Source organism: Pseudoalteromonas sp. T1lg65, assembly GCF_051930985.1.
Classification (GTDB): domain Bacteria; phylum Pseudomonadota; class Gammaproteobacteria; order Enterobacterales; family Alteromonadaceae; genus Pseudoalteromonas.
This window is the reverse complement of record NZ_CP196837.1, coordinates 2,768,676-2,817,500: the sequence shown is the minus strand read 5'-3', so window position 1 is coordinate 2,817,500 and position 48,825 is coordinate 2,768,676. Positions and strand designations below refer to the sequence as shown.

39 protein-coding genes, 2 rRNA genes and 1 pseudogene (2 of these 42 running past the window's edge) are annotated in these 48,825 nt (G+C 42.5%); 18 read left to right on the top strand and 24 right to left on the bottom strand.

Features of this window, described 5'->3' with window-relative positions; genetic code table 11:
* Positions 1-1,857, top strand: a 23S ribosomal RNA gene (locus tag ACSLBF_RS12410); it begins 1,025 nt to the left of the window's first position.
* A gap of 116 nt (positions 1,858-1,973) precedes the next feature.
* Positions 1,974-2,088: ribosomal RNA gene (gene rrf, locus ACSLBF_RS12405) — 5S ribosomal RNA — on the top strand.
* Between the two features lie 73 nt (positions 2,089-2,161).
* Here rrf and ACSLBF_RS12400 read toward each other — a convergent pair.
* Positions 2,162-2,374, bottom strand: a pseudogene (locus tag ACSLBF_RS12400) (transposase); the annotation flags it as partial.
* Between the two features lie 46 nt (positions 2,375-2,420).
* Here ACSLBF_RS12400 and ACSLBF_RS12395 point away from each other — a divergent pair.
* From ACSLBF_RS12395 to ACSLBF_RS12385, 3 genes are all read left to right on the top strand, one after another.
* Positions 2,421-3,417 (top strand): IS630 family transposase gene (locus tag ACSLBF_RS12395; RefSeq protein WP_440056226.1). Its coding sequence is split into 2 segments (ribosomal slippage): positions 2,421-2,876 and positions 2,878-3,417, totalling 996 coding nucleotides; the frame shifts between segments, so codons are not numbered across the junction.
* A gap of 479 nt (positions 3,418-3,896) precedes the next feature.
* Positions 3,897-4,076, top strand: a complete 180-nt coding sequence (locus ACSLBF_RS12390) for a hypothetical protein (protein WP_440053698.1) — start codon at positions 3,897-3,899, stop codon at positions 4,074-4,076.
* 12 nt (positions 4,077-4,088) lie between these two features.
* Complete coding sequence (locus tag ACSLBF_RS12385; RefSeq protein WP_440053697.1) at positions 4,089-4,637, top strand: hypothetical protein; 549 nt, start codon at positions 4,089-4,091, stop codon at positions 4,635-4,637.
* A 219-nt stretch (positions 4,638-4,856) separates the two neighbouring features.
* Here the strand turns inward: ACSLBF_RS12385 and ACSLBF_RS12380 are convergent, their stop codons facing one another.
* Positions 4,857-5,519 carry a hypothetical protein gene (locus ACSLBF_RS12380; protein WP_440053696.1) on the bottom strand — a complete coding sequence of 221 codons (663 nt, stop codon included), beginning with the start codon at positions 5,517-5,519 and terminating at the stop codon, positions 4,857-4,859.
* Positions 5,520-5,974: 455 nt separating this feature from the next.
* Here ACSLBF_RS12380 and ACSLBF_RS12375 point away from each other — a divergent pair, with 455 nt between their 5' ends.
* Entirely contained in the window at positions 5,975-6,196 is a 222-nt protein-coding gene (locus ACSLBF_RS12375) for a hypothetical protein (RefSeq protein ID WP_440053695.1), read from the top strand.
* Between the two features lie 38 nt (positions 6,197-6,234).
* On the opposite strand, the gene ACSLBF_RS12370 is transcribed toward ACSLBF_RS12375, so the two are convergent.
* Positions 6,235-10,236: a S8 family serine peptidase gene (locus ACSLBF_RS12370; protein ID WP_440053694.1), complete on the bottom strand. Its 4,002-nt coding sequence runs from the start codon at positions 10,234-10,236 to the stop codon at positions 6,235-6,237.
* A 275-nt stretch (positions 10,237-10,511) separates the two neighbouring features.
* Between ACSLBF_RS12370 and ACSLBF_RS12365 the strand changes: the two genes are divergently transcribed.
* Together ACSLBF_RS12365 and ACSLBF_RS12360 are read left to right on the top strand one after the other, a co-directional pair.
* Positions 10,512-11,012 carry a hypothetical protein gene (locus tag ACSLBF_RS12365; protein WP_440053693.1) on the top strand — a complete coding sequence of 167 codons (501 nt, stop codon included), beginning with the start codon at positions 10,512-10,514 and terminating at the stop codon, positions 11,010-11,012.
* Positions 11,009-11,392, top strand: coding sequence for a rhodanese-like domain-containing protein (locus tag ACSLBF_RS12360; RefSeq protein ID WP_440053692.1), 384 nt, complete (start codon positions 11,009-11,011; stop codon positions 11,390-11,392). The genes ACSLBF_RS12365 and ACSLBF_RS12360 overlap by 4 nt, the downstream gene beginning before the upstream one ends.
* A gap of 111 nt (positions 11,393-11,503) precedes the next feature.
* Here the strand turns inward: ACSLBF_RS12360 and ACSLBF_RS12355 are convergent, their stop codons facing one another.
* The 11 genes from ACSLBF_RS12355 to dinG form a co-directional block, all read right to left on the bottom strand.
* Positions 11,504-12,307, bottom strand: a complete 804-nt coding sequence (locus ACSLBF_RS12355) for a methyltransferase domain-containing protein (protein ID WP_440053691.1) — start codon at positions 12,305-12,307, stop codon at positions 11,504-11,506.
* Positions 12,308-12,312: 5 nt separating this feature from the next.
* On the bottom strand, positions 12,313-13,068 hold the full coding sequence (locus tag ACSLBF_RS12350; RefSeq protein WP_440053690.1) for a Nif3-like dinuclear metal center hexameric protein: 756 nt from the start codon (positions 13,066-13,068) through the stop codon (positions 12,313-12,315).
* Between the two features lie 122 nt (positions 13,069-13,190).
* Positions 13,191-14,255 carry an efflux RND transporter periplasmic adaptor subunit gene (locus tag ACSLBF_RS12345; protein WP_440053689.1) on the bottom strand — a complete coding sequence of 355 codons (1,065 nt, stop codon included), beginning with the start codon at positions 14,253-14,255 and terminating at the stop codon, positions 13,191-13,193.
* An 11-nt stretch (positions 14,256-14,266) separates the two neighbouring features.
* Positions 14,267-17,377, bottom strand: coding sequence for an efflux RND transporter permease subunit (locus ACSLBF_RS12340; protein WP_440053688.1), 3,111 nt, complete (start codon positions 17,375-17,377; stop codon positions 14,267-14,269).
* Positions 17,378-17,611: 234 nt separating this feature from the next.
* Positions 17,612-18,391 (bottom strand): NPP1 family protein, encoded by a 780-nt coding sequence (locus ACSLBF_RS12335; protein WP_440053687.1) that lies wholly within the window; start codon positions 18,389-18,391, stop codon positions 17,612-17,614.
* 68 nt (positions 18,392-18,459) lie between these two features.
* Positions 18,460-18,621 carry a pleiotropic regulatory protein RsmS gene (rsmS, locus tag ACSLBF_RS12330; RefSeq protein ID WP_440053686.1) on the bottom strand — a complete coding sequence of 54 codons (162 nt, stop codon included), beginning with the start codon at positions 18,619-18,621 and terminating at the stop codon, positions 18,460-18,462.
* Positions 18,602-18,889: a late competence development ComFB family protein gene (locus ACSLBF_RS12325; RefSeq protein WP_440053685.1), complete on the bottom strand. Its 288-nt coding sequence runs from the start codon at positions 18,887-18,889 to the stop codon at positions 18,602-18,604. Before ACSLBF_RS12325 ends, rsmS begins: the two co-directional genes overlap by 20 nt.
* A gap of 29 nt (positions 18,890-18,918) precedes the next feature.
* On the bottom strand, positions 18,919-19,824 hold the full coding sequence (locus ACSLBF_RS12320; protein ID WP_440053684.1) for a histone deacetylase family protein: 906 nt from the start codon (positions 19,822-19,824) through the stop codon (positions 18,919-18,921).
* The gene (locus tag ACSLBF_RS12315) at positions 19,824-20,423 is read right to left on the bottom strand and encodes a primosomal replication protein (protein ID WP_440053683.1); all 600 of its coding nucleotides are present in this window, start codon (positions 20,421-20,423) and stop codon (positions 19,824-19,826) included. Before ACSLBF_RS12315 ends, ACSLBF_RS12320 begins: the two co-directional genes overlap by 1 nt.
* Positions 20,420-21,199: a TSUP family transporter gene (locus ACSLBF_RS12310; protein ID WP_440053682.1), complete on the bottom strand. Its 780-nt coding sequence runs from the start codon at positions 21,197-21,199 to the stop codon at positions 20,420-20,422. Before ACSLBF_RS12310 ends, ACSLBF_RS12315 begins: the two co-directional genes overlap by 4 nt.
* Position 21,200: 1 nt before the next feature.
* Positions 21,201-23,270: an ATP-dependent DNA helicase DinG gene (dinG, locus tag ACSLBF_RS12305; protein WP_440053681.1), complete on the bottom strand. Its 2,070-nt coding sequence runs from the start codon at positions 23,268-23,270 to the stop codon at positions 21,201-21,203.
* A gap of 69 nt (positions 23,271-23,339) precedes the next feature.
* On the opposite strand from dinG, the gene ACSLBF_RS12300 reads away from it, so the two are divergent.
* The 3 genes from ACSLBF_RS12300 (at position 23,340) to ACSLBF_RS12290 (ending at position 29,608) form a co-directional block, all read left to right on the top strand.
* A complete protein-coding gene (locus ACSLBF_RS12300; protein WP_440053680.1) occupies positions 23,340-25,673 on the top strand; it encodes a DNA polymerase II in 2,334 nt (777 codons plus the stop codon).
* A 146-nt stretch (positions 25,674-25,819) separates the two neighbouring features.
* Positions 25,820-26,155 (top strand): hypothetical protein, encoded by a 336-nt coding sequence (locus tag ACSLBF_RS12295; protein WP_440053679.1) that lies wholly within the window; start codon positions 25,820-25,822, stop codon positions 26,153-26,155.
* A gap of 579 nt (positions 26,156-26,734) precedes the next feature.
* Entirely contained in the window at positions 26,735-29,608 is a 2,874-nt protein-coding gene (locus ACSLBF_RS12290) for a TonB-dependent receptor domain-containing protein (RefSeq protein ID WP_440053678.1), read from the top strand.
* A 277-nt stretch (positions 29,609-29,885) separates the two neighbouring features.
* On the opposite strand, the gene ACSLBF_RS12285 is transcribed toward ACSLBF_RS12290, so the two are convergent.
* Positions 29,886-32,222: a DEAD/DEAH box helicase gene (locus tag ACSLBF_RS12285; protein WP_440053677.1), complete on the bottom strand. Its 2,337-nt coding sequence runs from the start codon at positions 32,220-32,222 to the stop codon at positions 29,886-29,888.
* A 116-nt stretch (positions 32,223-32,338) separates the two neighbouring features.
* Between ACSLBF_RS12285 and ACSLBF_RS12280 the strand changes: the two genes are divergently transcribed.
* From ACSLBF_RS12280 to ACSLBF_RS12265, 4 genes are all read left to right on the top strand, one after another.
* Positions 32,339-33,163: a M90 family metallopeptidase gene (locus tag ACSLBF_RS12280; protein WP_440053676.1), complete on the top strand. Its 825-nt coding sequence runs from the start codon at positions 32,339-32,341 to the stop codon at positions 33,161-33,163.
* A gap of 231 nt (positions 33,164-33,394) precedes the next feature.
* The gene (locus ACSLBF_RS12275) at positions 33,395-34,597 is read left to right on the top strand and encodes a diguanylate cyclase domain-containing protein (protein WP_440053675.1); all 1,203 of its coding nucleotides are present in this window, start codon (positions 33,395-33,397) and stop codon (positions 34,595-34,597) included.
* Positions 34,594-36,555, top strand: coding sequence for a TonB-dependent receptor plug domain-containing protein (locus tag ACSLBF_RS12270; protein WP_440053674.1), 1,962 nt, complete (start codon positions 34,594-34,596; stop codon positions 36,553-36,555). The genes ACSLBF_RS12275 and ACSLBF_RS12270 overlap by 4 nt, the downstream gene beginning before the upstream one ends.
* The gene (locus tag ACSLBF_RS12265) at positions 36,552-37,064 is read left to right on the top strand and encodes a YfiR family protein (protein ID WP_440053673.1); all 513 of its coding nucleotides are present in this window, start codon (positions 36,552-36,554) and stop codon (positions 37,062-37,064) included. The genes ACSLBF_RS12270 and ACSLBF_RS12265 overlap by 4 nt, the downstream gene beginning before the upstream one ends.
* 55 nt (positions 37,065-37,119) lie before the next feature.
* Here ACSLBF_RS12265 and ACSLBF_RS12260 read toward each other — a convergent pair whose 3' ends face one another.
* The 6 genes from ACSLBF_RS12260 to ACSLBF_RS12235 all read right to left on the bottom strand — a co-directional run bounded on the left by ACSLBF_RS12260 (position 37,120) and on the right by ACSLBF_RS12235 (position 44,252).
* Entirely contained in the window at positions 37,120-38,955 is a 1,836-nt protein-coding gene (locus tag ACSLBF_RS12260) for a DEAD/DEAH box helicase (protein ID WP_440053672.1), read from the bottom strand.
* 129 nt (positions 38,956-39,084) lie between these two features.
* The gene (locus ACSLBF_RS12255; RefSeq protein ID WP_440053671.1) at positions 39,085-39,348 is read right to left on the bottom strand and encodes a GrxA family glutaredoxin; all 264 of its coding nucleotides are present in this window, start codon (positions 39,346-39,348) and stop codon (positions 39,085-39,087) included.
* A gap of 92 nt (positions 39,349-39,440) precedes the next feature.
* On the bottom strand, positions 39,441-39,719 hold the full coding sequence (locus tag ACSLBF_RS12250) for a peptidylprolyl isomerase (RefSeq protein ID WP_440053670.1): 279 nt from the start codon (positions 39,717-39,719) through the stop codon (positions 39,441-39,443).
* Positions 39,720-39,808: 89 nt separating this feature from the next.
* Entirely contained in the window at positions 39,809-41,872 is a 2,064-nt protein-coding gene (locus ACSLBF_RS12245; RefSeq protein WP_440056225.1) for a TonB-dependent receptor plug domain-containing protein, read from the bottom strand.
* A 108-nt stretch (positions 41,873-41,980) separates the two neighbouring features.
* A complete protein-coding gene (locus ACSLBF_RS12240; protein ID WP_440053669.1) occupies positions 41,981-42,469 on the bottom strand; it encodes a TlpA family protein disulfide reductase in 489 nt (162 codons plus the stop codon).
* A 58-nt stretch (positions 42,470-42,527) separates the two neighbouring features.
* A complete protein-coding gene (locus tag ACSLBF_RS12235) occupies positions 42,528-44,252 on the bottom strand; it encodes a GNAT family N-acyltransferase (RefSeq protein ID WP_440053668.1) in 1,725 nt (574 codons plus the stop codon).
* Between the two features lie 114 nt (positions 44,253-44,366).
* Between ACSLBF_RS12235 and ACSLBF_RS12230 the strand changes: the two genes are divergently transcribed.
* Both ACSLBF_RS12230 and ACSLBF_RS12225 read left to right on the top strand, forming a co-directional pair.
* Positions 44,367-45,290: a 2-hydroxyacid dehydrogenase gene (locus ACSLBF_RS12230; RefSeq protein WP_440053667.1), complete on the top strand. Its 924-nt coding sequence runs from the start codon at positions 44,367-44,369 to the stop codon at positions 45,288-45,290.
* 382 nt (positions 45,291-45,672) lie between these two features.
* Positions 45,673-45,831, top strand: coding sequence for a hypothetical protein (locus ACSLBF_RS12225; RefSeq protein ID WP_440053666.1), 159 nt, complete (start codon positions 45,673-45,675; stop codon positions 45,829-45,831).
* Between the two features lie 27 nt (positions 45,832-45,858).
* Here ACSLBF_RS12225 and smrA read toward each other — a convergent pair whose 3' ends face one another.
* Both smrA and ACSLBF_RS12215 read right to left on the bottom strand, forming a co-directional pair.
* Positions 45,859-46,440, bottom strand: a complete 582-nt coding sequence (gene smrA, locus ACSLBF_RS12220) for a DNA endonuclease SmrA (RefSeq protein ID WP_440053665.1) — start codon at positions 46,438-46,440, stop codon at positions 45,859-45,861.
* A 69-nt stretch (positions 46,441-46,509) separates the two neighbouring features.
* On the bottom strand, positions 46,510-46,749 hold the full coding sequence (locus ACSLBF_RS12215) for a hypothetical protein (protein WP_440053664.1): 240 nt from the start codon (positions 46,747-46,749) through the stop codon (positions 46,510-46,512).
* A 363-nt stretch (positions 46,750-47,112) separates the two neighbouring features.
* On the opposite strand from ACSLBF_RS12215, the gene ACSLBF_RS12210 reads away from it, so the two are divergent.
* Complete coding sequence (locus ACSLBF_RS12210) at positions 47,113-48,717, top strand: diacylglycerol kinase family protein (protein ID WP_440053663.1); 1,605 nt, start codon at positions 47,113-47,115, stop codon at positions 48,715-48,717.
* A 68-nt stretch (positions 48,718-48,785) separates the two neighbouring features.
* Here ACSLBF_RS12210 and ACSLBF_RS12205 read toward each other — a convergent pair whose 3' ends face one another.
* A protein-coding gene (locus ACSLBF_RS12205) for a hypothetical protein (protein WP_440053662.1) crosses the window boundary here: on the bottom strand, positions 48,786-48,825 show its 3' end. 335 nt of this gene lie beyond the right edge of the window; only the last 40 of its 375 coding nucleotides appear in the window; its start codon lies off the right edge, out of view; it ends in the stop codon at positions 48,786-48,788.

Below are 48,825 nucleotides of genomic sequence, written 5' to 3'. Positions count from 1 at the left end.
GGCTAAAACAGCTAGGAGGTTGGCTTAGAAGCAGCCACCCTTTAAAGAAAGCGTAATAGCTCACTAGTCGAGTCGGCCTGCGCGGAAGATGTAACGGGGCTAAACATACCACCGAAGCTACGGCTGCGAACTTAGTTCGCGGGGTAGGGGAGCGTTCTGTAAGTGGCTGAAGGTGTGCCGGGAGGCATGCTGGACATATCAGAAGTGCGAATGCTGACATGAGTAACGACAAGAGGAGTGAAAAACTCCTCCGCCGGAAGACCAAGGGTTCCTATCCCATGTTAATCAGGGTAGGGTGAGTCGACCCCTAAGGCGAGGCTGAAGAGCGTAGTCGATGGGAAACGGGTTAATATTCCCGTACTTGGTATGAATGCGATGGGGGGACGGAGCAGGCTAGGCAAGCATGGCGTTGGTTGTCCATGTGAAAGGCTGTAGGCTGGTGACTTAGGAAAATCCGGGTTGCTAAGGCTGAGAGTCGAGACGAGTCACCAAGGTGGCGAAGTTGTTGATGCCCTACTTCCAGGAAAAGCCTCTAAGCTTCAGTTCATACTGAATCGTACCCTAAACCGACACAGGTGGTCAGGTAGAGAATACTAAGGCGCTTGAGAGAACTCGGGTGAAGGAACTAGGCAAAATTGTACCGTAACTTCGGGAGAAGGTACGCTCTTGTTTGTGAAGGACTTGCTCCGTAAGCAGACGAGAGCCGCAGTGACCAGGTGGCTGGGACTGTTTATTAAAAACACAGCACTGTGCAAAATCGTAAGATGACGTATACGGTGTGACACCTGCCCGGTGCCGGAAGGTTAATTGATGGGGTTAGCGTATGCGAAGCTCTTGATCGAAGCCCCGGTAAACGGCGGCCGTAACTATAACGGTCCTAAGGTAGCGAAATTCCTTGTCGGGTAAGTTCCGACCTGCACGAATGGTGTAACCATGGCCACGCTGTCTCCACCCGAGACTCAGTGAAATTGAAATCGCAGTGAAGATGCTGTGTACCCGCGGCTAGACGGAAAGACCCCGTGAACCTTTACTACAGCTTGGCACTGAACATTGACCCTACATGTGTAGGATAGGTGGGAGGCTTTGAAGCAGAGACGCTAGTTTCTGTGGAGCCGACCTTGAAATACCACCCTTGTAGTGTTGATGTTCTAACTTAGGCCCCTAATCGGGGTTGAGGACAGTGCCTGGTGGGTAGTTTGACTGGGGCGGTCTCCTCCCAAAGAGTAACGGAGGAGCACGAAGGTTTGCTAAGTACGGTCGGACATCGTACGGTTAGTGTAATGGTAGAAGCAAGCTTAACTGCGAGACAGACACGTCGAGCAGGTACGAAAGTAGGTCATAGTGATCCGGTGGTTCTGAATGGAAGGGCCATCGCTCAACGGATAAAAGGTACTCCGGGGATAACAGGCTGATACCGCCCAAGAGTTCATATCGACGGCGGTGTTTGGCACCTCGATGTCGGCTCATCACATCCTGGGGCTGAAGTCGGTCCCAAGGGTATGGCTGTTCGCCATTTAAAGTGGTACGCGAGCTGGGTTTAGAACGTCGTGAGACAGTTCGGTCCCTATCTGCCGTGGGCGTTTGAGAATTGAGAGGGGCTGCTCCTAGTACGAGAGGACCGGAGTGGACGAACCGCTGGTGTTCGGGTTGTGATGCCAATTGCATTGCCCGGTAGCTACGTTCGGAATCGATAACCGCTGAAAGCATCTAAGCGGGAAGCGAGCCTCGAGATGAGTTCTCACTTGGAGTTCGACTCCACTAAAGGGCCGTTGAAGACTACAACGTTGATAGGCGAGATGTGGAAGTGGTGTGAGCCATTAAGCTAACTCGTACTAATTACCCGTGAGGCTTAACCATACAACGCCAAAGTGGTTTAAGCGACAGAAGTTAATGAAACTGAAGTAGACGAAGAATTTAATTAAGCTTTCCAGATTTTATATCGATGAGCGTATGCTTGTTGATGAACAGAATTTCCTGGTGAACATAGCGTTTTGGAACCACCTGACCCCATGCCGAACTCAGAAGTGAAACAAAACAGCGTCGATGATAGTGTGGCAGCTGCCATGTGAAAGTAGAACATCGCCAGGGCCTTATAAGAGAAACCCGTTGCAGCAATGCGACGGGTTTTTTGCTTTTTAGCTAATACCAATCTGCATAAAGATTAAGTCAATTTTATCCAGTCTCTTGAGCATATCTTTCTCACTCTCTCAGGAACTGAAATGAATTTGTTCCATGCTTTTGAAACTTGCTCAACAATATCTTCATAACCCTTAAATGTACGATTGGATAAACAGTGCTGACGGAGCCAACTCCAAACTTGTTCTATTGGATCTAATTCAGGTGAATATGGTGGTAATACCAAATTGATTAAATTTATGATCTAATGTCAAAATCCAATTATCATCGAAGTGGTAGTGATTTTGCTGCCCTCTGAATTTATTAAGCTCTCCAAACAGACTAAAGATCCAAGAAAGAAAGTGCGCATGCTCGCACTAGCTCATTTCTTTGAAGGTAAATCTCGCTATCAGATTGCTGAATACTTAAAGGTCAGCCGTACTAGCGTGAATAAATGGGTGAAAGACTATCTCGACTATGGGTTAGAAGGCTTGGAGGAATTACCTCGCTCGGGCCGCCCTTGCAAACTTGATAATTCACAGCTGAAGCAGCTTAAAGCATTTGTACTCGACTCTATAAACCGAACGGAAGGTGGTCGGCTAACATTAGAAGATATTCAGCAGTATATATCTGAGTCTTTTCACATAAAATACGAGTTGTCGGCCGTTCACAGGCTATTGAAAAGGCAAAACTTCTCATGGATTAGCAGTCGGTCAATCCACCCCAAAGGAGATCAAGCTCGCCAGAAAGCTTTTAAAAAACTTTGAGCTGGAAACGATCCTTCACATCCCGGGACACCTTCTCCCTGAACGCATTGATGTGTGGTTTCAGGATGAAGCACGATTTGGTCAGCAAACTTCGACAACAAAAGTTTGGGCTGAAAAAGGCTCACGTCCAAGAGTCGTAAAGCAGCAACAATTCGAATATGCCTATCTATTTGGCGCAGTGTGTCCGACGACTGGTGAAACAGAAGCACTCATCTCACCTTTAGTGAATAAAGAAGCCATGTATTGTCACCTGGAACAAATATCACAAAAGACTCAACCAGGAAGAATGGCTGTGGTCGTGATGGATCGCGCAGCCTGGCACTTCAAAGATGGTTTGGTAAAAGGCTTGGAGAATGTAGTGATCATCAGGCTGCCGCCTTATTCCCCAGAGTTAAACCCCATAGAACAAGTGTGGAGTTGGCTCAGACAACATAAGCTGTCAAACAGAACGTTTGCAAACTACGATGACATTTTGGAGCAGGTAAGTGATGCATGGAATGCGTTTATCTCATGTGCTGACAGGGGGACTGGATAAATCTGACCAGTTAATTATTCAAAATGGTATAAAGTTCAAAGTCTGCTCCGCGTTATAGGTCGTACTATCTTGAGCATTTGCTCCTAAAACTACAATTGAACGAAATTTCAGAATAATTGATTTTTTAACTCCTATTTTATTCTAATGTACTGTTTATTATAGGATATATTAAAAAGTAAAATATATAACAACTAGATCACAAATATGTTTCACGGAAATTCCATCGACATGTAGCTAATTGGGTTCCTCTCCTTCTATGACTTGTAAACGTTGATCTTTATAGCGATACATTTCAAAGTTGAAGAAATAAACGTGAGTAAAAAAGTTTTCCTAAAAACTATAAAGTGTTATAATTGCGTTAACGAGTGAGTGCTCATAGGTAATGTAGTAAAGGGACGTTTCTTTATTAATACTGCAAAATTGTAAAGGATCGAAGGCTATCTGCGGTACTGAACACTCTTTACAAAAAAGGAGCAGCAATGAAAGTTAAACAAACAATTCCAAATAGCGTTTTGAAAAATGTTTTTGGTGGAGGGGGGAGTGCAGGTGCTGGAGGTGGTGTTGAACCACCAGAAACAACTGCCACACAGCAACAGAGAGCTGTACCTGAAGATTATACTAACGCAGCGAATGGTGTCCATGTTACTTATGTTTCTTAGAGGAAACGAATCTTGAGTGAGCTTTTAACTGCAATTGATTGGGCAGTCATTTCAAGCAAGTTTGTCGCGCTGATCACCTTGTTATTTTTTGCCAAACAGAGTGTAAAAAAAATGCTGTTTGGTATTCCTAGTGATGATTGGCGTGAACAAGTTGAACATTCTCTACTTATTGTAGCGTTGTTAAGCTTCTTATTTCACTTTCTAGGGCGTGGTATCTCCGAGGTGTTGTTATCGGCGGACATAGATGCAGGCGCGAAAAGACAGTTATATTACCTATTTTTTGCGTTTTATGAAGTTTTATACGTTGCATCGATTGTTAAGTTGCACATAATCAAGAGATGTGTATTTGCAAAATATTCTAGATATGTTTGTTATTTATCTGGTGCAATGACATTGGTGCTTATGGCTCGATATGTTGATAGAGTGGTATTAGAGATGAATATACTAGCTTCAGCGTTCATGTACTCTGTTGCTTTAATAAACGTGGCGACTCTACTGGTAATTTCGACATACCCAGCATGCAGACTTCTTAATTTTGTTCCAAATAAACGTTGGGTATAACAAAGGCAATTGGATATGACTTTGTTATACCCACATAACTGATGGCAGAAAATACAACGGGTTCCATCAACATCAGTGATGTTTATTGTATAGTAACACCCAGGTTGATACGGTCAGTTTATTAGCCTTTTTTATTATGGAACCAATCTCAAACCTACCAAGCCCCGTTAATAAAAAGGCTGAAATTTTGACGAGTTAGTCGTGTATACATATCATGTATCAGCTTCTCAGCATACAGACACCTAGAGCTATAAACCAAACGATTTGACCTAATCCAAATATATCAGTAGTGACTGAGAAAAATGGATTATCTGCCAATGTTGAGAATCCAGAACATAACGTTAACATCCCCGCTAATCCAACCAAAACTCCCAGATAATGTAGTAGCGAATGATAAACTTTACTTTTTAACCCCATATAACTTATCAATAAAACCCAAGCTGCACCGACTAATTCATTACCACCGCCAAGGGCATCAACAACGATTCCAATTGTTCGGTTAATGATAAGTGCTTGAGTTGGATCAATTGCATAATACTTGGCGACTGCACTTAAACTAGTGAGAAATATAAAACTACTCGCCAAGACAATGATCGCCCATAAGTAACCAATGCTTGCGGTATACTTTGATAGTTCAGGAAAGCCTCCTTTGAAGCGTTGACTTATCGCTTGTACAAGCACAATAAGAGCAAAGCTAAACAGCACCCCGATGACTAGGTAGCCAATATAATAAGTATCTCTATTCGCAAGCATGTAATCAAGGTATTGCTCAGGTGTATCTATCCCTGAGGTATTTAACATTATAAAAAACACCACAAACCCAAATATATAGGTGAGTGCTTCTGTGAATGCTGCAATAGCACCATATTTTTGTAGATTCATACATCTTCACTTTATTGATATTTATTTCTCATGATTCATCAAGAGAGTGTGACAGTAAAGAGTTGTTAGCTCCCATGTTCGGATAATTTGTAAGCAAGTTTTTCGTTTTTATTTGGGTAGATGTTTTGAACGTTAGCGTTTGCTAGGGCCAGAAAGTGCAAATTATTCAACTTTGGAATAGGTGTTTATTGTGAAAATTGGTGCTTTTTTTGACACGAAAACCCAAACAAACAACCGTTTGTTTAACTGCTGTATTTAAACTTTTCTCTTATTTTCCTGTGTCAGCATAGGTCATTTGTTTTAAATTGAAGTACGTTATGAGCGAGCGTTTCGGTTGTTTTAGTTTGATAAGTGAAACAATAACAACTGTTTTTGTTGAAAAAACATCCATTGATGTTTGTTGGACAGCTCGGTAGCGTAAATAATGATTACATACCACATATAAGGAAAACAACATGTTGAAAATCAAAAAATCATTAGTAGCTGCAAGTGCTGTTTTGTTCGCTTCGCTTTCAGGTTCAGCGGTGTCTTACGGCTGCGATTGTGCAAGTTGGGCTCGAGCTGAGCAGATACGCTTTTGTAGTTCAGTAGGTGGTGGTTCCGCGTGTGCGACTAGCCCTGGTCTTTACCAACATCTGTATAACCAATGTAAAGAACAAAATATTTGCTCTCGATAAAGAGAGCTAGTTACTCATAGGAGAAGCTGCTATTCGTATCAATAGCGGCTTGTTAACTTTCTTCTACAAAACATTAATCCTAGCAATAAACAATTTATCGAAATCAAACTTCCGCCACTCGAGGTGGGTGAGTTTGTGATGCTTGGCGTTTTGGTCTGAGAAGCTTGTCCTGCCGATATAGACCATTTTGTAGCATCTAGAGGGAAAGCATCTTCATTGTCACTGTAACCATCGTTGTCATCGTCGCTATCGGCGTTGTTACCAACACCATCATTGTCGCTATCTAACCATTCTCTGGAATCTTGCGGAAAGGCATCTTGGTTGTCATGGTAACCATCATTGTCATCGTCGTTATCGGCGTTGTTACCAATGCCGTCATTGTCGCTATCCAGCCATTCATTGGGGTCTAAGGGAAAGGCGTCTTGGTTGTCATGGTAACCATCATTGTCATCGTCGTTATCGGCGTTGTTACCAATGCTATCATTGTCGCTATCCAGCCATTCATTGGGGTCTAAGGGAAAGGCGTCTTTTTCATCAAGGTAACTGTCATCATCGTCGTCCGTGTCTCGGTTATTACCAACACCATCATTGTCAAAATCAGCCCACTCTGTAGCATCTTCTGGAAATGCATCTCTTAAGTCAACATAACCGTCTGCATCACTATCGGTGGTGATCTCTAAATATTGGCTCCAGCCATTATTTTGAAACTCTACCAAATTAGTTATACCGTTTTGATTATTGTCGGTCATTGCATCGGCTGGATCGTAAGGATCAAGCTGGTTTAAAATTTCATACCCATTAGTCATGCCATCGTTGTCCCAGTCCCTGTCGACGGCATCATTTATGCCATCAGAATCACTGTCTTGACTTTTGAGGTCATTAATAGTTCCACCTAGTACGATAGCGTCTGCAAGCAATATTGATTTTAATGTTTCTTCAGCAATGAATTTAAGCCGCAGCGAGGTTAATAAGGGTTGATGATATTTGGGGAAGGGGATAGTGACTCGAAATATTTTCTGCTGCTCAATACCTGATACTTGTGCTGGATAAGACGTTACTGGTGTCCACTTTCCCTCTAGATCAAATTGCGCTTGAACGCTTACTTTGGGTAGCTTATCTGTCTTGACCAGAACTTTAAATGCAACAGTAATGGTATCCTTAATCACGTCGTGAGTGGCAGCTTGATAGTCTAACTCGGTTAGTTCAATTTGTGGCTCTTCGAGGGTTTCATTAACACCGTACTGAGTCGTTGCAATAAGCGAAGGTACACCTGCTACAAGGGAAGCTGCAACGGTGACTAATTTGCTACTATCACAACCTAGATGGCGATTGGTGACACGAATCTGACCGAAGACTTTATGATTTACTGTATTAGTATTTGGATGGCGTTTTGCGACAATTAAATCATCACAAACGAAAATAGAATCCTCAATAAAATCTCCGTAGTTAGTACCAGAAGGATCAATGAGTGAATCCATAAACGTTGTTCTTGTGCCATAGTTGGACTGCGTGTTTTTCGTAATTAAGTTTTGCCAATCTAGATTGATTTGCTGCACAGATTGGTGTGAAACGTCTGACAAATTTGTTGATTGTGCGAAGGTAAACGGTGCTGTAGAAATACTGCGGTTTTTATCTTTACTTTCATTAAGTTGAAACTGAAAAAAGCTCACTTTACTTATTTGCTTAGGATTTCCATGCAGATGTATTTTAAACTCGTTAGAAAAATCAAATGATCGTGGCAAGTCATTAGAACTAAAACCACGGCCTGATGTCGAAAAACCTCGAGTATTAGTCTCTATCAGCATGTTATCTCGGATCAAGTGTAGCGTATTGAACAGGTACCAGTGATCAAAGTGAAATTGTGATGGTTTAACATTTAATTGAATTTGACTTGTTCTACCATCGAGGGCTATTGACATTGATTTATCAATCTTTGAAATGCTCTGAGCCCAAGTATAAAGGTGATAATTTGCCAAAGAACTGCGTTTGTCTCCATACATAAAAGAAAAGCTAAATTCATCATTATTAGTTAACGCAGATACATAAACTGGCTTGGTTACGAATACTTGGTTTTGGGTATGTGTAAAAAACTTACTCCAACGTTTTTTTAAACCCGTATTGGCAAGTTCAAAAAAGACACCAAAGCCTTCTAAATCAGAGAGCTCTCGGCTGTGACCCAAGTGATCTTGCCAAGCATCTATGCCGACTTTATAAGGCGCATCGCTAGTCTTTACTGTTAAATTACTGTCTTCGTGCACATTGAGTGTTTTGGCAATAATAGCGTGTTTGTTCGCCATCTCATACCAAGCGTAATACCCGTATGAACCTGGTCGAAGTAAGTAACTGGACTGAGTGCTAAATTTTTGCGTGTAAGAGCCATTGTTGTTGTGCTCATACAGCCAAGACTCTTTTACTCGCTCAGGTGTGTTTATAACATATTCAATTGCATCGAGTACTAAGATAGGCAATCGAAGAGATTGTTGTGAATAATTAATTTGTAAGGTTGCTTGATGGATAAAATGCTCTGGATACTCGAGCTTATCTGACACTTTTGCTTCCACCGTGTAAGTGTGCGATTGACCAGGAGATAACAGAGTTGTCGAGGGATTAAGCAGACTGAAAGACAACGTGTTTGTGGTGAATTGATGGTCTATTTTTGCATTTATAGTAAGTGTCTCATTGGAAATATTGGTGACTTTGATGCTTTTTTTGACTTGCCATTGAGGCTTTTTTCGATCAAGTCTACCGAGCATGATCTGAGAATCAGAAGCGACAAGCTTACTCGCTAATGTACGTGCAACATCAAGTTTACCATTTCCTGAGCGAATATAAGTAGAGTTAATACCGGAGGCGTTATTGACAACCAAAGACTTCAATTGTTTGGGCGACAAATTCGGATGTTGTTGTTTAAGTAATGCGACTACACCGCTGATATAGGGCGTAGCCATAGAAGTGCCTGACATTGACCGTTGCCCTGACTTAAGTTGTAGCGACTTTACATTAGTACCAAGAGCTGAAATGTCGGGCTTTTGAAATAGACGTGAAAATACCGGCCCCTGAGAACTAAAATCTGAAGGAATTGAGCGATGATTTACCGCTCCAACCGTGATAGCCAGTTCAGCATTCGCAGGGCTACCTATGCTTTGTGGGCCAAGTTTGCCCTCATTTCCGGCAGCGACAATCACCGTTATTCCACGCTTAACGATATTGTTAACAGCAACAGTCACAGGGTCATCTATGTCACCTGAACCGCTTAGGCTCATATTAATGATATCAGCACCGTCGTCGGTTGCAGGGTCACCATCTGGGTCTAGCGCATGCTCTAAGGCCTGTAAAATAGCAGTAACTGGGCAAGTTTGATGACAGACCTTATAGGCTAATAGCTCGGCTTCAGGAGCCACGCCCTGCATAACTCCATTTGCAGCAATTATGCCCGCAACATGAGTACCATGACCAAGGCTATCCATGGGATCTGCATGGCCGTCGAGAAAGTTATAACCACCGCGTACTTTACAGCCGTTTCCAAAGCAGCCTCCTAAATCAGGGTGACTGTAATCGATACCTGAGTCTAATACGGCGATGGTGATGTCTTTACCTCGTAATAGACTGTTGTGATTGGATGTGGGTTGAGTAGTAAAGTTTTGCCAATGTTGATAAGGGGGCAGGTGCTTATCTGCGACTATGTGTACCTTTTTCACCATCGGTAAGAGCCTAATGTGACTAATATCAGTAGGGTTGATATCCAACGAAAAGCCGTTAAAGGCATGAGAAAAGGTCGCTGACACTGTAACGGGGATTTTTTGCGCCTGCATCAATGAAATAAACTGCTTTTGTGTTCTTGCAACCGACTGCACATGTGCTTGTCGTTGTATGCCATTGAGTTTGGTAATAGACTCAAGCTGCATAGGCCCTTCAAGCTCGACGATCACACTGTACTTGTCTGGATTGTGTATTTGTTGAACAGAGGCATAGACTAACGTTACGGTTGTGCAGTAAATGAATGTGTAAATAACAAAAGCGCGAAGCCAATTTATCATCATGCGTACTACTTTAAACTATCTAGTGCATTGGAAATTCAGTCGCGCAGTCTACTCTATTTTAGGTACATTGGTTTTATATCTTCCATGTCTTTTATAAACCGATGTAAATGGCATTCAGAAATCGACTTCGAATCATTAAGTTATCTTGGTATACGGACCTTGGAATAGAACTTGGTTTTAGCGGAGCACAGGCTTTGCAATAGATTTGTCTTAATTACTGTTGAATTGGCGCAACTTGACTATGCTGATAGAGTGAAAGGTAAAGAGATAATTGCTTGAATATCAAAATACTTGTATTAATTACCGTGACTTTTATACCCTGTTACGCAGTCTATGCGACTAGTTGCGACAGTGCTGAACATCGTCAATTTGATTTCTGGTTAGGTCACTGGCAAGTATTTCGTACTAATGATCAATTGGCTGGTGTGAATCGTATTATTCAATCGTTGGATGGCTGTGTAATAGAGGAACATTACAAAACAGCATCTGGCTTCGAAGGTAAAAGTATTAATATATTCGATCAGAGTCGAGGTGTATGGCATCAGACTTGGACGGATAATACGGGACTGCTATTAAGTCTTGAAGGTCAGTTTATCGATGCAAAAATGGTGTTGCAAGGTAGCCGTATAACTAAAACAGGTGAACTAGTCACAGATGTTATTACGTGGAATAAAAACGCCGATGGTACAGTGAGACAGGTGTGGCAAACAACTAACCATTTGGGAGAAACCCAACTGATCTTTGATGGTTTATACAAACGGGAGAACTCAGAATGATTCAAGCTTTTCGCAGTTTAGGGGTCATAATTTTATTGTTTTGCATGCAAGTCCATGCAAAACAATCTATTTCACAACAAGAATTACTTATTAATCAGATGTCCGACTCCCCATACGTTATTGTTGACGTAAGAACACCACAGGAATTTTCCGAGGGACATATCAAAGGCGCGATCAATATTCCTTACAATCGTATTGTGAAAAATCGCGAGTTAGTTGACAGACATAAAGATAAACAACTGGTTGTGTACTGTCGCTCAGGCAGACGAGCAGGCATTTTTATTAAATCGTTAGAACCGGAAGGCTTTAAGTTGATGCATTTAACCGGAGATATGAATGCATGGATGGAAGCAGAGTTGCCAGTGATTAAAGATGAATAATGCGTTTGTGAGATCCCACACTTTGGAGCTGGTTCGAGCTGTTACGGCTTTAATGCCAAACGGCACACATCTGCGTCACAGCAAGGTGACGCAGTGGCGCCTTAGTAAATATTAAATCTTACTACATAGCAAATGAGTATAACGTCCAAGCGATGCATACGGTTCCTGACGGTTAAATTTCAGCTCCAAAGCGAGTAACGCTTCAAATTGTGATTCAGCCTTATCCAGCTCTCGCAAGTAGTCATGAAAGCAACGGACGCCCGTTTTTTGTACGACTTGAAGGTCAATAGCATTTAGCCAATGGCTCATCGATTCATTGGATATTGGCTTATTTGGACTTAACCCTACCTTTTGTTTGACCTTTAAGCCTTTGTTTACATAATCAAAATTCCCGTAAACCATATTCGCCATCAGGTGTGCTTCTTGGTTGAAGTACATCAGTGACAGTACGCCATGAGATGCTATTTGTTTTGCAAGCAATTCGACCGCTTCCCGTTGATCGACAAGCCATTCCAATACGGCATGGCAAAGTACTAAATCAAATTGCCCCAGCTGTAATTGGGCTAAATCTTGTAATGGGGCATGGATGAATGTGACCAACTCCAATAGACCCTGCTGTTTTGCGCGTTCACGAGCAATATCCAGCATCTCTTTGGAGATATCCATTAATATCACATGGTGACCTAGAGACGCTAAATAGAGTGCTAACTGTCCCTGCCCACCACCAACGTCTAGAACAGATTTGCCACTGGTTGCGGTCAACCATGACAGCTGTTCAAGTAGGTCCCGCTTAAGCACAGCTTCGCGGATTTTACCTTTGCTGGTGCCATAGATATTGCGTTTAAACTTATCCGCGATGTCACTGAAGTTTCTATCAGCAGGTTGTGGTTTAGGTTGATGTTTTTTGCTTGCCATCGAGGTTAAACCGGATTGTCGATATCAATAAATTCAACGTCTAACTGGTATTGCTCTGCGAGATATTCGCCAAGCGCTTTTGCCCCGTAACGCTCTGTGGCGTGGTGGCCTGCTGCAAAAAAATGAATTTGTTGTTCATTAGAAGAGTGAATAGTTTGCTCAGAAGCTTCGCCAGTCAAATATGCATCAATGCCCTGGCTAGCTGCCAAGTCAATAAAGTTTTGGCCACCGCCAGTACACCAAGCTATCGTTTCGATAAGGTGCGAACCAGCAGTATTGACTAATGGTTTGCGGTTAAGCTTCTCTTCTAGTCGTTGTGCAAATGCCTCTGCCGACATTGGCTGAGCCAGACGTCCCTTAACTGCAACACAATTCTTATTCCAAGGTTCAAGTGGACGTTCGTAAGTTAAATCGAGCAGTTTTCCTAATTGTGCATTGTTACCTAGTTCAGGGTGTACATCCAACGGCAAGTGATATGCAAGAAGGTTGATGTCATGTTCTAGCAGCTTTTGTAAACGGCGCTTTTTCATGCCAGTCACACACTGATCTTCGCCTTTCCAAAAATAACCGTGGTGTACCAAAATCGCATCTGCTTGTTTTTCTACAGCAGCGTCAATAAGTGCCTGACTTGCGGTGACACCAGTGACGATTTTTTTGATTTCTTCTTTCCCCTCAACTTGAAGGCCATTTGGGCAATAGTCACTAATTTGGAATGGTTTTAGAAGTTCAGTGAGTTGGTTTACAAGTTTTGTGCGTTTCATACAGCCCCCATCGTTTAGAACCGCTAGTTTAACGATTTTGCTATGGGTTTTGTAGTCGATAAGAAAAAATGAGCCAGTCCATCCATGGTTAGGCTCATTGGGCTAGTAACTGATTATACCTGCTATTGTACGTCGACAGATTGTCCTGTACGCAGCGATTCCGCCCCTCTCGTCGCTACTTTGTCTCCGGCTTTTAATTGTGCTTTATCGAGAGCGGTTACTTCGACTAATCGACCATGACCTTTTCCCACAGCCACAGGAACGATAGTGGCAACACTGTTATCATCAACTTTTACGATGTGTGTACCTGTTTTGCGTAGGATAAGGGCATCCCTATCAATAAGTAAAGCGAGATCTTTGGATTTTAGAGGCACTTTTACATCAATAAGTTGACCGATAGCCCAACTATTAGCTTGTGAATCTGGCATGCTCGCTCTGACTTCGACCGTTTGCGAACGTGGATCAGTGGTTGGAATGACCGCTGTTACGATGGCCGATGTGGTGTCTGGGAAGCTGATACTGCCGCTTGCAACCGCAAGCTCAGTCCCTTTTGATAAATACTTCAGGTATTTAACCGGTACGTAAAGGCGGACCTCAAGGTTATGGATATCGGCTAGTGTGATTAGCTCGTCTGAGCGGTTGATTTCTCGTCCTGCACGTTTAAAGCGCTTGCTTACTACTCCTGAAAAAGGTGCTCGGATCGTAGCGCGGTTAAGCTGGTCGTCAATTACCTGAATTTCAAGTTCTGCTAAACGAATATCCGATAGAGCTAAGTCATGCTGATTTTGTACAGTATCAACTTGGCTTGCGGCTGCGCTGTTGGTTTTAGCCAAAGCTGTCAAGCGCTTGAGTTCTTGTTGGTATAGCGTAAGGTTGACCTTGGCGCGTTTCAACATCTCTTGCTGTCTTAAACGAGCAAGTTCGAGCGGTAGGGTATCCATTTTGACTAAAACATCTCCCTCATCGACCAGTTGACCTGGTTCAGCAACGAATATCAATCTTGCACTGATCCCTGCAGTTAACGTCACATCTTTTTTACCATACAGTGTCCCGTTGACGGTAATTTCATTTTGCAATGACGCGTTAATCACTTCGCTAACCGTCACCGGTGTGCTGGCGCTAACGTTAGCCGAAAATAACAGGTAAGCGATGTAACATAACGAAATTAGTATTTTAGATATTTGCATTATTGATTTCTCTACTGGTTGGCGACTAGGCTAAGCTTCGCTTCAGCTTGTTTACTGGTACTTTTGGATTGGGGAGGTGTTTGTTTCCCTAGTTGTAACAAGCTGGGCATCAACAGTAAGGTAAACAAGGCGCTGATGGCCATTCCTCCCACAATCACGGTAGCAAGTCCACGGTATATTTCAGAACCAACACCTGGCATTAACATCAGCGGTAACATGCCAAATAAACTGGTCAATGTACTGAGGTATACGGGGCGTGCCCTGAGTAAGACCGCCTGTCGAACTGCGTCAGTCCGAGAAACCCCCTCAGCTTGTGCCACTCTGGTTTGGTCAACCAATAAAATCGCGTTATTCACCACCAAACCAAGTAAAATGATAAATCCAATCATGGTCAGTAGATCGAGAGATTGGAAGGTGAACAGGTTTAAAATCGCCAACGCTAATACGCCACCTGCTACCGCGAGAGGCATAACAAGTAACACAAGGGCGCTGTCTTTAGCCGATTTAAACAGCGCGGTCATAAGTAAGAACAAAATAAACAGGGCGAGTGCAAAATTTATGGTCATTTCTTGCACCGCTGAATTCATTTTCTGAGCATTACCCGCAAGAATAGCACCTGCACTGGCAGGTAAAGAGTCTCTGACTTTTGGCATAACCTGCTCGGATAAAATAGTTTGCACTTGTTGTAAGCTCATGTCTGCTGGTGGAGTAACCACCACACTTACGGTTCTGCGACCATTTACTCTGCGTAGTTGAGTAGGACCGACGGTGCGCTGGATTTGTGCAAGTTCACCCACAGTTTGGATCCCAGCTGCTGGCGTAACGATGGGTAATTCAGCCAACTCCTCTGGTGTACTCCACGGTGTGCTTCGTAAAATCACATTCATGCGCTCATTACCATCAAAATATTCATTAATGAACAAGCCTCCGGTATAAGCCTGTACCGCCTGAGCGACTTCACGGCGGGTTAAGCCGGCTTGGGTAATGCGTCTGTCATTAGGGATTAATCTAAGTTCTGGCTCCGCCATGTCAAGTCGAGGTTGCGGTTGTGCTGTCGCTTCTGGCAGAGATTCTTTGACCGCGGCGATAGCCACTCGCGCACTGTCAATGAGCGAGTCCATATCCGGCCCGGTCAGGTCTATGCTAATGTTACGACCGTCTCCACCGTTGGCGACTTGGATCATTGAACCTCGGAAGAAAAAAACTTGGGTGTCCGGTAAGTCCACAAACAGTTCCTCTTTAGCGACCTTCATTAGCTCTTCTACGCGCTGCGGATCATTGGCATAAATAAAACCGCCTGCATTGGAGCCAAAAGCGTAAAAATTGAAGTCTTTTATCGCAGGTTGCTTTTGTTTGAGGTAATAGGGCATCAAACGCTTTTTAACCCGTAGTAATAGTTCCTCCTCCATATAATTGACGTTGCCGCCAGGTGGAGTAATTAACGAGAAGAAAAAGCCATCAGTTGGTGCACGGGGCATAAAGTCAGTTTTAGGTAACATAGTCAGTGTTGCCAGTACAGAACCTCCAAGCAACAAGCCAATCCAAGTGAGCTGCTTGACTCTGCTATTAGTGAGCGCCATGATCCAATTGGTTAATTTTAGCCAATATACTTTGTATGGATCTTTGCTTGGTTGTTGGTCTGGCCAAAGGTGATTTGCCAAAGGGATCAGGGTGATGGCACAGATCATCGAGGCCACAACAGCAATAGACAATGTGAGCGCCAAATCTGAAAACAATTGTCCTTCGATACCAGCCATAAACAAAATGGGCAAAAAGATTGCGACACTGGTGGTGGTTGAAGCAAACAGTGCGCCGGTAACCTGTGCTGCTCCTTTGAGCGCCGCTTTTTTATTTTCGAGGCCTTCAGTTTTTAATCTGGCAATATTTTCTTGCACTATGATCGCAGCGTCCAATACCAAGCCTACCGCAAAAGCGAGGCCCGCAAGCGAAATCACATTAAGACTTCGGTCGAATGCGCCGAGTGCCAAAAAAGCGACCATCAAAGATATAGGAATAGTCGCGGCGATGACAAAGGTGGTTTTCCAGCCTCGGAAAAACAACCATAAAATAATCAAAGATAGCAACACTCCTAGGCCTAAGTTGCTTTTTACCAGCAATAACGCATTCCTGATATGAACAGAGGCGTCAAAGCTTAACTCAATAGACAAGTCATGGTCGGCAAGCACCCCATCGTTTAGCTCTTTAATTGCAATATTGATTTCATCCAGCAACGCAACGGTATTTGCTTCGTTGGTTCTGGCGATGCGAATATAATAAGCTGGTTTGCCATTACGACCGCTCATGCCAAAACGGTCGGAAAATGTACGCTCTACAGTGGCAATATCACCCAAGGAGATAGGTCTGTCGCCTGAATAGCCGACACGCATTTGCAGCATAGTATCGAGATCGTATTGTCCTGTGAACCTTACCGTGTATTGACGTCTACCCACACTAGCCAGACCACCAGAAGTATCGCGTGACGCGGAAATCACATTGCTGATTTGGTTTAGGCTGATACCCAATGCCGCCGCTTTGTGTGGATCAAAAGTTATTCGTAGCTCTTTCGCGCGTTCACTGGCTAAGTCCACATTAGCGACGCCCGGGATACGAGCAAATCTGGGCTCAATATATTCATCAATTTGTTTTTGGAATTGAGCCATATCGAAGTCGAGGTTATTCGCGGTGTAGTTACGTGGTGTGACAAGTAGTGTTGCAGCTTGATCGCCGCCGCCGCCAGCAAATACCACTGGATCACTCGCATCTAAAGGCAGTGGTGGCGCTTTATTAAGATTAGTCAATACATCTAGCATGGCTTGCTGCATATCGGAGCCAACAGCAAATGTCAGTGTGATTGAGCCGTTGCCACGATTTATATTGGTATTGACTTCAAGCGCGCCAGGGGTGTTTTTTACTGCATTTTCTAATGGCTCGATTATCACCGACTCAATTTCTTCTGGGGCGGCTTGACGCCAACCAGAGGCAATCGTGATCTGCGGTTGTTCAATGTCAGGTGTTAATTGGATCGGCAATTTAAAAATACTTAATGCGCCAAACAAGATAATTAATACCAAAATGACAATAACGCTCGCGGGGTTTTTTAGCGAACTGCGCGTCAAATTCATGATCTAATTCCTGCTGCTTTTTTCAACATTGTATTGCCCTATAAAGAAACTGCTAGAGCTTAAATTTCACTTCTTACTGACTATAGCGATTAATTGACAGATTTCGTCGTTTAATTGCATTTTAGCAATAACTTGTAACGATTTTTTCGGTTTTAGCAGCGTCGACTTGGGAGCGAATGGTGGGATCTTAGATTACTTTGTGGCAATCAATGGACTGCCACGAGGTCACTATACTTATAAATCGGACGTGTCAAATGTGGGATAGCCAGAGGGCTTAAAGCGGTTTATGTTGGTTAAAAATCGGCTATCCTTGAGCGGAATGGTCGCCGAGCCATAATCATAGCTGTTCAACCTATCTCTTAACGCTTGATTAGTTAGAGCATCGCCAGTCATTTCATACCAACTGATAATTGGCGGTGTGACAAATCGTCCATAGGCGTTCTCGGCAACTTCGTTGGATTTAGCAAATCGCATAGCGTGTGTCAAAATGCCATCTTTATGGTAGACAATTTTTAAATGGCCTCCTTCAAATGGCAATTCATTTGCAGGTTTGCTGTATAGATCGCCATGTGCACTGTAACTTCCATGGGTGACTAAACCATCTTTTGTCCACACTGCGGCATATTCCCAATCATGTCGATGCCCACCACCAAAGTAAGGAAATAGCTGATCCTTTTTAAAGTATAAAGCATAAAAGTGAGCACAAAACTGTCCTTGATCCGTGTCTTTACAGGCGTACCGATGCAGGGTATTGGAAGTTTGTAAAAAGGAGTTATCTCGACAACTACCTCCGAGACTACCAGAGGTTTTTAGTCCAGAGTTCTGTTGGCCTGTGCGGCTGATCCCTGCACTGGGTAAACAGCCATCACCGTCAAAATCAAAAACGGGTTCGGTGCCGTTAATAACATAAAATGGGGGTAAAGCCTCATCTAGGGCTTGAAAGTCGTTTGCATTACAAATGCTAGTAAAACTTGTAGCTGCTATTACGAAGCCAGCTAATCCTTTTAAAGTCATAATGGGTATCCTCATGGGTAATTGACTAGAGCGAAAACTCTACCGAGCCATTATGACGTATTTGTATATTAGTTGTTAATGTTTGTTGTTAGTTTTTTTTGATAATCGGTCTTCACTATTTCCAGCGCTTGCAGCACTTCCTCTGGTGCGATGTCATGCTGTTCGAGAAGCATAATCAAATCGACGGCTAGTTTAATGTGGTTAGGTGCTTCATTCAGTGGTGTGGTCATTTTTAAACTGCTTTTTCTTAGAAATTTGAGTGATAGCGACATCAATGGCAACACTGACATCGTGGTCCATTTTGGCGCGTTCATGTTGAGGTAAATAGAATTCCATATCGACGTCGTAACGGATATATCTAGCAGGTAGTTGATTTAGCACTGTACAGCAAAAATCAGCCATGACATCTTCGTCGTAAAGTACATCAAGCTTACGCTCAACAATTTGTTCTACGACGAGTTTTTCGTAATAATTATGAATATCATCGTGCAGCTTCATGGTCGTCTCCCAAAACGGTCTCTTTGATTTTATACCAAAATTGGCAGGTTATCGAACAAAGCAAAAAAGGTTTGTTTGTGTACGCAGACTAACTTATTTATATCTCGCTGATAGCCGCCACCAAGGGCGAAACAAAGAGGAATTTGTTGCTCAAAGCAATGTGAAAAAACCAAGTGATCGCGTTGTTTAACGCCTGCAAGTGAAACGGACAGTAGTCCTAACTCATCCTCCTCACAAATATCAGCACCTGCGTTGTAGAGTACGATATCCGGTTGGTGAAGTCTCACACATAGGTGTAATGCTTCGCTAACTGTTTCGAGGTAGAGCTTATCTTTACTGCCTGCTGGAAGAGAAAAGTCAAAGTTAGAGAGCGGTTTATTTCTAGGAAAGTTCTGTTCACAGTGTACCGAACAAGTAATGATATCGTCTCTGTTGTGAAGGATTGACGCGGTACCATCTCCTTGGTGGACATCGCAATCAAAAATCAACACACGATCGGCTAACTGCGCTTCTATGAGTGAAGCTGCGACCACAGCAAAATCATTAAAAATACAAAAACCACTACCGAAATTAGCATGTGCATGGTGATAGCCACCGCTAAGGTTTGCGGCAACACCGGTTCTTAATGCGAGTTTTGCAGCTTGAAGGCTAGCGCCAACAGACATCAAGGTTCTTTGTACAAGTTGCTCACTCCAAGGAAACCCCATCTTTTTGATTTCCTTATTTGATAACGTCCCAGAGATAAAACGATGGATATAATCCGACTCATGACATAGTGCCAGTTGCGGGGTCGCAATTGGACTATCCGCTGTGATTAGTTGAGTGCTGTGGCGCGTTTCAAGTAAAAACTCGTGGATTTGTTGGTATTTTTTGATTGGAAATCGGTGTTTCTCGGGTAAAGCTAGCTGGCTGTAAGATGGGTGATATAAAAACATTAGCGGTTTTGGGCTTTCTCTAAATCCTGTATTTTTTGCTCAGTAGCAGAGATGGCTTTACGGCAGCGGCCAAGTCTTGCGTGGAGCGCTAAGATTTCAGCGTTAATCTTTGTTGCGTGGTCTGCCTGAGCGGCATCGAGTTGCATTTTTCTCAGATCTATCATTTCTTGTAGACGTCGCTCGAATTCATGATTTTGAGAAAGCTCTTGATATAACTCATGGGAAGATTGCATGATTTTTTTTACGGCTTTTTGATAGGCCTTTGGCTTTTTAGACGGAGTGAACTTGTTCTCTTTTGCCCACACTGGCGTTGACTTTAACACTCTAATAATGGCTTCTATTTGCCGGCCGATCCGGTCAACCGCAAAGGCATAGGCGTGGCGTTTTGATTGGTCGGGCAAATGCTTTATTTCTTGTTCAATTTCCTCAACATAGTCGATAAGCTTTAAGCTTTTGGTGCGAAAAACATTGAGGTCAAACAGACTTGGTTGGTTCTGCATATAGCGATTTTTATCGAACCATTTGGCGTTATCGAACTCTTTAGCATGTTGCTTAATGCGCGTAATTTGCTGTTGTAAGCGTGATAACGCTGTATTCATGATAAATAAGCCTCAATGACAAGTTTGCCTGCCAGAACAATCACCACCGTATTAAACAGTGGCTTGATCAATTTACTGCCAAATTTGATAGCAGAGTGAGCACCTAACCAAGCGCCCAGCATTAAAAATGCCCCCATTGTTACACCCAGTAAAAAGTTGACATGGCCCAATGCAACAAAGGTGATGAGTGAAATAAAGTTAGATACAAAATTCATTGACCTAGCAAGGCCACAATTGAGTAGCAAGTTTATTTTATAGAGTATGCTGTTGGATGCTGTCCAAAAGGTGCCAGTGCCAGGACCTGCTAAGCCATCAAAAAAACCTAAAGATAATCCTTGCAGCCATTGTTTTGCTCTGAAAGATGGTGACTTCTCTGGCAGAGTTGTACTCTCTGTTGGGTTGAGTTTGCCAAATAGGCTATACAGCGCAACAGCGATAATAATAAGTGGCAATAATTTGTTTAAGGCTTCAATACTGAGAGTATCAACGAGTAGGGTGCCTATCGTTGCACCAATTGCTGTCGCCACAATGGAGGCTGCCCAGAACCGAGGGTTAAAAAGTTGCTTCTTATAGTAAGTGAAACCCGCAATTAATGAACCAAAGCTAGCGGCTAATTTGTTTGTACCCAAAGTTAAGTGCGGTGGTAACCCGGCAGTAAGTAACGCGGGAACGGTTAACATGCCACCGCCGCCTGCAACCGCGTCAATAAACCCCGCTGCCAGTGCAACAAGACACAGCAACCCCCAAGTCGTTGGTTCTAAAGCTAATTCAAACATATTAGTCTATTTGTCTTTGATAGGGCGGTAGGGTATCCAACATGGCTTTACCGTAGCGCTTGGTTATTAGGCGACGGTCTAGCAAAGTGATGCGCCCAGTATCGGTTTCTTTACGCAGCAGTCTACCACAGCTTTGCACCAATTTCTTTGCTGCATCGGGAACAGTGATGGATAAAAATGGATTACCCCCTTTACTTTGCACAAATTCAGCTTGAGCTTCTTCAACAGGAGAGGTTGGAACCGCGAAAGGGATCTTGGTAATTATGAGGTTTTCTAAATACTTGCCAGGAAGATCAAGACCTTCAGATAAGCTTTGAGTGCCAAATAAAATACTGCCTCTGCCTAAATCAATATTGGCTTTGTGACGATTGATAAGGGCCTCACGAGAAAGCTCCCCTTGTACCAAAATGTCGTACTTCTGTGCCCTGAGCTTTTCAACCACATGGTTCATCTGCCAGTAGGATGCGAATAGCACTAAATTAGCTTTGTTCTTCGCAATATACGTAGGTAAGGCTGTCGCTAAATAGTCACTAAAGTCTTTATCTGATGGATCTTTTGCGGTTTTTGGTAGGTGCAGTATTGCTTGATTTGGATAATCAAATGGTGAATCCGCTTTAATGTATTTAACGCCGGGCTCCTTAGCGAGCCCACTTTCATGGGCAAAGTGGTCAAAGGTACCTAATGCACTGAGTGTTGCAGAGCACAAAATAGCGCCCGCGCATTCTCGCCATAAGTTATCCTTTAAATAGAAACCGACTTCGATTGGGCAGTCACAGAGCAAGTGGTCGTGATGATTTTTGTATTCCAAACGTTTTATCCAGCGAGCATGTGGGGTGCTGTCACCTTTGGTAGCATAACTAAACCATAACTTATTGAGTTGCTCTAATCGATTGATATATTGACCGCTCTCTACCAAAATGGGATCAGCGATAAAAGCTTGTACATCGCCATCTGAGACATCTAAGGTCAGTGCGTCATGCATTTTAGTCAAAGCGCGTAATGCATCTTTGGTTGCATCGGCAATGTCCTTAGCTTTGACCGTGAGCGTTTCTGGTACTTCGCCGTGGGCAAATCGATAGGTGTCGTCGCTGTTAAAATCAAATCCAGCCTGATCGAGAATATCACGCACCGCTCTGAGATATTTGGCTGTATCATTGGCTGCATCGTTGAGCTTAAAGTTTTGTCCAATGGCTTTTTGAGAAACCACAGTGTTAGCCATTTTCCCGCTAAATTTGAGTAATTTTTCGAGCCACTCTATGGTGCCTTTAATGGTTGCCGCTGCGGATGAAAAGTCGCGTGTAATATGTGGCAAGTGGTGTGCTTCATCGATCACGTAGTAAGTATCTTCAGGCTCTGGAAGTATCGTGCCTCCGCCGAGTTCTAAATCAGCCAATAGCAGTGCGTGGTTGATCACCAACACATCCATCTGTAGGACTTTTTGCCTTGCTAAATGAAAAGGACACAAATGGTGAGATTTCATTTGTCTTTGACAAGCGTGTTTATCACAAGCAATCAGATTCCAGACTTTGTCAGGAATGGTATCTGCCCAGCTGTCTCTATCACCTCGCCAGCGTTTGTCTTGATAGGCAAGCGCAAGATCTTTCAAGCACTTTTGCTCCATGTCACTTAACGGTGAGCTGGTGGTCGGCATTAAAGACATTTGCATGTCGTCATCACTGATTGCAGCCATCAGTTTTTGTACGCAAATGTAGCGTTGTCGGCCTTTAACTAAGTCAAATTTGAAATCAAGCTTACTGTGCTCTTTCAAAAAAGGTAGTTCTTTCTCAATAAGCTGTTCTTGTAAGGCTACGGTGGCTGTAGAAATCACCAGCTTTTTTTTATTACTCAGCGCTAAGGGAAGTGCACCTAATAAATAGGCAAGTGATTTACCGGTGCCAGTGCCTGCCTCAATTACGCAGATCCGCTGTGTGCGATGGTATTCACCGGATAACGTTTTGGCAATTTCAGCAACTAAGTAATTTTGTGATGGGCGAGGGCGAAAACCTTCTAATTGACTGGCAATGTTTTGATGGGCTTGCCGTATGGTCTTTTTTAGGTTTTCTGAGAGCATAGTATTCGCCTGAGCTTAGTTATATGGATATAATCACAGTGATTTGTGTATTTTAGGGTGGGAATCAGGTTGGCACAAGCGATATATCAGGGCTTTATTTTGTCTCGCCAGCAATTACAAAAAAACGGTAAGTTGCACCTTTGTTACTGGTTAAAAACAGCGTCAGAAACCGTGAAGGTTTGGGTGGAAAATGAGCAGGCTTTGTTTTTTGTTCCCCAATCACAAGTCGAGAAAGCCAAATCACTGCTAGAGCGAGCACAGATCTTAGCAGAGTTTACCCAGCCAAAACTTAAGCATTTTAATCAACAACCCGTTCAAGCCATTAAATTTTCCCAGCTAAAAAACTTCTATGACGCTAAGTCACTATTACAAAACCACGTTGACCTCTATGAAGAAGATATCCGACATGCCGATCGATATTTAATGGAGCGTTTTATTCGGGGGGGAGCTTGGGTTAAAGGCAATGTAGAACAACGTGACGGATACCTCGAAATTACTGAGGCTAAGCTCAAGCCTTGTAATGATTTTCGGCCAACAATGCGCGTACTGTCAATTGACATAGAATGTAACTTAGATGGCGTGTTGTTTTCAATTGGTCTGGCTGCTTCTGATTATCAGTGTGTGATTATGATTGGCCAAGCTCAGCAATGTACAGAGTCAATTATTTGGGTGGAAGACGAAATTGCGCTGTTAGAAACCTTTGTTGATGAAGTGCAAAAATTCAATCCAGATGTTTTGATTGGTTGGAATGTCATTGATTTTGACGCCGTCGTGCTTGACCAGCGAGCTCAAGCTTTGGGAGTGGAACTCACTCTGGGTAAAGATGGTTCAGTAATGCAAGTTTCCGGTGGCAATTACACCAGAGTATTGATTGCTGGGCGTGTGCTACTCGATGGCATAGATACGATGAAGAATGCCACTTATCATTATGAAACATTTAAACTGAGCTTCGTTGCAGAAAAAGTATTAGGCCAAGCCAAGTTGATCAGTCAAGACGACCGGGTAGATGAAATTATTCGTATGTTCAAAGAGGATAAAGTTTCGTTGGCCCGTTATAACTTGCAAGATTGCAAATTGGTTTTGGATATTTTTTCCAAGTTGAATTTGCTTGATTTTGCTATTGTTAGAACCGAATTAACGGGTCTTGAGCTAGAAAGAATGGGTGGCTCAGTGGCTGCCTTTACTAACCTATATCTACCACTGTTACACAGAAGTGGCTATATAGCGCCAAACTTGGGAGAGCATGGCCTTACGTTTGAAAGTCCCGGTGGTTATGTTATGGACTCTAAGCCAGGTCTATATAAAAATATATTAGTGCTTGATTTTAAGAGTCTCTACCCATCGATTATCCAAACCTTCTTTATCGACCCTATGGGCTTAATCGAAGGGTTGCTAGCACCGAAGAACGCCATTGACGGTTTTGATGATGGGGTATTTAGCCGTACAGCTCACCATCTTCCCAAGTTAGTGAAATCTCTGGCCGAAGCGCGACAATGCGCAAAATCATCTGGGGATATGATGTTGTCTCAGGCGATAAAAATTATTATGAATAGTTTATATGGCGTACTTGGATCAAAGGGATGTCGCTTTTACGACCCGAGGTTATCTAGTTCGATAACTAAACGGGGGCATGAAATCATGCAACAAACTCGCATCTGGATAGAAGAGCTTGGGTATGAAGTAATATATGGTGATACCGATTCGACGTTTGTAAAGGTACCAGAGCAATTTGATGAAACTAAGTGCAATGAAGTAGGTAACACGCTCATGAAAATGGTTAATTCCAAGTGGGCAGAATATCTTCAGCAGAAATTCAACATCGCAAGCTGTCTGGAACTGGAGTTTGAAACGCATTATAGCCCGTTTTTTATGCCTACGATTAGGGGACAAGAAGTGGGTTCTAAAAAACGCTACGTGGGGCGGGTATCTAGTAAAGGTAGCGACCGGCTGGTGTTCAAGGGAATGGAAACCGTTCGCAGTGATTGGACTGAAATTGCAAAAGAATATCAACAAGATGTAATTGAGGCTTTATTTAATGGTGTCGACGTCAAACGAGTGACACAGCAGTATATAGACAAGATAATAAAAGGCGAGGTCGACAATAAACTCATTTATAAAAAGCGTTTAGGTAAACCTTTAGAGGCCTACACAAAAAACATACCACCGCAAGTGCGAGCTGCAAAAGCGGCACTAGACGCAGGTTGGTTACATGAAGTCAAAAAGGGCATGCAAGTTCCTTATTATTTAAGCCTATCTGGTCCTAAGTATGCATTTCGTGACAACTTTGATGACATTGACTATCACCAGTATATCGACAAACAGATCTTGCCAATCTATCTAATGCTTCCTAATACATCGGCGAATGACTTTAGCGTTGATGGTCAACAAAGTCTCAGCCTCTGAGCTCTTTAGGTAAACAGAGTTAAAGCCAGTTAATGGCAGTTCGTATTAGCGATCAATTTTAATGAGTAAATGTACGCTTACCTGATTGGTAAGTTCTTACTTAGAGCAACCAAATAGCAGTGCTTTCTTCTAGACATTGAAGAGTTTTGTCGGTTCAAAATTGGCAACATAACCGCAGCTTCGGTTACTTTAGTCAGCTGGATGTTATCGCTTCGACTTATGAAGATGACTACTTAGATCTTCGTGATGGAAACCCTGAAAACTTCCGCTATGTTGGTGAAAATCATAACCCAACTTATGTAACGCATAACCTTAACGTAAAATATTATACCGATTCATTTGGTACATTTACGCTAGGTGCTCGTAACTTGTTCGACAAAGGCATTGTAAGAGACGACGATGGTCTTTGGGTTAGTGACACGCTATATAATGCAGGTCACATCGGACGTGAAGTCTTTGCTGGATACAGCATTAGCCTCTAAATAATACAACCTGTTAGGTTTACATTGATTCTCAAAGGTCTAAGCGAAAGCTTAGACCTTTTTTGTTTACAAAGAAGTCACGGTATTATTTCCTTAATCGGTACGTTTGTTTTGTTTCGGTTGATTGGGTGTTTGATATTTTTCCAACCCAAACCTTGAAATGCTTGTTACTTTTTTGGAAACGTATTCAGGGTAGTTAGCCATTTCATTGAAATACTTTCAAAGGATAATCTGGTTTTTTCTGAATTTTGAAATTGGAATTAATGCTTTTTTTGGTTTATTTGTGTGTGTTTTTAGAAATTGAGATCATTTAAATGTTTTCTTTGTTAATTTTTGACTTTATTTTGTTGTTGGTTTGGTTTTACGTTTCCTTTATTTTTTCATTGGGTTAGCAATGTTTCTAAGTGGTGTGATATGTATAAGATGTGTCTTTATTCGGTATTTTTGATGAATTAGTTGTTGACCCAGTCTTTGCGAGGATGTTAATATGAACGCGCTTAAGTTCCCCAAATGGAACTTAATACAAAAAAAATAAATATTTTTGATTCGTGAATTCGAACAATCCCCAGGGAGAAATCAATGTTAAACAATAAAGTATCTAAAGCTGTTCGCTTAGCGATCGCTTTTGGTGCAGCGTCTACTGCGTTTGCAAGTATGTCAGTTGCCGCTGAAGAGCAAGAGAAAGAAGAAGTTGAACGTATTCAAGTTACGGGTTCTAAAATTAAGCGTATTGGTGAATTGTCTCCGACTCCAGTAACAGTAATCACTGGTGATACTCTTACTGATGCTGGCATCACAAACGTAGCTAACCTTCTTGAAGAATTGCCTTCTGCGACTGTTGGTCTTTCTCCAGAAACAACAAATAACAGCGTATTCGCTAATGGTCTAAGTAACACTAACTTACGTGGTATGGGCATCAACCGTACTCTTGTACTTGTAAACGGCCGTCGTTTCGTTGCTGGTTCTCCTACATCAAGTGCAGTTGACTTGAATAACATCCCAACTGCAATGATCGAGCGTATCGAAGTTTCAACAGGTGGTGCGTCAGCTGTTTATGGTTCTGATGCTATCGCGGGTGTTGTTAACATCATTACTAAAAAATCAATCGATGGTTTTGAAGTAGATGCTTCAACCAGAGATCCAGAGCAAAGCGGTGGTGAATCTTCTTATGCATCTTTCACGTTCGGTAAAGAAGCAGACACATTTAGCTTTATTGGTAACGTTTCATATACCAAAGATAAGCAGCTACGCGGTGACCAGCGTGACTTTATCAGAGATGCTGTACTATCAATTGACCACCCAAACAACGTAAATTCAACCGATGGTATCCCTGGTCGTATTATTCTTAATGGCCGTGAAGAAGGTGGTTCCACACTAGCTGTTTATAACAAAACGGGTGATTTCTTCACAGCGGACGGTCACTGGACATTTGCTGATGACGGTTCTATCCGTCCGTTTGAAACCGGTGAGTTCTTCCCTGAAAGTACCACGCCAGGCAGCCGTAACTTGTCTTACTACACGGGTAAAGGTGATGGATATAACTTCCTAGAACACAGTTATGTAAGAACGCCACTTGAGCGTATTAACGTTGCTACTAACTTCAATGCTGATATTAACGATGCGCACCGTATGGCTTTTGAGTTTATGTACTCAAATACTTCAGCTTACGGTGAGAGCTCTCCGGCATTCTTTGGGCTACGTGGAATGCGTGCAGATAATGCGTTTTTCAGCGATGAAACTCGTCAATTCTTTGCTGACCGTGACATGTCAACTTATAACGCGTATTACCTAGCAGCAGATTTAGGTAACCGTGTTTATGATCAGAAACGTGAAAACATTCGTGCGGCACTATCGTTCGAAGGTGAACTAACTGATACTTGGAGCTATGACGCATACGTTCAAATTGGTCAAACCAAACAACGTACAACTTGGAAAGGTGAGCTAATCACTGAGCGTTTCTATGACTCTCTTGACGCAGTTATGCTTAACGGTGAGATTGTGTGTGCGGACCGTGATCAGAGCGGTGAAGTGATTGGTGCTCTATCAGGCTGTTCTCCATTAAATATATGGGGTAGAGGTCTAGCATCAGAAGAAGCGCTAGACTATGTAACAACAGATGCAACGCGTGAAGCACGTGTTAAACAGTCAGTTGCAGGTCTAACTGTTGCAGGTGACTTATTTGAACTTCCTGCAGGTCCAGTGGCTTCTGCATTCTCATTCGAATACCGCGAAGAAATTTCTGACACAGCTCCTGACGCGCTGATGCGTAAAGGTTTGATTTTCAACAACCAAACTGAAGCACTAACAGGTAAGTTTGATGTAACTGAGTACTCTGCAGAGGTTTCAGTTCCAATCATTGCTGACATCGAGTTCGTACAAGACTTCTACGTTGAACTAGCATATCGCTACATGGATTACTCAACAACAGGCACAGATAATGCTTGGAAAGTGGGTTTAAACTACGCGATGAATGATGATTTCCGTGTTCGTTTGAACCGTTCTCGTTCTGTTCGTGCTCCTAACATCGATGAGTTGTTCAGTGCTAAAGCTGAAACATTCAGAAGCTTCAGTGACCCTTGTGAGCAAGGCCGCATTGATAATGCCACTGAATACAAAGATAACATCGAGCGCAACTGTCGTGCAGCTGGTATCCCAGTTGGTTGGGCACCAACGGATGATTGGAAGAAAACTAACCATTCTGGCTTTGGTGTAGGTAACCCAGACCTAGATAACGAAGTTGCTGACGATATCACAATCGGTTTCATTTATACGCCAAACTTCATTGAAGATTTAAGTATTACAGTTGACTACTGGAAGTTTGAACTTGAGCAGCAAATCACTAGCCCAACAGGTTCTACAATTGTATCGAGCTGTTATGAGCTAGATTCTCTAGACAACGAATACTGTAAACTTATCGAGCGTGATCCTACAACGCTTGAAATCACAGCTTTCTACGAGAAACCAATCAATGCAGCGAACAGCACAGTTGAAGGTACGGACGTTGAAGTAAACTACGGTCTAGAATCAGAGTACGGTAAATTTGATTTCCGCCTAGTAGCGACTTACACAGCAGAGCGTATGTTAAATACTACAGGTAAAGCTGAAGACGAGCGTTATTATCAAGGTGAGGTACACCGCCCTCGTTGGAAAGGTCGTTTCACTGTAAACTACTCGTATGAAGACTTTGCTGCTGCGTTAACTACTAACTACAGACATGCGACTGTTAATGATAGAGAGTGGACGCCAGAAGACAACAACTATAACGATATTGAATCATACGTTAAAGTTGACTTGACTGCTCGTTATAACATTAATGACGATCTACAAGTACGTGGTGGTTTATTAAATGTATTTGATGTTGAGCCTCCAAGACATCCTACATATTATGATGATGGTGAGTTCTTCGACCTTGATGGTCGTACATTAACTCTTGGTGTGAACTACAAGTTCTAAAAAATACCAACAGTTTAATTAATAACAAAGATACTAAAAGCCCAAGGTTAACCTTGGGCTTTTTTTTACAAATCCATTTGTTTTCGTTGAGCTAGGCGATCCAATTGTGTGTATTATGTATCGCTTTTTAATACCAATCCGCTTAAATATCTGGGTAAAGGTTAGCCTCTCAAGAAGCACTTGATTTTGTAAAAAGGGATATTAGTCTTAAAATCAGTCAGTTAATATCTAAAAGCCACTTTCGAAAGTGGCTTTTTGTTGCGAATATGCCCTAGGTTTATTTTACATCCACAACTCTACTCGCCTTTCTATAGCGGACTTTAAAGCCACTCCAAGCTGGTAGCTCCCACCGTTTTGGCGCATCTTTACGTTCACCCGATAAATATTCAAGTTCGATTCTTTTACCTTTGAAGTGATAGTTAACCTTAGCTTGTAATCTAGGTAGAGTAAGAATTAATGGGTGGCTTTCTTTAAAAGGCTCAAGTTTCCAGTCATCTATTCGTGTAAATGCAAAATCTTCGGGTTCGAGAAGTTCGAGGTCCTGAAACGTTTCAACGCCAAGTGCCGCTAGCTGGTTGTGAAGGTGCTGCTCAAGTGTTGGAGTGTTTTCTTCAACATCATGATATTCATAATAAAGTTTTGTGTATTCTATAGTTTCACGGAGCTCAGTTATGAGCGTTGGAAATAACAGCTGCTCGGTGATTAAATGGCTGACAGCAAGATATAAGTCAGCGGTTGATGCCGGCTCCATTACCTGCTGAGCAATGACTTCGCCGGCATAACACCGTTGGTATTGAATACTCAGTTTGTCACCTTCGATGATGGCAGATGAAAATTGTAGTTCACCGATTGCTAATTTTTGAAGCTGTTTTGCGCAAAGTGGTGCATTACACGTCGCCAGAGTCATTGCTTGTTTAGTGCCTTTGCCCGCTAGCGCATAGGTGTTGAGTACTAATAACGCATCTACTTTTTCAGAGATGCGGGTTTCTCTGGCTGGAATAACCTCAACCTGACCGTTGTTAAAGCCGTTTCTGCGATTGGACTTGTTGATAAAAATGTTTTCAGGGGTAAGCTCGGCGATTGCTAACACGAGTGCTTCATGATTATAGCTGGCAGCATATTTAAGCTCAGGTAACGAAAAAGCAGCACGAAGGTGTTCGCTAAACAACTTCGCTTCCTTAATTGCCTCAGGTTCAAGGCTTATTAGGCCGTCAGTTTGATCTCGCACCGCAGCGATCGCTATTTCAAAATCGGAGCCGTGTGGAAAGCGTTTATTTAACTGTTCAACTTTTTCTGCATCGTTTGGTAGTTGATAAACTTTGGCAGGAACAGAGAGTAGCGATAGTAAATCAATAGCAGCCTGACGAAGCGTATTTGAACCGATTTGGGAGATAATAAAGGCAAACTCAATGTCAACGGGTAGGGGATATAGTTGTCTCCCCAGTTCAGTTGCAATCCCTTGTTCATCAATGGCTTTTAGCTTTTGCAACTGGCCAAGTGCTCTCTGTAATGAACTTTCGGGAAGAGGATCGATAAAGGCTAAGTCACTTACACCAAACTCGGCACATCCGGCTGCAAGTACCAATTCGGTGAGGGACTCTCGCTGGATTTCTGGCGGTGTTCGTTCCAGCAGCGGCGCATGCGCTCCATATAAACGGATACAGATCCCTGATTGAGTTCGACCTGCACGACCTCGACGCTGTTTGGCTGAGTCGCGTGCGATGGCATCTAACCCTAAAACCGTTTTACCTTGACGGAGGTGAGTACGACGTTCAAGGCCAGAATCAATCACGCAAGTCACATTGGGAATAGTCAGGGAAGTTTCTGCGACATTAGTTGCGAGAATAATCCGACGCTGAGATTGCTGTGTTAAAGCAGCGTCTTGAGCTTGCTGAGTACAACCGCTGTATAACCCGATGACTATCGTCGGTAGCGACTGAAGCTTTGCTTGGCATGCTTGGATCTCTGCCTTACCCGGAAGAAACACTAGAATGTCACCAGAGCTCTTCGCTAACGCTTGTCGGCAAGCTTCAAAGACATTTTCAGCGAGGTTTATCTTACTAGGCATTTTGCGACTATCAGCGGCGAAAAACATTTCTTCGACAGGAAACAAGCTGCCTTCGCTTGCTAAAGTAGTGGTATCTAGGTAGTTGGCGAGTTTCTGGCTATGCAAGGTGGCGGAGGTTACGATTAACTTATGCTTGTGCTGCTTTTTTAACAGCGCGAGCAGTAAGTCCATATCCCAACGACGTTCATGAAACTCATCTAGCATCACCACTTGAAAGTCAGCAAGAGCGTTTTCTAAAAACCACCTGAGTGCCACCCCTGGCGTTGCATAGATGACGTCGGTGTTTTCTGAAAACTGTCCTTCAAAGCGGATCGCATAGCCTATTTTTTCACCCAAAGGAGAGTGTTGTAAATGGGATACATAGTTGGCTAGAGCAGTACAAGCGATACGCCGTGGTTCTATAACCAAAACCTTGCCAAAGTTCGTTGACCAAATAGGCAAACAAGTCGATTTCCCAGAGCCTGTCGTGGCGCTGACGACGATGGCAGAACGCGATGTGAGCTCAGTAATAAACTGATCTTTTATGGTTTCTATTGGCAGTGTCATGATGGGTTTAAGCTGCTTTTTGAGGAATTTTATCAAATGTCCGTTGAAAAGGGGGAGCCAAGTACCAATAAATCTAAAGTGTTTCCAAATTCGGCCAATTAATGGGGGCCAATACGATGCTCGAGTTGCTATTAATTATTGGCCTTTCGCTGTTTGTGGGGATTTATTGGAATTGGCAAGTGCTGATGCGTCATCACTGGCAGCGAAAATACCGTCACACAACATTGAATCAAGCAGATAAAGTAGTCTTACACAACTATGTCACCGCCTATCGTAATATGACCGATGCTGATAGAGCAAAGCTTGAACGCCATATCGTTTGGTTTTTGGGAGAAAAGCGCGTGCTTGGACGAGATGGATTGCAAGTCAACCGGGCAATGCGCCTTGTTATAGCTGCAGATGCCTGTTTGTTAGTACTAAATAAGCAATGGCCGTTGTATCCAAACGTCAAAGAAATCTTGCTGTATCCCAGCAGTTACTATGCTCCCCAGACACACACTGATCAGGCTGGTCTGGTGAGTTTTCATCATGTTGTTCGTCAAGGGGAATCTTGGCCAGGAGGGACTTTAGTTCTTAGCTGGCATGATGTGCTTGAGGGAAATCGTTTGCCTCAAGATGGTCATAACCTAGTTTTGCATGAGTTTGCCCATCAGTTAGATCAGCAAACAGGCAACACCAATGGCACCCCTGAGTTACCTAACTCTATTTCTTATCAAGACTGGGCAAGCGTGTTTAGCCGTGCCTACCAGCACTTAAAAATGCAGATTGCCTATCAGATGCCGCATACCATTCACGAATATGGTGCGACCAATGAGGCAGAGTTTTTTGCGGTTGTTACCGAGACTTTTATTGAGAAGCCGCATCAATTGAAGCAGGAAAACCCAGAGTTATTTAATTTGCTTGTTGAATATTATTTATTTGATCCCAGAGAGTGGCTTTAATGATTGGCACACTAACTCGAGTATAATCCCAATTAACTTAGGAAACTTGCGAAAATTCAACAAATTCTATCGATTTATCCCGACATTTTGCTGCCATTTATTGAACTCTAATCTATATTTGATTAATTAGTACAGTTGTTGTTTTGTGAGGTTCTTTTGGTTGAATTACGTCCATCGCTGTCTTTAATTACTCGTTTAACCAAACTCAATTTATCAGTAATGGCGGTGAGTATGCTGCTTGTATTCACGTTAATTTCGATTCTGCTTTGGTTTATGGTGAGAGATAGACAAGCTGAAACGGCGGAAATTAACCTATTACAGATGGCGCATAATGTTGCACCTATGTTGGTTTTCAATGATCAGGACAGTGCAACCAAAGAATTAGCTCTAGTTGGTGAGCAGCAAGATGTGCTGTTTTTAGGGTTAAGAAAACCAAATGGGCAATTGTTTGCACAATACAACAGTAACCAATACATCCCTTCAGGATCAGTGATGGCACAAAGTGGCCGTGAGTCAACGCGTATCTATAGTGGGCTCAAGATGTTGCTCTACAAACCGGTGGAGATACAGGAGCAATACGAGGGAGACGTTGTGATGGTCGTCGATCTTACAGGTCTGTTGTATTGGTTTTTGCGCTTAACTGGCTTTTTGGCATTGATGATATCAGCATTATTTTTGGTCTCTGCATTTATGCTTACGAGAGTGCAGAGGACGGCCTTAGTTCCTCTTTTATCACTGACTAATTTGGCACAACGTGTATCCAAAGAGCATAACTTTCAGCTTCGAGCTCAGGTGGTACGGGATGATGAGATCGGTATTTTGACACGAAGCTTTAATGAGTTGCTAAAACGGGTGGATATTTCTCAAGAAGAATTACGTCAGCAATTAGAGCAAGAGCAGCAGCAGGGGCAACAATTAAAGCAGATGGTTCGCACCGATCCGCTCACCAAATTACCCAACAGGGTGGCGTTTAACTCAATGTTAAAGGAGGTTACAGGTAGTTTAGAAGAGCCACCGAGATTAAGTTGCCTCATGTTTATTGATTTAGATAACTTTAAGTTCGTTAATGATAACTACGGTCACGAAGCCGGTGATGAAACGCTTATTGAAGTGGGTAATCGCATTAGTAATATTATTCGTGGTAATGACCTGTTGTGCCGTTTAGGTGGTGACGAGTTTGCGCTGCTGCTACCTGACATAGAATCTGAGCGCAATGCGGAAGGCTTAGCTGGTCGAATCATCGAAAATATAAATCAACCAATCATAGTAAAAAATACGGTGATGCCTATTGGCATTAGTATTGGCCTTGCATACGCGCCAGTGGATGCCGTGACGCCAATGGAGTTACTGAACTGTGCCGATGATGCCATGTATGCAGCAAAACGCGCAGGGAAAAACACCTTCAAAGTTTATAGTAAAAAGGTTTCAGCATGAGCTTACGTTTTTTTTTACTCTTATTTGGTTGCTTTTCATCAGCTGCATACTGTCAGTCTGAGCAAGTTCCTGAATTAGAAGAGTTGCTTAGTAAGCAGCTCAATCAAGTGCCAAAAAACATCGAGCAATCAACAGCCTCTCGTATAGAGCGCTCAAGTGGCAATAGCATGGCTGTCACTCATGTGATCAGTGACAAAGACATTAAGCAATACAATTTACAATCTTTGGCAGATATCATTGCACTGTTTGTGGGTATTACAACGCGTGATGATAGCTCGTTTATTTACGTGGGGGCCCGTGGAATCGGACGGCCCGGGGATTATAATTCTCGGATTCTATTTCTTCTAGATGGGACTCGTATTAATGAAAACTTACTTGATGCAGGAGAGTTTGGGGGGGAGTTCTTTGTTGATGTAGAACTGATCGAACGAGTGGAATATACACCAGGCGCTTCCGCTGCGCTTTATGGTAGCAACGCATTATTAGGTGTCATCAACATTGTGACCAAGAGTTCTGCCTCTTTGGGTGACATCGACGCATCTGTTTCCTTCACTAACGATAATCGAAAACATGCACGCTTTACCATCAGTCATCGCTCAGAATCTGGTGCCGATAGCTGGTTTTCTGTGAGTCAAACTGAGCACGACGATATACGCTTTGCAGTGCAAAACTTGCCACCGGGTTTATTGGCATGGCAGCATTTAAATGGTGAGAAAAGTACTCGAGTTATGCTCAATCATCAGCGTCAGGGTTTTACTTTCCAAGCAGCAGGCTCTAAACGTGAAAGAGACTATGCAGATAGCTTTGCCTTCTTCGCTCAATTGGCTGATCCGGAAACTGTGGAAATAGAAAGCTCTGCTTATATGCTGTCAGTAAGTTATGATGATAAATTAACGGATGACATCGACTTTTACATTCGAGCTTCAACTCATTCAAATAACTTCGAACGTGAAATTCCAATTTACTTTCCCGATGGTAGCACTGGTTTTTCGCGCCCTGAAAATGCTGGGCGTTGGAGTAACCTTGATGGGCAGTTAGTCTTTCTGGGGATTGATAATCACGAAATCATGTTCGGCGTAGATCTGCAACGAGATCATCGTCAGTCATTTGTGATCCGTTCCTCAATACCTGAAGAAAACGGCTTAGGGCGCCGCGAGGATGAGTTTCGCTATGGTGCTTATGTACAAGATTTATGGCGTTTGTCTGAAAAGTTAAGAGTTCAGTGGGCCTTGAGGTTTGATAATTCGAATTCAAGCTCAAAACGCTGGTCTCCCAGTATTTCTTTCAAATATGATTTCGCTGCGCAACAAAGTATGATTTTACGACACAGTCGAGCTTATCGCGTGGCTAACTTTTTAGAACGAACAAATAATTTAGCCAGCGGCGTCAACAGACCACAAGACGAATCTACAGAATATAGTGAGATCAGCTTAATGCAGAGATGGTCTCCCTCATTTACCTCATTTACCTCTTTGTATTATGCAAGAACCGACAAACTGATCGGAAAACCGCCTTTTTTCCCTGGCTATCTCAACTCTTATCCCATCAAAAGTATCGGGGTTGAAGCGGGAGTTGATAAACGTTGGTCTAATGGCGCGACTATGGTGGCGAGCATGGCATTGCAAGAAACGGAAGTTCAGGGTGGGCTACCGGTGCAAAACTCTCCTGATTTTATCGGTCAGCTACGGTTTAGCACGCCACTTTGGCAACCAGACTTTACGTTTAGTGTTCACTCTCGGGCTGTGAGCGAACGTAAAACAATAGCCGGACCATCACCGAGTTATACCAGTCATGATGCAAGTATTAGCTGGCAGCCAAATGACAATTTATTTATTGCCTTAGGTGTCAGAAACGTGTTTGACGAAACAATCCTTGAAATTACCGACGATAGTCTAATTCCTTTTGTACAGCGGCCTAGGCAGGTACATTTGTCCATACGTTGGAGTTGGGATAAATGATAAGTCGCTGGCTGCTAAGTATATTGCTGCTTGCTTGTAGCTCAGGAATAGGGCTGGCTCAAACGCTAAGTGAGAATGAACTTAAAGCTGCATTTTTGTATCGTTTTAGTCAATTTAGCAAATGGCCAGAATCTGGAAATGGTGCTTTGGATTTCTGTGTGGTTGGAAATCATGAACTTTATAAAGCGATTGTAGACCTTCTTCTTGGGCAAAAACAGTTGTATCGGGGGACGGTAAAAGAGTTGACAGTTAACGGACAAGTTAAAAGTTGTAACGTGCTTTTTTTAAGTCAACAAAGTCGTCAACAAACTCAATATTGGTTGGAGCATATTGATGATGAACCGATTTTGGTTGTGGCTGACACCAGTGAAGGGTTTCGCCAAGGCGCTGTTATAGGTTTAATTGCCGGAACTAACAACTTGAGCTTCAGAATCAATCTGACAAGTGCAAAGCGGCGGGGGTTAAACTTTAGTGCGCATTTACTAAAGCTGGCATCTGAAGTGCGTTAGGCATTAAAAAAGCCAGCAGATGCTGGCTTTTGAATTTGGCTTTTCAGCTTAGGAATTAAGAGAAGCTAATTTCTCTTCTTTCTTTTCTATCTCTACGCGGTGCGCTACTTGGACGGCGTTTATCACCACCACGAGGATCTTTAAAGCTGCGTTTAGGTGCTCTTTCAGAACCTCTTTCTGAGCCTCTTTCAGAACCTTGATCCGCAGGGTGCGTGCTCTTTGTCATGTTCATTGGACGTTGACAAATAAACACGTTTTTAAAGTGTGCTAATGTGCTTTCAGGCATGTTAAGTGGTAATTGAACCGTGCTGTGTTCGTTGAACAAACGGATTTCACCAATAAACTTGCTTGAAATATCAGCTTCGTTCGCAATAGCGCCAACGATGTTTTTAACCTGTACGCCATGCTCACGACCCACTTCGATACGATATGTATCCATCGGACCAGAACTGCGGTTAGAGCCTTTACGTTCACTACGCTCGCCACGACCTTCGCCACGCTCACCTCGGCCTTCGCGACGTTCGCCACGGCCTTCTTTACGATCATCACGCTCTCTGCGTTCACGTTGCTGTACTTGAATTTCTTCAACTTTCAGCGGTGTTTGTTGCTGAGCTAAGCAAAGTAATACTGCTGCTAAATCTGCTTGACTTAGAGACAATTTTTCACCTAGCTGCGCGGCTACTTCTGAGAAGAAAGCAATGTCTTTGTGCTCAAGTGCAGTTGACAATTTAGCTTCAAGGTTCGCAATGCGTTTTTGCTCAACGATTTTTGCACTAGGTAATTCAACTTGTGCAATATCAGAGCGGGTATGACGCATGATATTTTTAAGCAAGTAACGCTCGTTGTTCTTCACGAACAAAATAGCTTTACCTTGACGGCCAGCACGACCTGTACGGCCAATACGATGCACGTACGCTTCACAATCTTGCGGGATATCGTAGTTGATCACTAGGCTTAAACGTTCAACATCTAGACCACGTGCAGCAACGTCAGTTGCGATTACGATATCAAGTAAGCCACTCTTTAAGCGATCAACCGTACGCTCACGCGCTTGTTGGTTCATATCACCATTTAATGGAGCTGCAGAGAAGCCTTCACGCTCTAGTAGTTCAGCTAGCTGAACTGTATCGTTACGTGTGCGAACGAATACGATGGCACCATCATAATCTTCTGCCTCTAGGAAACGAACAATCGCTTTATTTTTGTGCGCTGTTGCACGCCAATAAACTTGTTCAATCGTCGCTACCGTAGAGTTACGTGGCGTGATTTTAACTTGTTCTGCGTTATCCAAATATTTATTACAAATAGACTGGATTTGCTTAGGCATGGTCGCAGAGAACAAGCAAGTTTGTTTGTTTTCTGGCGTTTTTTCCATGATGCTTTCGACATCATCGATAAAGCCCATACGTAGCATTTCATCAGCTTCATCAAGTACAAGCGCGTTTAGACCTGAAAGGTCAATCGTCTTGCGATTGATGTGGTCGATCAAACGACCTGGTGTTGCAACAATAATTTGTGCGCCACGACGTAAAGCACTTAGCTGAATGCCGTAGCTTTGACCACCATACAGTGCAAGTACTTCTACACCTTTGGTGTATTTTGCATATTGCTGAAATGCTTCAGCAACTTGAATAGCTAGCTCACGCGTTGGCGTAAGCACAAGAATTTGCGGTTGTTTAACGGATGCGTCTAACTGATTTAACAATGGCAGAGCAAATGCTGCCGTTTTACCCGTACCCGTTTGCGCTAGTCCCAGTACGTCTTTTCTTTCTAGCAATAACGGTATACATTGAGCTTGGATCTCAGAAGGTGTTTTATATCCTTGCTCTTCGACTGCTTTTAGGATTGCAGGAGAAAGGTCTAAAGATTCAAACGTAACTGTTTCTGACATTAATGCGCCTCAACTTTTTAAAAGAGGCGCGAATTGTACAGGAAAGCAAAGGTAATTGCTTGCATAAAATAGAAGTATTTTATATGTAGCTGATATTGTATAAAATTTAATCTATTTGAATTGTGCTATTTACTGATAAAGGCCCAGATTTTCCTTTGCATAGGCTTCAAAATCGGTAAATCCACCGATATGTTTTTGGTCGATAAATATCTGTGGCACAGTTGGGCAAGGTTTACCAGCTGACTTTTCTAAATCCGCTTTACTGACACCTTCTTTAATAATATCGACGTAACGGTATTTGAAATCATCACGGCTTTGGCTCAAACGTTCAGCGACTTCTTTTGCTCTGACACAGTACGGGCAGCCTTCACGTCCGAAAATAACAGTTAACATAGCTTTTCTCCTTAGTTTCAATAAGTTCAGTATAGCGAGTTTATTGAAATGGTATAATGAATTAAAAAGATGTTAGCTATCGAATTTATCGATTAAGTTCTATAAACCGTCTTGATTAGGTGATAACCAAATTTGGTTCGCACCGGGCCATGTACTTCGAACAAAGGCTTTTTGAAAACAACATCATCAAATGCCTTTACCATGTCACCTTTATTAAACTCACCCAAGTCACCGCCACGCTTTTTTGATGGGCAGAGAGAATATTGCTTGGCCAGCTTGCCAAAGTCACCGCCTTTTGCAAGTTTGTCTTTTATAGCCAGACATTCTTTTTCTGTTTTCACTAGGATATGGTAGGCACAAGCTTTGGGCATGATAACTCTCTTTCTTATTTACAACTTAAACATGAGAGATCATGCAGGGCTTACGATGTTTTCGCAAGCCCTAAATCTAAAGCGTGATATTAGAAAGTGACACTGAAGCCGATTGAAGGTCGCATTTCAAAATCATCTTCCTCTTCTTCAATATAAAGATCGTTAATGGACTTAACTTTCTTATAATCTAAGTCGATGTAGGCGGTATTGTCTTGGCCGTAAGCATTCATCAGTTCTAAAACCAGTTTACCATCGAGACCAAACACTTGGGTTTTCCTTTCAAAGCGAATATCTAAACGGTGGTAGGTATCAAAGCGTTCAGAAAAGGGATCGCCATACACAGGTAGAAAGCGATTTTCGAAATTCGGGTTTTCTCTTACGCCGACAATGGGAGTATAAGCTTGGCCGCTACGAGCTGTGAAGTTAAAGCCGCCTGACCACTTCTCATTAATATCGTATTGCAATACTGCGTTGAGAATGAATGGCGTATCGGCATAGTAGTCCTTCTTGACACCCGTAATTTCATCTTCTCGCTCACTTTTCGCTAGGCTGATTGCAACCCAACCATACCAATTGTCGGTCTTATTTTTGTTAATGATAATATCAACACCATAGGCATTGCCTTTGGTTCCATTGATATAGTTGATACCTGTGGCGCTACTTTTCGGTAAGTCGTCCATGGTTTTGTAGTAGCCTTCAACCGAATACGACCACTCATCAGATAAGGATTGATTAAACCCTACGGTAAAATGATCTGAGCGTTGCGCTTTTAAATTTGGGTTGCCGAGCTCAGGTACAATATATTGCATGTCTTGCATTCGGCTATAACGACCCGCTTTGGCGACAATGGTGGTATCTTGATCAACAAAGTAGCTTAGTGCCATGCGCGGGTGAACAAAGTCTTCATCACTATAGTCGTAGTGCTCGGCATGTAAACCAATTTCGGATTGCCAATTATCAGAGATTTGCCACACATGGTTCACACCAAGAAACGCTGAATCTGTGGCTATGTCTATTTTACCTTTGATTCTGTCACCTTTATTTAAATCACAATCAGGATCAAACTCGGTACAAATATATTGAAACGCATCGTATTTATAGGTTGAATCTTTATCATAATACCCTAAGTCTGCAATGATACGATGTTGCTTGTTAATGCGGTAATTGACACGCGCTTTGTATGATAGCTGTTCATCTTCAAATATTTCGTAGTAACCATCGCTTATCGTTGCACGTTGACCGTAGCGCATAGTGGCTTTATTGCTTAATGAGCCAACCCCAGCACGAATATGCAGGTCTTTTCCGTAGTGATCCCACAGAATGCTTTGGCTGTTAAATTCACGAATGTACTTGGCATCACCTTGGTATTCAGGAGTTTTTAGAGCTAAATCAGAGTTATTTTTAAAGCCAGCAGCGACAGTATCTTCAGCGCCATTGAAATTAAAGGTGATACTGTTATTGCTATTGAGATCCCATAAAAATTTGCCTTGATAGTCGTGGTCATCCGGCGGGTCGTTTAACACTATCCCGGTAGGCTTGCCATCTTCATCTTCAAGTTCTTCGCCATCATCAAAAAATAGTGGCAGGGTGCTTTTACGTCCTGAAAGGTAAAATGCTGTGCTGTCAGATAATTGTCCCTCAACAAAAGCACCCGCGTTAAACATTGATACATCAATGGTTGTGCTGATATCTTGATATTTTGGGTTACGTAAGGTGACATCAAAAACAGCACCTGTTGCATTACTATAACTGGTGCCGAAACCGGCTGAGTTCATTTGAAAATCTTGAATGGTATTGCGGTTGAAAATCGAGCTGCCAAAATCATGGAATATGTAACCTGCGGGCATAAAGTCGACTTCAAATAAGTTATCATCGGGAGATGAACCTCGTACAGCGGGTGCTCCCATTGAGCCACCTGCCGCAACAACGCCAGGCAGAGCAAATGCAGCTCGTAACGGATCGCCCATCGCTCCAGGCATTTCCACTAACTTTTGTGCGTCTTCGGTAATTTCTGAAATAACAGAGCTTCTTTTATAGATAACTTCAATATGCTCTATCGTTTTGTCATCGTTTGCATGAGCTTGAAGTGCAATTGTAGTAAACAGTGCGACTAACGAGAGCCGACTTGGAATAACAGTAGTGAGCGCAGACATCATTGGTTTCCTTAAACTAACAGAGTTGACGGAAGCTAGCGTAACGGAAACATGTGTTGATTTATTTGCAGGATTGGTAAGAAATTGTAATTTGGGGACAAGCGTTTATTACAGTCTAGCTCTAAGCCCCAGTTCGGAAGAATAGCCAACAGCGCGCTCAGTGACATTAAGGTGCTCGTCTAGCACGTAATAGGTTGGGTAGGCCGCGATTTTATATTGTTTTCGGACATGCTGATTACCCAGTAATATTGGCATTGATAATTGTAAGTCAGCGACAAAATTTGTTACTTCTTCCGTACTATTGAAGTCCAAGGCAATCGCGACAGCATTGACTTTTTGTTGACGATAAAGTCTATCAAGGTTTGGCATGCTGACGCGGCAAACACTACACCAAGGCGCAAAAAAGTAAATCACGGATTGATTTCCAGCAAGTTGCTTTGAGTGGAATAAAGCCATTTCAGTTTCGTTTAACTGAGGCAAAATAAAACTGGGAGCGGAGATTAGTCCATTGTCATCCAGCAAATTGCGTTCTTGATACGAAGAGACCGCGATAAACACAAACAGGACGATAATTGCTTGAAATAACAGTTTTAGCATGGAGTATAAGCCGCTGCAAAAAGTTGAGTGTATCGACCTTTTGAGCGGCTTGACAAGACTACTCGTCTAAATGATTTTCGCCAAGGTAGCGTTTGGCCTTTTGTGACTTTAATTTAGCTAAATCAACTAGCACTAAACCATCAATACAATTATTGAAATCGGGATCAATACTAAAGCTCAAGAAGTTGACCCCATTAGGTTCACACAGCTCGGTATATTGTTTAAATAATGTTGGCACTTGGGCGCTCATATTGGCGAGTATGTGTTTGAGTTCTGCAAAATCCTCTTTTAAATCATTACCAACAAATAGCTTTTTGTAGCGCGCGACTTGTTGCCTACTTAACTTAAATTCATTGTTCGGTGTTGCAAGATTTGGCAAATCTGAGAAGTAGTGCTGGTAATGATAAACCAGCATCGCTTTGGCCTCCTCTGGTAGCGCATTAGAAAGGCTAACCGCACCAAACATATAGCGATGTTCTGGATAACGTTTTACAAATGCACCGATGCCATACCATAAATAATCAAGGCTTTTACGACCCCAATATTTAGGTTGAACAAAGCTACGACCAAGCTCAAGGCCTTGCTCAAAGTAAGGCTTCATTGCTTCGCTATAGCTGAACAAGCTATCCGTATATAAGCCGGTTTGACCTTGCTCTTCGATGATTTGTTTCGCGCTTGCAAGTCTGTAAGCTCCAACAAGTTCAAGCTGCTTGGTATCCCATAAAATCAGGTGATGATAATGCATATCATACTTGTCAACATCTCGACGATTGCCACTACCTTCACCGACAGCACGAAATGCAATTTCTCTTAATCGTCCCAGCTCTCTAAATAGCACCGAACTACCTTGATATTTATATACATAGATTTGCATACCATCAGGGGTTTCGCCGAGTAGCTCACAGGATTCAATCGACTTTTTTAATTCTTTTTTACATTCGGGAACCGCGATGGGGCTTTGGGTTTTTAAGGGCAGTGGTTTTTTACTAGATAAGCGATATAGCTGTTTGCGGATCAGGGCTACAATCTCTTTGTCTTTCAAATTATCAATTAAGTAAGACTCTGGAGGTATGCTGGCACCAATTTCAAATTCTAGTGATTTTTGTCTTTGCTTAAACATCTCCTTGACTAACAGTAGGCTAGCCAAAGGCTTGTAAATCATTGAAGTACCGTAGAACAGCGGGCTGTTTTTGGCCTTAATATAAACAGGTAATATAGGGCAATTGGCTTTTTTTGCCATTCTGAGAAACCCGGAGTTCCACTTGCAGTCTTTTATACCGGTAGGACTTAATCGCGATACCTCACCTGCGGGAAAGATTAACAACGCCCCCTCGTTTTTCAGGTGTTTATGAATATTTGCAAGTTCCTGCTTTCTGCTGGCGCCTGACAAATTGTCAACGGGCAGCAATAACGGATGCATTGGTGTAACCGACATCAGCATTCGATTTGCAATGACCTTTAAATCAGGTCTAACTTGAGCCAATACTTTAACCAGTGCAAGTGCATCCAACGAACCAATAGGGTGGTTTGCAATAATGACAACGGGGCCTTCGGTAGGAATATGTTCGATTTGCTTGGGTTTGAATCTTGCGTCAAAATCTAACTCTTCAAGTACTTGTTCTACAAACTCAATGCCTTCTAAATGTGGGTAGGTATCCGCAAAAGCGACAAACTCTTGCTCGTGCAGTAAATATCCAAGTCCCTTTTTTACTAACCCTTTTACTTTTGGGGAGTTTTCAAGTTGCGGAAGATTTGCTTCAATGACCTTATCAACACTAATCATGCTCTATTACCAGTGGGGCTTTTAGCAAAGAGTAAAAACAATTGATGACAAACGCGTTTCATTTGTATGTCAGTTATTTTGCGTTTACCGATTCATAAACAATTTGGAAAAATTATGGCATTTCTAGTCTGTGTTACTGGCCGTAACAATGAAAAACTCATATCTCGCTTGCAAATGATGTTACCTGACGACGAAATCGTGGAGTGGCCATGTGCGGAGACGAAATTACAACAAGTCGAGTTTGTGCTAGCTTGGAATGTGCCTGATGAGTTATGGAATAAACTCCCCAATCTTAAAGTCGTGCAGTCATTTGGTGCTGGGGTGGATAGTATTCCAGTTTCACGGTTGCCCTCACAGGTTGAAGTAACTCGTATCGTAGACCCTAAAATAGCAGAAGACATGTCTGAATATGTGTTAACACATATTCTGGCGCATAAACTTCGTATCTCTGAATATGCCAGTAAACAGCAATTGAGCACCTGGAAGCCACGTCGATCTCGTGAAGGTAAGACGGTGGGTATTATGGGAATGGGTCAGTTAGGTCTGGCTGTTGCCCAGCGACTTTTAGCAAATCATTTTACTGTGAAAGGATGGTCGTCTTGTCACAAGGAAATAGAGGGAGTCGCGCATTTTTTCGGTCTAGAACAGCTCAGTGCATTTTATTCTGAACTTAATTACCTAGTTTGCTTGCTCCCTTTAACAGATAAAACAAGCGGTATATTGGGGAAGCAGTGTTTTACTCAATTACCCAATGATTGTGTATTACTCAATGTTGCCCGGGGTGCACACCTCGATGAAAGTGCGCTGATTGAGGCATTAGATGCAGAAGCGATTGCTGGTGCGATTTTAGATGTTTTCCAGACTGAGCCTCTGCCGTCAGAAAATAAATTGTGGAAGCATCCGAAGGTGACGGTGACACCTCATGTTGCAGCGCTCACTAGCCTAGATACTGCTCTCAGCCAAATAGTTGATAATTATAAAAATATGGTTTTAGGGCTGCCGCTAGAAAACACCATAAATAGGGAAAAAAGTTACTAAATAATTCGTTACACGCAGTGGTAGTGATGTGGTTTTGTGTAATCACTGCGTTTTTTGACTCGGCATACGCAATCGTAATTATGATAGCTGCTTAGCTAACTGTTAAAATTTCCTAGAGTTTTTACTTTAATGCGAATGGGCTATTCTTAGCATTCTAGGCATGGCCTATTCTGAATAGACGATTTGTAACACTAATAACAACTAGCTATTGCCTTGCAACAAGTGATAACAAGAAAACTGTAAATGAGTTGTGTTGGAAATGTGTTTAACGTGTTTTTTTTCAAAAAGTTATACTGAAAAAACACTGTACATAAAAACATCTTGAGAGTTGTACTGTGATGCATTAAGTTAACAAAAAAACAATAATAACGAGGCGTTGAAAATGAAACAGAGTCAAGGTGGGGGCGTTAAGATTTCAGCGGTTATTATCTCCGTATTGTTACTGGGCGTGGGAGCTTGGTTTAATCAAGCAAATGCAACTGTAGACGAAACAGCTCACCCAAATCATGTTAAGGTTCAAAGCTCACATTCAAATACATAGTGGCCGAGCGAATCACTCGGCAACGTATTATCGCTTTGCGTGCCGTTCTCTGTTTTCTATTTTTCTTTCTTCACTCTTTTTAAGTAACACATAGGTTGAACCTGTACCACCGTGACAGCTTAAAGCTGAGTGGTAAGCTAATACTTGTGGCATTTCTTGAAGCCATTTGTTGGTGTAGCTTTTTAAAATTGCGGGGAAAGGTTTACTTTTCAAACCTATGCCATGGCGGATAAGTAAGACGCGTATGCTCCGCTTGTGACAATCAAGAATAAATTCAAATAAGGCTCTTCGCGCTTCTCTAAATGGTTTGCCGTTTAAATCAAGTGTGGCATCGATTTGATATTTTCCAAGGCGTAGGTTTTTATAGACACCTTCTTGCACACCATCTTTTTTATAATTTAACAGGTCATAGGGATCGAGCAGATCAACATATTCAGTCGATAGAAAGTTTGGGTCGAATTCAACTTCTTGCTCTGCGGCTTCTCGGCGAGCTAGCTGAGAAATGGTCGGTTCATTTTGATGACGGTGTAATTCTGTGCGCTTGTCTTGTGCAAGTGGCACAACATCACCCATAGAGGCTAAAAAAAGTTCTTCATCTGTCATGGCCATACTGCATCTCCATTAACATGCAATGATGACCATGATTTTAGCGTAGTGCTTCTAATTAGAAAACAAAAACTAATGTACTTCTAACTGACCAAATGTATACACCTTAAATAGATAAAACGTATTTATCAAAATAAGGCTTAAATTTGAAACCACGCTGGTATTTACCAGATCCAAACTGAAAGAAGCAAACAAAATAGCACAGGCGCATACAGCAGCTGCCCTTAAAAGCGTTTTATGATTGATAAAAAATGCGCCTAAGCCAAGCGCCAGTAGTACTAAGTTAAGTAGCCAATCAAGCTCGTTTGCCATTGTCTGTTTGGTTCTCCGTTGTGGTATAAAGGAGCGCCATTATGGTGATCATTTATACAAGCTTCAACTGATAATTTTTATATTCTTCGGATTAGTTTTTTTAATGTAAAAATTGGCTTTGAATAGATATGTTTTAGAACCTGCATAACCACACATCCTTCTTGATACGGATCCATAGTGGAAGGTTTAGTGAGACTGGGAAGTTGAATCTTAACATAATGAAAAATAGATAAAATTATCATATTTTTATCATTTTTCGTAATGCATAACTATAATAATAGAAACTGCTTTGTGTTAGGGTTAATCAAGTAAAAAGGCTTATCCAAAACAGTCCGAACATAAAAATATTTTAAGGATTGCGCTATGAAAATGCTGAAGTACTACTTGTTTTTTACTCTGTTGCTTGGGGCACTCACTGTGTTTAGCTTCTTTTCCTGGTTAACGCTACCTCTGCTCTGGTTTACAGTGTCGCTGTCGTTAGTTAGTTATGCCTATGCTGCAAATAACCCGTTTATTTTCAGAAAACATGGCACGGGAAAGATACCTAGCTTTGCAAAGTGGCTGTTCTGGCCCTATTTGATGGGCTCACATTTATACAACGCATTCGCTCGTAGTCGTGACAATCAGGATACATTTCATGCAATCAGCGACGACCTATTTGTAGCTTGTCGTTTGTTTCCAAGTGACGTTGATATGTTGAAATCACAGGGGATTGAGTCGATTTTAGATGTTACTGCTGAATTTGATGGACTAAATTGGTCGGCCGAACAACAAGGGCTACATTACTTAAACATTCCAGTGCTAGATCATCAAGTTCCTTCACAAGCTCAGTTAGCACACGGTATTGCATGGCTTGAAATACAACACAAATTGCAAAGGAAAGTGGTGGTTCACTGTGCTTTAGGAAGGGGGCGATCGGTATTGTTTTGTGTTGCTTACATGTTGTATGTCAATAAGCAGATGACTTTACGTACAGCATTAGAGCGTATTCAAAGTAAAAGGGAAAAAGCGCGTTTAAACAAACACCAACTAAAGGGGTTAAGTCAGTTTCATCACGATGACGCTTTTAATCATGATAAAACACTTACTTTGGTGGTTAATCCTGCGTCTGGTGCCAATGCATGGAGCCGCTATGAAAATGAAATACTTGCTGAATTAACGTTAGGGTATCGCATAGAAATAGCAATGACCAAAAAGGACGAGAGCATTTGCGACATCGTGAGGAAAATAGTCGAGGAGACTAAGCCTGATGTGGTTGTCGCTGTAGGTGGAGATGGGACCGTTGCTGGCGTCGCTAATGCGATTAATGGCTTATCATTTCCCATGGGGATTATCCCTCTGGGGACCGCAAACTCAGTCGCTACAGCAATTTTTGGAGCTCCAGTTCAATTTGATCCAATCAGCAAGCCCTGCGCTTCAATATTATCTGGGAATACAACATCTCTTGACTGCATGCAGTGTAACTCTGAGTTATCACTTCTGGCGATAGCAGTGGGTTTTGAGCAGAAAATGATCGAAAAGGCACATAGGAAAAAGAAAAATGACTCTGGGCAAATCGCCTATTTAAAAGGGCTATTCGAAGCCATATCCGAAAATACGCCGATAGACTGTAAAATCTCGGTTGATGGTGGAGAGTTCGAAGAAGTTCAGTGTGTGAGTCTAGTGGTTGCCAATGCGGCACCGAAAACCAGCATATTAGCTCAAGGTAATGGGACCCCCAAGTTTGATGATGGCAAGTTGGACGTCACTATTTTACCGCGCCACACGGATGACAATATTGGCTTAACAATGTCTGAGTTATTAATGCCAACTCCAAATTTGTCAGACAAAATCATCGCGTATCAGTGCAAAAAAATCACAATTGAATTTGAAGTGGCGCAGTCATTTAGTATTGATGGGGAATTGAAAACAGCAGAACAGCTAGAGATTAAAATCATTCCGGCAGGAATAAAGCTATTGTCGCTTTAGTGAGTGTTAAGAATTAAACCGAGATAAAAAAACCTCGCATAACGAGGTTTTTTTATTTGCAGCTGGTGTTAAACCACACCACGAGGTAAACGACAATCGTGGTCTTTA

Excerpts from the sequence above, each read along its gene's own strand:
- ACSLBF_RS12315 (WP_440053683.1), bottom strand. The coding sequence starts at position 20,423 with ATGAATACAGCGTTATCACGCTTACAACAGCAAATTACGCGCATTAAG.
- ACSLBF_RS12360 (WP_440053692.1), top strand. The coding sequence starts at position 11,009 with ATGATTCAAGCTTTTCGCAGTTTAGGGGTCATAATTTTATTGTTTTGC.
- ACSLBF_RS12240 (WP_440053669.1), bottom strand. The coding sequence starts at position 42,469 with ATGCTAAAACTGTTATTTCAAGCAATTATCGTCCTGTTTGTGTTTATC.
- ACSLBF_RS12285 (WP_440053677.1), bottom strand. The coding sequence starts at position 32,222 with ATGACACTGCCAATAGAAACCATAAAAGATCAGTTTATTACTGAGCTC.
- ACSLBF_RS12230 (WP_440053667.1), top strand. The coding sequence starts at position 44,367 with ATGGCATTTCTAGTCTGTGTTACTGGCCGTAACAATGAAAAACTCATA.
- ACSLBF_RS12335 (WP_440053687.1), bottom strand. The coding sequence starts at position 18,391 with ATGACTTTAAAAGGATTAGCTGGCTTCGTAATAGCAGCTACAAGTTTT.
- ACSLBF_RS12265 (WP_440053673.1), top strand. The coding sequence starts at position 36,552 with ATGATAAGTCGCTGGCTGCTAAGTATATTGCTGCTTGCTTGTAGCTCA.
- ACSLBF_RS12245 (WP_440056225.1), bottom strand. The coding sequence starts at position 41,872 with ATGTCTGCGCTCACTACTGTTATTCCAAGTCGGCTCTCGTTAGTCGCA.
- ACSLBF_RS12270 (WP_440053674.1), top strand. The coding sequence starts at position 34,594 with ATGAGCTTACGTTTTTTTTTACTCTTATTTGGTTGCTTTTCATCAGCT.
- smrA (WP_440053665.1), bottom strand. The coding sequence starts at position 46,440 with ATGGCCATGACAGATGAAGAACTTTTTTTAGCCTCTATGGGTGATGTT.
- ACSLBF_RS12325 (WP_440053685.1), bottom strand. The coding sequence starts at position 18,889 with ATGAAGCTGCACGATGATATTCATAATTATTACGAAAAACTCGTCGTA.
- dinG (WP_440053681.1), bottom strand. The coding sequence starts at position 23,270 with ATGCTCTCAGAAAACCTAAAAAAGACCATACGGCAAGCCCATCAAAAC.
- ACSLBF_RS12375 (WP_440053695.1), top strand. The coding sequence starts at position 5,975 with ATGTTGAAAATCAAAAAATCATTAGTAGCTGCAAGTGCTGTTTTGTTC.
- ACSLBF_RS12340 (WP_440053688.1), bottom strand. The coding sequence starts at position 17,377 with ATGAATTTGACGCGCAGTTCGCTAAAAAACCCCGCGAGCGTTATTGTC.
- ACSLBF_RS12390 (WP_440053698.1), top strand. The coding sequence starts at position 3,897 with ATGAAAGTTAAACAAACAATTCCAAATAGCGTTTTGAAAAATGTTTTT.
- ACSLBF_RS12355 (WP_440053691.1), bottom strand. The coding sequence starts at position 12,307 with ATGGCAAGCAAAAAACATCAACCTAAACCACAACCTGCTGATAGAAAC.
- ACSLBF_RS12320 (WP_440053684.1), bottom strand. The coding sequence starts at position 19,824 with ATGTTTTTATATCACCCATCTTACAGCCAGCTAGCTTTACCCGAGAAA.
- ACSLBF_RS12350 (WP_440053690.1), bottom strand. The coding sequence starts at position 13,068 with ATGAAACGCACAAAACTTGTAAACCAACTCACTGAACTTCTAAAACCA.
- ACSLBF_RS12235 (WP_440053668.1), bottom strand. The coding sequence starts at position 44,252 with ATGATTAGTGTTGATAAGGTCATTGAAGCAAATCTTCCGCAACTTGAA.
- ACSLBF_RS12225 (WP_440053666.1), top strand. The coding sequence starts at position 45,673 with ATGAAACAGAGTCAAGGTGGGGGCGTTAAGATTTCAGCGGTTATTATC.
- ACSLBF_RS12215 (WP_440053664.1), bottom strand. The coding sequence starts at position 46,749 with ATGGCAAACGAGCTTGATTGGCTACTTAACTTAGTACTACTGGCGCTT.
- ACSLBF_RS12275 (WP_440053675.1), top strand. The coding sequence starts at position 33,395 with ATGCTGCTTGTATTCACGTTAATTTCGATTCTGCTTTGGTTTATGGTG.
- ACSLBF_RS12370 (WP_440053694.1), bottom strand. The coding sequence starts at position 10,236 with ATGATGATAAATTGGCTTCGCGCTTTTGTTATTTACACATTCATTTAC.
- ACSLBF_RS12290 (WP_440053678.1), top strand. The coding sequence starts at position 26,735 with ATGTTAAACAATAAAGTATCTAAAGCTGTTCGCTTAGCGATCGCTTTT.
- ACSLBF_RS12380 (WP_440053696.1), bottom strand. The coding sequence starts at position 5,519 with ATGAATCTACAAAAATATGGTGCTATTGCAGCATTCACAGAAGCACTC.
- ACSLBF_RS12250 (WP_440053670.1), bottom strand. The coding sequence starts at position 39,719 with ATGCCCAAAGCTTGTGCCTACCATATCCTAGTGAAAACAGAAAAAGAA.
- ACSLBF_RS12260 (WP_440053672.1), bottom strand. The coding sequence starts at position 38,955 with ATGTCAGAAACAGTTACGTTTGAATCTTTAGACCTTTCTCCTGCAATC.
- ACSLBF_RS12280 (WP_440053676.1), top strand. The coding sequence starts at position 32,339 with ATGCTCGAGTTGCTATTAATTATTGGCCTTTCGCTGTTTGTGGGGATT.
- ACSLBF_RS12255 (WP_440053671.1), bottom strand. The coding sequence starts at position 39,348 with ATGTTAACTGTTATTTTCGGACGTGAAGGCTGCCCGTACTGTGTCAGA.
- rsmS (WP_440053686.1), bottom strand. The coding sequence starts at position 18,621 with ATGACCACACCACTGAATGAAGCACCTAACCACATTAAACTAGCCGTC.
- ACSLBF_RS12210 (WP_440053663.1), top strand. The coding sequence starts at position 47,113 with ATGAAAATGCTGAAGTACTACTTGTTTTTTACTCTGTTGCTTGGGGCA.
- ACSLBF_RS12310 (WP_440053682.1), bottom strand. The coding sequence starts at position 21,199 with ATGTTTGAATTAGCTTTAGAACCAACGACTTGGGGGTTGCTGTGTCTT.
- ACSLBF_RS12345 (WP_440053689.1), bottom strand. The coding sequence starts at position 14,255 with ATGCAAATATCTAAAATACTAATTTCGTTATGTTACATCGCTTACCTG.